Source organism: Enterobacter cloacae complex sp. SHL009 (genome assembly GCF_049237205.1).
Taxonomy (GTDB): Bacteria; Pseudomonadota; Gammaproteobacteria; order Enterobacterales; family Enterobacteriaceae; genus Enterobacter; species Enterobacter cloacae_M.
In genome coordinates this window covers 344,630-386,525 of sequence record NZ_JBMKIW010000005.1, presented here as the reverse complement: position 1 = coordinate 386,525, position 41,896 = coordinate 344,630, and the positions used below count along the sequence as shown (strand labels likewise).

Genomic DNA, 41,896 nt, shown 5'->3' with positions numbered 1-41,896 from the left:
ATCAGACGCCATCAGAGTTTGCAGCACGGTGGCGAAATGAAAAATGTGAAGGTAAACAAACCGACATTACTAACTGATAGTTGTATCTAACACTGGGGGCAGGTCAGGAATCAGCACTTGCTCATTATGAGCAGCATCGAAAGACTAAACTGAAACATTGAGGCCGGGTTAATCCCGGCTTTCAAAACCCAAAACCCGATTGAGTTGTTTCATCTTGAAGAGCATTACTTATTGATGCACTTTTGATCGTTTCTAGGAAACTCTCTTTAGATGCAATGGCATCATCAAGAATGCCTTGTTTGTACAATGAAACATATAATGCCGCAGAATATGCTTGGCAATTTATCGAGCGCTCAGGGTTAAACTCTATGTCAGTAAATGCTGAATATTCAATTAGTTGCTCTGCTAGCTCGGTACTTTTTTTCAATGCACTTATGTACAGCCAATCATAAAATGCAGTACGTGGCTCCAGTTCCCATTCTTTACCAAAAAACTTGAATCCGGTTAGTCTGCCAGAAGTCAATAAACGTTTGTCCTTTTTGGCCTCGCGTGGAGTCATGTCAAACATGTCGGTATATGGCCCCCCTCGTTGGAAGACTTTGCTACCTTGAAACGCACATTCGATAGTTAATGTGCGTTGGTGTTTCAGAGTAGTAAAAGACAGGTTAAAAGCACTCAATGCAATACCGAGACTGTCACGCGACTTGCTGGAAATCTCAAGAATTTTGTCAACATTTGGCAGATTTGTTTTGGCTGCTTCATGAAGAGAGTCGATAGACTTCTGTTTCTGTGAAACTGACATGCCCGGAAACCACTTGAATTCCACAAGTTCGGTTTTAACGAAGAGTGATTGTTCAACAACAGGAACGTATACTGGTCTTTGTGCCATGAAACTACCTTATCGAACGAATGAGCGAGAAGCAAAGAAACCGCCCCCTACTTGGTTCAAACATACATTTCTTCCCAAAAGCAGATTTTCATAATCTGCTTTTACCGCTTGTTTGCAGAATGCTGCGCCAACAATATAATGTGGCTCAATCGTATCAAATACTAACACTTCTGCTTGCGCATCTGTAGTGTCGTAGGGCAGCAAGCGTTGCTCTTGTCGAGTTTGTAACGCTGGCATTTCATCAAACATTCCTGAGAGTGCGGCAGTATCTTGAAGCTGATCTAGGGGTTGGCTACTCATTGTTCCATCGGCAGCATTGTGGCAACAAAATGCACATGGTTTTTCCCAAAGTAAAGCTGGACGCAAAAGTAGAACAACCCATTCAGTTTGAGGGTTATCGCAACGTAACCTGTAAAACATATGGTGGTTCGGTCGCGTTATTGATAGACATGACGCATTTGTATGTCCATCCCATCTATAAGGATCATTAATGACTGGATTAATTTGATTTTGGGCGGTGTTTGCAATTGGGATGATGCCATTTTGCATTATGCTTGCTAAGTTATCGACCCGAGTGAAATGAACAAGATGCTCGATTCCTCTTTGAGCCACGATGCTTTGGATTTGCTGAATTCGTTGAGGCATGGTCAGTTCTCTTTGTTTTTTATTTCAATTTATTTCTAAATGAATGAAAAAAAAACTGAATTTATTTGCCTATAATTAATACGGATTTATCATATTGTATGATGATTTTTTTTAATATTTTTATCTGAAATTGATTTTTTTTTGGTTTTTTATGCTTTTTGCTTAGTTTGGTATCCAATATATGAGCTGTTTTCATGCTGACGTCTTGACTGCTGATGAGGAAACAATCGGATAGTCCTGTTCTGGCGTAGAAGCATAGTGGAAACTTGCATCTGCCAGTTTGGAAACAAATGAGAACAACCCGTGAAACTTAGGCTGGGGCTACCCGGCCTTTTTTGTATTAGTAGGTTACCGCAGTGAGCCACAATGTGAGCCACAAGCTGGGACACATGCTGTTTTTAGAAGGGTTGTGTCTTTGGCTTTCCGCTGGCATGATCCAGAACAGGGATTAACGGGACGTTAATCGCAAGCTTTTGATTTTGTTTTATTTGACTCGGGGTGCCCTTCTTCGTTGAAGGCTGAGAAATACCCGTATTACCTGATCTGGATAATGCCAGCGTAGGGAAGTCAGATGCCTTCCCGGTCATCGCTTCTTCACGCAAGGCAGGAGCGAACCCATGCAGCCTGACCTGCTCAATTTACGTGTTTTACACCACTTCCGAACCCGTTCTCCGCTGACCCACTGTATGACCAACGATGTCGTACAGACCTTCACGGCCAACGTTTTGCTGGCGCTTGGCGCATCACCCGCGATGGTGATTGAGGCCGAAGAGGCTGAACAGTTTGCCGGCATCGCCGATGCGCTGCTGATTAACGTTGGTACGCTGACCTCGCCGCGTGCCCAGGCGATGCGTCGGGCAATAGAAAGCGCTGTGGCTGCAGGCAAGCCCTGGACGCTGGACCCGGTTGCTGCGGGCGCCCTGACGTTCCGCACCCGCTTTTGCCATCAAATTCTCGCCCTGAAACCGGCTGCCATTCGCGGCAATGCCTCCGAAATTCTTGCTCTTGCCGGAATGAGCGCGGGCGGGCGCGGCGTTGATACAACCGATACCGCAGCCAGCGCGGTGCCCGCCGCACAGGCGCTGGCTCGCCAGACCAATGCCGTTGTGGTCGTCACCGGCGAGGTGGATTACATCACTGACGGGCAACGCACCCGCACGATAACGGGCGGCGATCCGTTGATGACGCGCGTAGTGGGAACCGGATGCGCGCTTTCTGCCGTTGTGGCGGCGAGCTGCTCGCTGCCTGGCGACCGGATGGATAACGTCGCTGCCGCCTGCGGATGGATGAAGCGAGCCGGAACGGTGGGCGTTGCGCAGTCACGTGGGCCTGGCAGTTTTGCCAGCGCGTTTCTGGATGCGCTCTATACGCTGGAGGAGCAGGCATGAAGCGGATTAACGCCCTGACCATTGCCGGCACCGATCCCAGCGGCGGCGCGGGTATCCAGGCCGACCTCAAAACCTTCTCGGCCCTTAGCGCGTACGGCTGCTCGGTCATTACCGCGCTGGTGGCGCAAAACACGCGCGGCGTGCAGTCGGTCTATCGTATCGAGCCGGATTTTGTTGCCGCGCAGCTGGATTCTGTGTTCAGCGATGTGCGCATCGATACCACCAAGATCGGCATGCTGGCCGAGACGGATATTGTGGAAGCGGTGGCCGAGCGGCTTAAACGCTATCAGGTGCAAAACGTGGTGCTGGATACCGTCATGCTGGCGAAAAGCGGCGACCCGCTGCTCTCCGCCTCCGCCGTGGAGACGCTGCGTACAAAGCTACTGCCGCAGGTGGCGCTTATCACGCCCAATCTGCCGGAAGCCGCCGCGCTGTTAGGCACATCGCATGCGCAAACTGAACGCGAGATGAAAGAGCAGGGAAACGCGCTGTTGGCAATGGGCTGCGGCGCGGTGCTGATGAAAGGCGGGCACCTGGATGATGCCGAAAGCCCGGACTGGCTGTTTACCCGCGACGGCGAAGTACGCTTTACCGCGCCGCGCGTGCAGACCAAAAACACCCACGGCACGGGCTGCACGCTCTCCGCCGCGCTGGCGGCGCTGCGCCCGCGGCATGACGGCTGGGCCGATACGGTGCGCGAAGCGAAAACCTGGCTCTCGGCGGCGCTGGCAAAAGCCGATACTCTGGAAGTGGGTCACGGTATTGGACCGGTTCATCATTTTCATGCATGGTGGTAACCCAGTATACTGGCAGGAAACACCACGCCTGAGAAAACAGAGATGGAACAAGCGCATACCTGGTTAATCGCTCAACTGAATGAACGGATCGCCGCGCCTGACAACACGCCGCTGTACCTGAAATTTGCCGAAACGGTAAAAAACGCGGTGCGCAGCGGGGTGCTGGAGCACGGGAATATTTTGCCCGGCGAGCGCGATCTGAGCCAGTTAACCGGGGTGTCGCGCATCACTGTGCGAAAGGCGATGCAGGCGCTGGAGGAAGAGGGCGTGGTGACGCGCTCCCGTGGCTATGGCACGCAAATCAACAATATCTTTGAATATTCGCTGAAAGAGGCGCGCGGTTTTTCCCAGCAGGTAGTGCTGCGTGGCCAAAAGCCTAATACGCTGTGGGTCAACAAGCGGGTGGTGAAGTGCCCGGAAGAGGTCGCAAACCACCTGTCGATTCCTCCGGACAGCGAGGTCTTTTTGCTCAAGCGCATTCGCTATGTGGATGACGATGCGGTGTCGATTGAAGAGTCCTGGGTGCCGGTTGGCCTCATTCCCGATCCGGATGCGATTGGCATTTCGCTGTACGACTACTTCCGCAGCCAGAATATCTTCCCGCAGCGCACCCGTTCACGGGTTAGCGCCCGCATGCCGGACAGCGAGTTTCAGGCGCACATTAAGATGGACGAAAAAATACCGGTGCTGGTGATCAAGCAGGTTGCGCTTGACCAACAGCACCGGCCGATTGAGTACAGCATCAGCTACTGTCGCAGCGATCTATACGTCTTTGTGTGCGAGGAATAATTCGTCGCGAGTCGGGGCGCAGTCCCCGCCGCGGTGGCTGACTACCCAGGACGCCACGGCATTCCCCAACAGAACGGCGTCTGCCAGTGACCATCCCGCCGCCAGCCCGGCAAGCGTGCCGCCCGCGTGGCTGTCGCCTGCGCCAATTGTGTCCACAACCGTCGCTGGGAACGCCGGAACAACGCCCGAGACGTCACCGTCATACCATGTGGCGCCGTCTTTATCATGACGCACAATCAGCGCGGCGCCGAAGCGCTGCTGCCACTCCGCACCCAGGTTTTCAGCCGCTACGCCCAGTCGTTCGGCTGCGATCTCCGCTTCCTGACGATTGAGCGACACGATCGGCCTGCAGGCCATAATCCGCGCCATCAGCGCGTCGGGGATATCCGCGATGCGAGGGCCGAAATCGATAAACGCCGTCACGTCCCGCAACCCCTCCAGCCAGCGTGTCAGCAGCTCGCCGCATGGCGAGGCCAGCTGGTAGCCGGATAAGTAGACCAGGCTCTTCGACGGGATGTTAAGCACATCAAGCCAGCGCTGCTGCCACTGGTTCTCCACGCCGCTAAAGGACATAAAGGTGCGCTCGCCGTCTGGCTCCACCAGCGCCAGGCACCAGCCGTTATCGCCGGTTTCGGCCTCGATGGCGCTGTGCAGATCCTGCTTCGCCATGGCGTTGCGGATGATGTCCGCCCATACCCCGTGACCAACAGGCAGGGCGTTTTGCGCTGTAATGCCGAGCCGCTTCAGGGCGATGGCGATATTCAGCGCGCAGCCGCCAATATTCACGCCCTGCTGTTTGAGCTCGATATCGCACCCGCGCCAGGGCAGGGCGTAGGCGTCGGCGATGACGTCTATCACCGCCGCGCCCAGCACCGTCAGCGGGCGCGTGGCGTGCAGGGTGTCGAGACGTTGGGCAAATGAACTCATACGCCCTCCCTTTGCTCCCGGTAGTGCAGCAGTTTCTCGCTATAGTGGCCGAAATCGAGCCGGTTGACGGCGTCGAGTTCGGCTTTGAGCGCCGGGTCAATTGCCTGGACGCCGTGGAGCGCGCCGCAGATGGCTGTCGCCATGGCGCCAATGGTGTCCGTATCGCCGCCCAGGTTGGCGCATAAAATGGCGCAGCGGTTCGGATCGGTTTCCGCCAGTTCGACCATCGCAATGGCCGCCGGGACGGACTCAATGGTGCTGGTTCCTGCGCCGACAAGCTGATAAATCTGCTCGCTGGCGGACTCAACCCCGTTGGCTTCCCGTACGGTTTTAAGCGCCAGCTCAATACGCGCCGCCAGCGACGCGCTGAAGGTGGTGGTTTTCGCCTCCTGCGCATAGCGGGCGATACCCGGCAGGGCATCGACGATGTTCTGCCAGCTTTCGCCGTCGACGGCACGGGAAACCGCCCACGCAATCACCACCGCGCCGGCAATGGCGAGGTCGGATTTATGGGTCGGGCTGGAGGCCAGCGCCACCTGCTCAACAAAGTGTTCCAGACGCGTGGCCGGAAGCAGGCAGCCCAGCGGGGACGCGCGCATCGCCGCCCCGTTGGTCACGCCGTTGTTTTCCAGTTCGCTCACCGGCTTGCCGTCGCGAATCGCATTAAGCGCGATTTTGGAGGTCGGGCCGAGCACGTTCTTATTAAACGCGTCGAAATCGAGCGCCCAGCGCAGAATATGCTTGCCTATAATGTCCGCGTTAATTTCCCCGTCGCACTCGATGAGCGCGTCCGCCAGGCACAGCGCCATTGAGGTATCGTCGGTGAACTCTGCCTGTTTGAAATAGCAGGCCGCATTATTCTCTGCCGGGCCGGGTAAAAAGCGGTCGATCCAGCCGAAGTGCGCCTTGACGCGCTTTCTCGGCCACAGCTCCGACGGCATGCCCATCGCATCCCCTAACGCCTGCCCGTAAAGGGCCCCGAGAACACGGTCTTGTTTCATTTAACTTCCCCTTGTGTCAGCGCGGTATCGCCATCAACCACCGCAATTGCGGCGATCTCTTTGTCCGATTCGCGGAAAAACAGCATAAACAGCACGGCAATCACGGCAATCATGATTGCACCAAACGTCCACATTCCGGCCCAGTTGAAGGTCAGCCCATTCACCGGCTCTTTGTATGCGAACATTTTTTCCATCATCACGCCGCCCAGGCGGTAACCCAGCAGGCTACCAAAGCCCTGGCAGCACAGCGTAATCAGGCCCTGCGCGGCGGTGCGCATGTGCACCGGCGCTTTTTTATCCACGTAGATATACGCGGTGACATAGTAGAAGTCGTAGCTCACGCCGTGCAGCAGAATCCCGAGGAACAGCAGGGCGTAGGTGAAGTACTGTTCCGCACCGCCGTATACGAAGAACCCGTAGCGGATGGCGGCGGTAATCAGACCCAGCAGTAAGACCTTCTTAATACCAAAGCGTTTGGTAAAGAACGGCAGGGCGAGCATAAAGAAGATTTCGGAGAACTGGCCGAGCGTCATCCAGCCGGTGGCGTTTTTCATCCCCACTTCGGTGAGATAGCCGTTGGCGAAGATGTAATAGAAGGCCAGCGGCATGGCGAACAGGAACGAGCAGAAGAAGAACACCAGGAAGTTTCTGTCGCGCAGCAGGATCAGCGCGTCCAGCCCGAGCATCACTTTGAAATCCAGCTTGCCGGTACTTTTCGGCGGCGTATTCGGCAGGAACAGGGCAAAGACGCCGAGCAGGGCGGAGCTGGCTGCCGTCATCAGCAGCGGGATGTTGGTGTCGGAAATATCGCTGTAGCCCAGCATCTGCGGCAGGAACCCGCACGCAAGACCGGAGGCGATCCAGCCGATGGTGCCCATCACGCGGATGCGCGGGAAATCGGCCTCGACGTCGTCCACGTTGGCAAAGGCGATACTGTTGGTCAGCGCGATGGTTGGCATATAGGTCAGGGAGTAAACCAGCAGCAGCGGGAAGAAGGTGCTGAACTGGGTTTGCTGTGCGGCGAAGTACATCAGAATCGCACCGGCGAACATCAGCGCTGACAGCACTTTCTGCGCGGCGAAGAAGCGGTCCGTCAGCGAGCCGACCAGAATCGGGGAGAGGATCGCGGCAATGGCGGTACAGGCGTAAGACCAGCCGATTTCCCCGGCGGTAAAACCGCTTTTGCTCAGCCACAGCCACAGCGGCACAAACCACGCGCCCCAGATAAACCATTCAACAAACATCATGAATGACAGTTGGACTTTCGTTTTCATTTTTTAATCCTGCATGTCAGAGAGGGTACGCCTTTAACATACCACTCAATAATACCTTTTAAATACCTTTGTGGCGATTGTTTGATCAATGTAACAGTTTTGTTGTACACGAATCGAGCCAGCAGATTGTGCTGAAAAAAAATGCAAAAGGTGGAAAATCTGTTAAGTCGGTACCAGGCTTAGTCTGCCCATAAAAGATGGGACTGGATAAACACACACCGACACGACGTCGGACTTACGGGAGTATCACATGACTGATATTGCGCAGTTGCTTGGCAAAGACGCCGACAGCCTTTTACAGCATCGTTGTATGACCATTCCAGCCGACCAGCTGTATCTGCCTGGTCACGACTACGTTGACCGCGTGATGATCGATAACAACCGTCCGCCTGCGGTCCTGCGAAATATGCAGACGCTCTACAACACCGGGCGGCTCGGCGGCACCGGGTATCTCTCAATCCTGCCGGTGGACCAGGGCGTTGAGCACTCTGCGGGCGCCTCTTTTGCGGCGAATCCTCTCTACTTCGATCCGAAGAACATTGTTGAGCTGGCGATTGAGGCGGGCTGTAACTGCGTGGCGTCGACCTACGGCGTGCTGGCCTCGGTTTCGCGTCGCTATGCCCACCGCATTCCATTCCTCGTGAAGCTGAACCACAACGAAACCCTTAGCTACCCAACCGAATATGACCAGACCCTTTACGCCAGCGTCGAGCAGGCGTTCAACATGGGCGCGGTGGCGGTAGGGGCGACGATTTACTTCGGCTCCGAACAGTCCCGTCGTCAGATTGAAGAGATCTCCGCGGCGTTTGAGCGTGCGCACGAGCTGGGCATGGTCACCGTACTGTGGGCATATCTGCGCAACAACGCGTTCAAGAAAGACGGCGTGGATTACCATGTATCCGCCGACCTGACCGGGCAGGCGAACCACCTGGCGGCGACCATCGGCGCGGATATCGTGAAGCAGAAAATGGCCGAGAATAACGGCGGCTATAAAGCGGTGAACTTTGGCTACACCGACGATCGCGTTTACAGCAAGCTGACCAGCGATAACCCGATCGACCTGGTGCGCTACCAGCTGGCGAACTGCTACATGGGCCGCGCGGGGCTGATTAACTCAGGCGGCGCGGCGGGCGGTGATACCGACCTGTCAGACGCGGTGCGTACGGCGGTGATCAACAAACGTGCGGGCGGCATGGGGTTGATCCTTGGCCGCAAGGCGTTCAAGAAATCGATGGCCGACGGCGTGAAGCTGATCAATGCGGTTCAGGACGTCTATCTGGATAGCAAAGTCACGATTGCCTGACGGCTCCATCTCCCTCTCCCGGTGGGAGAGGGCATCATCGCGCACCGTGCGAAACATCAGCGCAAAAGCACGCAGTCCGGCGGCAGCCGACACTGTAGCGCGCCGGGCAACACCTCAATGCGGAACTGCGTTCCGCTCAGCGGCTCTCCGTCGAGGTTAAACGTCATCCCGTGCGGCGCATTTACCTCAAACCACGCCGATTTCCCGTCAATGATATTTGGACTCTCTTCCGGCTGCGTCAGCGTGGTAAACAGCGCGGGCAGCAGGCCGTCGCCCGTGAAAATCCTCAGCTGTAGCTGACCGTCATTGATCAGCGCCTCCGGGCACAGCTGCTGACCGCCGCCTGCCTGTCGACCATTGCCAATGCCAATTACCAGCGCGTCACCCTGCCACTGAAAATCCTCGCCGCGAATTTCGCAGCGGTCAGGCTTCAGGGTGTCCATGCGCATCAGGCCGTGGATCAGGTACGACACGCCGCCCAGCGCCGCCTTCAGCTTTTCCGGCGTTTCGCTGGTGATGCGCGTGCCAAACCCGCCCGTCGCCATATTGATAAAGCAGGTTTTATCATTCACCTGCGCAATATCCACAGCGGTGGCTTTGCCGAGGATCGCCAGCTGGAGCGCCTTCTCCAGCTCTTCCGGGATCCCTGCGCTGGTAGCAAAATCATTGGCGGTGCCGAGCGGTAATATACCCATCACCGGCCGGTCTGCCGGGGGCAGGTCGATAAGCGCTGACGCAATCTCATTGATGGTGCCGTCGCCGCCGCCGGAAATGATGGTGCTGACGCCAAGCCCGAGAGCTTCATTGATATAGCGTGCCGCGTCGCCTTTTTCCCACGTCACCCGAACGTGAATGCGCGCGCCATCGTCACGCAAACCTATGATGGCCTGACGCAGCAGATCGTTGCCCGCACTTTTGCCATTGAGAATCAATAAACTGTCTGGATAGGTTGCCATCCGCGCTGCTCCCTTTTTTAGCGTTAGTAAGAGTGTATAGCAGAGAGGAAAAAAGCGGGTAAGAACAGGATGAAAGGAACAAAATATGCCCGAAAGCGCGTTACACTCCAGCGATGATAGTAACGTAATCACAGGAAAGTGATGATGAATAAAATTTTGGTAAGCGCGTGCCTGATGGGCTTTAAGGTTCGTTACAACGGAAGTGAAAAAGCGCGAATGAACGAGCTGCTCGCTCGCTGGCAGCAGGAACAGCGTCTGGTTATCCACTGCCCTGAACTTGCGGCCGGGCTGACTGTACCTCGTCCTCCGGCAGAGATTATGTCCGTTGATGGCAAAGACGTAATGCGCGGGCAAGCCAGAATTAGTGAAAATACAGGGCAGGATGTGACTGAGCAGTATCAGCTTGCAGCCTGGCTCGCGCTACGCGCTGCTCAGGAGTCGGGGTGTAGCGCAGCACTATTAACCGATGGCAGCCCAACGTGCGGCAGTCAGTTTATTTATGACGGATCTTTTCGCGGGATACATAAAGCGGGGAGGGGTGTTGCTGCATCGTTGCTCGCAGAGCATGGGATAGCCGTCTTCTCGGAGGGGCAAATCGACGAACTGATTGCCTGGGTTGAGGAGAGAGAAGGCAAAAAAAATAAGCCCGCGTAAGGGAGATTACGCAGGCTAAGGAGGTGGTTCCTGGTACAGCTAGCATTTATGGGTTATGTTTTTCAGCGGGGGGATAATACCCGTATTGAACGAAGCGGTATGTGATCCGATTCTAAGAATTATCCCAGCGCGAAAAAATTTCCCTGATTGACTATTTGCCGTGTGGGTTTCGGGTGCTTTCACCGTTGAAGTTACGCATCAGCAGCGCGAACTTCAGCTCCACCTCTTCCGGAACCGGCAGCCAGACGGTATGACCGTCACCCGGCGCCACGTCAATCGCTTCGCCTTTGCCGTTTTCCAGATGTTCCAGAGTAAAGTTCATGTTGCCCTGCGGGGTCATCAGCTCCAGGCTGTCGCCTTTGGTGAATTTGTTTTTCACCGCCACGGCCGCCAGCGGGCCTTTGCGCTCGCCGGTAAAGTCACCGACAAACTGCTGGCGCTCGGAAACGGAGTAGCCGTGCTCGTAGTTCTGGTAGTCGTCATGGGTATGACGACGCAGGAAGCCTTCGGTATAGCCGCGGTGCGCCAGGCCTTCCAGAGTTTCCAGCAGACTGGTATCGAATGGTTTACCGGCCGCCGCATCGTCGATGGCTTTGCGGTACACCTGCGCGGTGCGCGCGCAGTAGTAATAGGATTTGGTGCGGCCTTCAATCTTCAGGGAGTGCACGCCCATCTGCGTCAGACGCTCGACGTGGGCGATGGCGCGCAGATCTTTCGAGTTCATGATGTAGGTGCCGTGCTCGTCTTCAAAGGCGGTCATGTACTCGCCCGGGCGTTTGGCTTCTTCAATCATAAACACTCTGTCGGTTGGCGCGCCGATGCCCTGCGTAGGCTCGACGTTGGTCACCGGGATCGGCTCGTGCTTATGCACGATGTTGCCGACGTCATCCTCTTTGCCTTCCTGGACGTTATATTCCCAGCGGCAGGCGTTGGTGCAGGTGCCCTGGTTCGGGTCGCGCTTGTTGATATAGCCGGAGAGCAGGCAGCGGCCGGAGTAGGCCATGCACAGCGCGCCGTGAACGAAGATTTCGATTTCCATATCCGGCACCTGGGTGCGGATCTCTTCGATCTCTTCCAGCGAAAGCTCTCGGGACAGAATGACGCGGGTCAGCCCCATCTGCTTCCAGAACTTCACCGTCGCCCAGTTGACGGCGTTAGCCTGGACGGAGAGGTGAATATCCATCTCCGGGAAGTTCTCCCGAACCAGCATGATTAATCCCGGGTCCGACATGATCAGCGCGTCCGGCCCCATATCGACCACCGGCTTCAGGTCACGGATAAACGTTTTCAGCTTGGCGTTGTGCGGCGCGATGTTCACGACCACGTAGAATTTTTTACCCAGAGCGTGCGCCTCGTTGATGCCGAGCTGCAGGTTCTCGTGGTTGAATTCGTTATTACGTACGCGCAGCGAGTAGCGCGGCTGGCCCGCATACACGGCGTCGGCGCCATAGGCGAAAGCGTAACGCATATTTTGCAGCGTTCCCGCCGGGGAAAGGAGTTCCGGTTTAAACATGTTTGTTCTCGTTCTGATGACAGGTCAGATCCGCGTGCACTAGGTGCAGCGGTAAGGGGAGATCCCCCACTTTAAGGGCGGGCATTGTAGCGCTGCTGGGCAGGGAGGTAAACCATAACTATGTTAGTATTTAAAAAAACTAATATTCAGACGAGTTATTATGATTGTATTTGATTTATAATTCAATGGGGCAAAATTCACCCCATGTTTAATGAATTAATTTTAATCTAGTTTGGTAAGTAAAGTGGTGAAACTTTTTAAATATGTAGTCTTACTCTTTTCATTAAAACCAGAAACGATAGTGTGACTCAATAAATCCACTAGGGTCTCTTTGTATTTTTCATCGGAAAATAGTTTTCTCACTTTTTTCATTTCATTTTTAAATTCTTTGTGTGTAAATAAAAGTACTTGGCTAATTATATTGTATTTTTCGATGTCTATTTCATTCTGGTCAATGTTTTCACCAATTACTTTACGTTTCAATCGGGTGATTAGATTAACTATCTCCCCTTGCTCAGCAGGGTTGTCACCAACAATAATTGAAAGAGTGTCGATCAAACTAGTTGTATTTTCTTTAAAGAAATACTCTTCTGAAATTGTAGCTAACACTCCATCTTTCAAAGATGATGGTGAAATTTTCATTCCAAGCATTGAAAGACGTTCTATTGCTCTTTGTGGTGTATACACTAACCATTCATATGATGGATAAAAACTTCGTACAACGTTTCTCAATTCATATTGTGTTGAATCTAGAGTTACAATCATTGGTGTGCTAAAGTAACCTTTATCATCACAGTGTAAACGGTTATCACCAAGAACTGCTGAGCTAATAACGTCATTTTCAATTGCCTTCGGAGCTCGGTTTTTTAAAGCAATTTCACGTGAGAATTTGCTCTTTACTTTGTAGAGATAGTCTATTGGCAAATTATCAAAATAATCAATTATTTCAATGTTACATACCTGAAGAAAATCATGTACGCAAGCAGCGTAGGCATCAAAACGATTTGTAATTGGTATGTCTTCATCCTCAATTCCAATAAACTCAAACAAGAAATTATGAAACCCAAATCTATCAGGTTGGTCAGCTTTCCATTTTAAATATATATTTAAAAATACATTTTTGGTTCCGCCAAGCTCATTAATTAAATCAGCTGTAGCGAATTGGCTTATTTTGTCAGCCTGTTCAAGGTGCCTGACTGTTTCTTCGAAATGCTCAATGGTTGCCCTGATTTTTTTATTTTTGAGGCCATTGATACTTTCTCGCATGATATTAACATTCTTGAGTGATCTATCTAATAATTCTTTTTTTGAAAATCGTGTTACTGCGAGATAAGGAATTAAGACTGGGGCATCTAGATAAATGAAAAACATTTTTTCTTCAATATATTTTTCAAGTTTCCGGTTACTTAATAAGTTTAAACAAAGTTTAGCGGAGCAGTGTTCGGATAAATAACTGCTTTCATTGGCTAATTCAACTAAGTGTTGTGATAATGCTTCAGCTGAAATGTTGTTCGAATCGAGATTGCAATTTTTAGTAATTAATACGCTTAATTCGTTAATTATTGTTTTTATTATTTGTGCTTTCGGTGGCTGAAAATCAAGTTCAGTTATTTGTACATCTACTGAAGCTTCATACGCTTTTTTTATTAAATCAAGAATTTGCGCTGCTAGTTTTTCACCATTATATTGTACGAGCTCGCGCTTAAGTAATTCAATTAACTCTACTTCTTGGGCTGTTTCCCTGAGTAAGGTGTTCTCAATCCTTATTTTTTCTTGTAAGGATAGTGAGTAGTTAGGTATATTTAGTATAATTCTGCCGCTTTTGGAAAGGTAATTTAACCTTCCAATTAGTGTACCTCTTTTTATAGAGATGCCGTCAATACTTTCAAATATTTCATCAAGTGTTTTATCTCCTTCTGAAAGAAGAGATAATATATTGGCGTCAGTAATTGAATTTTTTAAATTGGCGCTATCTTTGCTTAAGAGTAAATACTCATAAAAAGTTCTCTGTTTAATATCTAAAATTAGATCGGTGTTAGCACTTAGTTTATGTATGTCTTTAATTAGAAAGTTAAGTAGATCAGGATAGTTATTTGTTATATCTTGTCCAAGTCGTTTGGCATCAAAAAATTCCAGTGTTATACCATATTCCTTTTTGGCCTTGGATTTTATTTTATCTAATGTGAATTCAGAGGCAGGGTGACTCCAAAAGAAATTAAGCGTGGCGGGATAATTATGTTCATCTACCAAGGTGGCAATTTTCTTTAAATCGGCTTCAATTTTTTCCTCAAGACGATTTTCTTGGATGGAAATCTGAGTTGCTTCTTTTATTTCTTTGTTTCTTATCTTGTATACAAGGTCCTTTCCATTATCCCAAGGGCCGCCAATGAGATAAGCTTCCACTCCGAAAGCATGGCTAACATATCTTCGGACCAACTCTTCAAAATCTGTTTCATTTTTTATAGTGCTAATAAATTTCTGATTGTTTTCCATTTTATTTCTCAGCCGTTTTTGTTATCAGAGTTATCTATGCATTACTTGTTTAAAATATAACATTTTAAAAAAGAACTTCAATAAATGAACTACACCTGTTCATGTCAAAAAAATGTAAGCCATTAAAGTCACGCAATCCTGCACGCATCCGCTTCCCAGCGATACCCCACGCCATACACCGCGCGAATAAACGACTGCTCGGCGTCCAGCGCCTCCAGCTTGCGGCGCAGGTTTTTAATGTGGCTGTCGATGGTGCGGTCGGTCACCACGCGGTAATCGTCGTACAGGAGGTTCAGCAGCTGTTCGCGGGAGAAGACTTTTCCCGGCTCGTGGGAGAGGGTTTTCAGCAGGCGGAACTCCGCAGGGGTCAGGTCCAGCAGCTTGCTGCGCCAGCTCGCCTGGAAGCGGCTTTCGTCGACAATCAGCGGGCTTTCGGCGTCCAGCACATGAAGCTCGCGCTGCGGCCTGCAGCGGCGGAGAATGGTTTTCACGCGGGCGACCACTTCACGCGGGCTGTAGGGCTTGCAGATGTAATCGTCCGCGCCAATTTCGAGGCCCAGCAGGCGGTCAATCTCTTCAATTTTGGCGGTGACCATGACGATCGGCACGTCGGAGAAGCGACGAATTTCCCGGCACAGGGTCAGCCCGTCAACGCCCGGCAGCATTAAATCAAGCAGGATCAGATCCGGCGGGGTCTGGCGCACGTATGGCATCACCTGGTCGCCGTGGCTTATCAGCGAGGGGGCGTAGCTGGCCGCACGTAAATAGTCGATCAGCAGCTGCCCAAGCTTGGGTTCGTCTTCCACGATCAAAATGCGCGGCGTGTTTTCGTCAATCGGTAACTCGGTCATACTTCTCTCGATAAATCCCGTTCCAGAGGTAACTCTACTGTAATGCTAACCCCGCCAAAAGGCGAATGGGCGGCGCGGATCGTGCCATTATGCGCCTCAACGATGTTAACGCAAATCGCCAGCCCCAGGCCGGAACCGCCGCTGGCGCGGTTGCGGGAGCCTTCGGTACGGTAAAAACGTTCAAACAATTTTTCCAGCTGCGCGTCCTGCACGCCGGGGGCGGAATCCGCGAAGGTGAGGGCAAAGCGCCCGTTTTCCTGCCTGCCGGAAATATGTAGCCCACCGCCGCTGTCGGTGTAGCGCAGGCTGTTTTCCAGCAGGTTATTGAACAGCTGCATCAGCCGGTCCTTGTCGCCAAACACCACCGCGCTGTCCGGCAGGGAGAGGTCGATTTTCAGGTTGCGGCTGGCAAACCGCTCGCGGAAGGCGCCGCTGATCACTTCCAGAATGTTAATTACGTCCACCGGCGCCTTCTGGTAGGCCAGCGCGCCTTCGTCGGACATGGAGAGCTGGTGGAGATCGTCCACGAGCTTGGTGAGCGTGCCCACCTCCGCCTGCAGGGAAGCCACCGATTCGGGCGTAAACTGGCGCACGCCGTCCTGAATGGCCTCGAGCTCGCCGCGCAGCACCGCCAGCGGCGTACGCAGCTCGTGTGAAATATCGGCCATAAAGTCGCGGCGCATCTGCTGGTTTTTCTCAAGCGTGCTGGCGAGCTGGTTAAAATCCTGCGCCAGCTTGCCCAGTTCGTCCTGGCTGCGGGTATCGACGCGGGTGGTGAAATCCCCGGCGGCCAGCTTGTGCGTGCCTTCCACCAGCCGTTTCACCGGGGCGAGCAGGCCGCGCGCCAGCGGGAAGGTGGCGAGCGCGGCGAGCAGGGTGGAGAGGGCGACAATCAGCCAGCTTGTCCGACGCTGCTGGCGGTCAAAGTTGATGTCGGTGTTGCGCGTCAGGCGCTCCACAGGAGAGGCGATAACCCAGCCGACTGTCGCATTGTTGACTTTAATCGCACGACGGGTGCCGTCCGGCGGTATCGGCGCACGCGGACCCACCAGCGTGCGCATGTCCTGGTCAATCACCCAGAACTGGGTGCGCCAGCCGTGCGGCGGCATGCCCGGCCCCGGGCGATCGTCACCGGTATCGTGCTCCAGCGAGCGCAGGATCTGGAAAATAAAGCGGTCGTTATTGCGCAGAAAACGCCAGTTGCCGTGCTGGGCGTACTGTTCACTCAGCGCATCGCTTAAGCCCTGTAAACGCTGTTCATTGCCATGCTTGATGTAATCAATAAAACCGCGTTCGAAGCTGATCCGCACCGCCCAGTGCATGGTGATCAGCAGGACGATACAGGTGGCAAATATCGCCACGAAGAGCTTGCCGGTAATGCCCGGACGCCAGAATTTCATGAACCACTCCTTTTGCCGCGCCTAATCACGACGTTCTTGCTGGTATCATCCGGCACTCTGGCGAAGATGAAAGCGGGCAGGGCGATGATGACCGCCATGCTGAGATAGGTATACAAAAAGACCTGATGCGCCACCGGCGTGTCGACGCTGAGGTGGTGCTGGCCGTACATGCCGAGCAGTAAACCCGCGATGGTCACCCCGACGCTCATCGAGAGCTGCATGATCATCGACAGCAGGCTGTTGCCGCTGCTCGCCAGATCGTCCGGCAGGTCCTTCAGCGTCAGGGTATTCATCGACGAGAAGCGCATGGAGTTGACGATCCCCTGGCAGAACAGCACCAGCGGCAGAACGTAGTACCAGCCCATCAGCGCCACGGCCATAAACAGAAGACTCACCAGCGCCAGCCCCAGCGTGGCGGTCACCAGCACGCGACGATAGCCAAAGCGGTTCACCACCTGCACCACGATGCGCTTCATTCCCATGCTCCCGAGCACCATCGGGATCATCATCAGGCCCGCGTGGAACGGCGAAAATCCCATTCCGATTTGCAGGAAAACGGGCGTCATAAACGGCAGCATGCCGCTGCCGACACGCCCGGCGAAGCTGCCGAACAGGCCAAGGCGATAGGTAGGGTTTTTAAACAAGCTCAGGCTGAACAGCGCCTTATCGTTACCTCTGGCATGCCGCAGATACCACAGTATGGCGGTAACGCCGAGCGCGATCGGGAGCACGAGCGTCAGGGGCGATATCCCCAGCCCTTTTTGCCCGTCGAGCGCCAGGGTAAGCGTGGCCATGCCCGCCGCCAGCAGGATAAAGCCAAAGAAATCAAAGCGCCGCGTCTGCATTTTGTAGTTCGGCATCAGCGTCAGGGTGGCGATGGCGCCGATGATGCCAACCGGGAGGTTAATTAAGAAGATCCAGTGCCAGGAGGCGTACTCCACCAGAATGCCGCCGAGGGCCGGGCCCAGGAGCGGCCCCACCTGGCCGGGCAGGGTCACAAAGGTCATCGCCGCCATGTACTGCTCGCGCGGCACGATCTTCATCACCGTTAGCCGCCCGACAGGGACCATCATCGCCCCGCCGACGCCCTGCAGCACGCGCGCCATCACCAGCTGGTCGAGGGTGTTGGCCTGGGCGCAAAACAGTGAGCCGGTGGTAAACAGCACGATGGCGGTAAAGAAGATATTCCGCACGCCCACTTTATCCGCCAGCCAGCCGCTGGCGGGCAGCATGACGGCCACCGTCAGCACGTAGGAGACAATCACCATATGCATATGCAGCGGGCTCTCCCCCAGGCTTTTTGCCATGGAGGGGAGGGCGGTGTTGACGATGGTCGTATCCAGCGACTGCATAAAGAAGCCGAAAGCGACTATCCATAGCTGCCAGCGAACGTTAGCGGGGAGATCGGTCATTTACTCGGTCACCGTGGTTCTGTTTTTACGCGAGAAGCGCAGCCGCAGGCGGTCGAAGAACAGATAGACCACCGGCGTGGTGTACAGCGTCAGCAGCTGGCTCATCACCAGGCCGCCGACAATGGTGATCCCCAGCGGCTGGCGCAGCTCGGAGCCGTCGCCGCCCGAGATAACCAGCGGCAGCGCGCCAAACAGCGCCGCCAGGGTGGTCATCATGATCGGACGAAAACGCAGCAGGCAGGCCTGGAAGATGGCCTCTTCCGGCGATAGATTGCCGTTGCGCTGGGCGTCCAGCGCGAAGTCGACCATCATGATCGCGTTTTTCTTCACAATACCAATTAATAGCATGATTCCGATGAGCGCGATCAGGCTGAACGGCGCGCCGAACAGCTCCAGCGCCAGCAGCGCCCCAACGCCCGCCGACGGCAGCGTCGAGAGAATGGTCAGCGGGTGAACGTAGCTCTCGTACAGCACGCCCAGCACAATATAAACCGTGGCGATGGCGGCCAGAATCAAAATCACCTGCGAATTCATCGTCTCCTGGAACACCTGCGCGGTGCCGGCAAAGCTGCCGCGCACGGTGGACGGCACGCCAAGCTGCGTCATCGCGCGGTTAATTGCGTCGCTGGCTTCAGAAAGCGACGAACCGGCGGGCAGGTTAAAGGAGATAGTCGACGCCGCCGATAGCCCCTGGTGGTTCACCGACAGCGGCGCGTTGGCCGGCTGCCAGCTGGCAAAGTAGGAGAGCGGAATTGCCTTGCCGTCGTTGTTAATCACAAACATTTTGTCCAGGGCGCTGATGTCCTGGGTGTAGCGCGGATCGACCTCCATCACCACCTTATACTGGTTCATCGGCTGGTAGATGGTGGAGATCTCGCGCTGGCCGAAGGCGTTGTTCAGCAGGCTGTTGGCGGCTTCAACGTTAATGCCCAGCCGCGACATGGTTTCGCGGTCGTAGGTCAGGGCCATCTCGGCGCCGTTATCCTGCTGATCGGAGTTGACGTCCGCCAGCTGCGGCAGGGCGGCCAGCGCCTTGCGGATCTTCGGCTCCCACTCGCGCAGGGCGGCTAAATCGTCCGAGAGCAACGTGTACTGATAGCTGGCGTTCGCCTGACGGCCGCCGACGCGGATATCCTGAACGGCCATCAAAAACAGGTTTGCCCCCGGCTCTTTGGCGAGCTTCACCCGCAGGCGGTCAATCACCTGCTGGGCGGTTTCGTTGCGCTCGCCGCGCGGTTTCAGGGTAATAAACATCATCCCGCTGTTGACGCGTGACCCGCCGGTAAAGCCGGTGACGTTATCCACGGCTTTGTCTTCACGAATGATCTTCATGAAGTCCTGCAGCTTGCCGCGCATCGCCTGGAACGAAATGCTCTGGTCCGCCTGAATCCCGCCCATCAGCACGCCGGTGTCCTGCTCCGGGAAGAACGTTTTCGGGATGGTGATGTACATCCAGACGTTGAGCACGATGGTGCCGATCAGCACCAGGCCGACCAGCCGGGTATGGTTCAGCACCCACTTCAGCGATTTGCCGTAGCCTTCCTGCATGGCCATCAGGAAGCGACCAAAGCCTTTGCGGCGCGGCTGCGAATGGGGCTTGCTGCGCTTGAGCATCCAGCCGCACATCATCGGCGTCAGCGTTAGGGAGATCGCCAGCGAAATCCCGATGGCGACGGAGAGAGTGACGGCAAACTCGCGCAGCAACCGGCCCGGCAGCCCGCCCATCAGCAGCAGCGGCAGGAATACCGCCACCAGCGACAGGCTCATGGAGAGCACCGTAAAGCCCACCTCGCGCGTGCCCTGCAGCGCGGCCTGCAGCGGCTTCACGCCTGCTTCCAGGTGGCGGGAAATGTTTTCCAGCACCACGATGGCGTCATCCACCACGAAGCCCGTCGCTATCGTCAGGGCCATCAGCGACAGGTTGTTGAGGCTAAATCCGCACAGGTACATGGCGGCAAAGGTACCGATCAGCGAGACCGGAACGGCCACCGCCGGAATAAGCGTCGCGCGGCCGGATCGCAGGAACAGGAAGACCACCAGGATCACCAGGGCGACGGAGATAATCAGCGTTTGCTCCACCTCTTCAAGCGAGGCGCGAATGGTCGGGGAGCGATCCTGGGCAATTTGCAGATCGATTGCTGCCGGGATGGTCTCCTGCAGGTCCGGAAGACGGGCGCGAATGCTGTTCACCGTCTCAATAATATTCGCTTCCGGCAGCTTGCGGATCATCAGCAGAATGGCCGGTTTCGCGTTGGTCATCCCGGCGTTGCGCACGTCCTGCACCGAGTCGGTAACGCTGGCAACGTCGCTCAAGCGCACCGCCGCGCCGTTGTTGTAGTGAATAATGAGCGGCTGATATTCCGCGGCGGTTTTCAGCTCGTCGTTAGTGTGGATCTGCCAGCGGTGGCTGCCGTCCTCAATCGCCCCCTGCGGTTTGCGGACGTTGGCCGTGCTGATGGCGGAGCGCACGTCATCCAGCGACACGCCCTGGTTGAACAGCGCCTGCGGGTTTAGGCCGACGCGCACGGCGGGCAGGGAGCTCCCGCCGACGCTCACGTCACCGACGCCGTTAATTTGTGAGATGGTCTGCGCCAGCTGGGTAGACGCAAAGTCGTAAAGCTGCCCCTGCGAGTACGTATCCGAGGTCAGCGTCAGGATCATGATCGGCGCATCGGACGGGTTGGCCTTGCGGTAGGTTGGGCGGCTCGGCATCCCGCTCGGCAGCAGGCTTTGTGCGGCGTTGATGGCCGCCTGCACGTCGCGCGCCGCGCCGTTGATATCCCGGTCGAAGCTGAACTCCAGAATGATGCGCGTGCTGCCCAGCGAGCTGCTGGAGGTCATCTCGTTGACCCCCGCAATCCGCCCGAGCGAACGCTCCAGCGGCGTGGCAACCGACGAGGCCATGGTCTCCGGTGACGCGCCCGGCAGCGAGGCGCTGACCATGATCACCGGGAAATCCACCTGCGGCAGGGGGGCCACCGGCAGCAGCCGGAAGCCCAGCACGCCGCAAAGGGTAATGGCGAGCGAGATTAATATCGTCGCCACCGGGCGATAAATGAAGAGGGCGAAAAACTTCACTTATGCCTCCTCTTCACGTTTCGGGAAACGGCTTTTGGTCCACAGCGCCAGACGGTCAAACAGCAGGTAGATCACCGGCGTAGTGAAGAGGGTCAGCACCTGGCTCACCAGCAGACCGCCGACCATGCCGATACCCAGCGGACGGCGCAGCTCCGCGCCGACGCCCGTGCTGAGCATCAGCGGCAGCGCGCCCAGCAGGGCGGCCAGCGTGGTCATCAGGATCGGACGGAAACGCAGCAGACAGGCCTGGAAGATGGCGTCGCGCGGCGACATGCCCTGCTCGCGCTCGGCGGCCAGGGCGAAGTCGATCATCATGATGGCGTTTTTCTTCACGATCCCGATAAGCAGGATAATGCCGATGATGGCAATGACGTCCAGCTCGCTGCCCGCCAGCATCAGTGCCAGCAGCGCCCCCACGCCCGCTGTCGGCAGGGTAGAGAGGATGGTGATTGGGTGGATAAAGCTTTCGTACAGCACCCCGAGCACGATGTACATCGCCACTACCGCCGCGACGATAAGCCAGATGGTGTTACCCAGCGCGGCCTGAAACGCCAGCGTGCTGCCCTGGAACTGGGTCTGAATATCGGACGGGAAGCTGAGTTCTTTTTCAGCAGCCTGAATGGCCTCCACCGCTTCGCCGAGAGAATAATTGTCCGGCACGTTGAAGGAAATGGTGGTGGACGGGAACTGATCCAGATGGTTGATCGACAGCGGGGTATAGCGTTCTTCCACCGTGGCGATAGCGCTCAGCGGCACAATGCCGCCGTCTTTGCTGGTCAGGCGCACCGAGTCCAGCCCCGCCAGGCCGGGCGTGTTGTCCGTGTTGTGCTCCAGCACCACGCGATACTGGTTGGCCTGGGTGTAGATGGTGGAGATCAGGCGCTGACCGAAGGCGTTGTACAGGGCGTTGTCCACGTCTGACATGGTAATGCCCAGACGGCTGGCGGTATCGCGGTTGACGTTCACGTACGCCGCCAGCCCTTTGTCCTGCCAGTCGCTGCTGACGTCGGCGAGCTGCGGCAGGGTGTTAAGCTTGTTCACCAGCTGCGTCACCCAGGTGCTGAGCGCGTCCAGCGAGGTGGCCTGCAGCGTGAACTGGTACTGCGTGCGGCTGACCTGAGTATCAATGGTCAAATCCTGAATCGGCTGCAGGTAAAGTTCAACGCCCGGCACCCGCGCGACGGCGTTTTGCAGACGCTCAATGACGGCGTTGACGCGATCGTCGCGTTCATCCAGCGGCTTAAGGTTGATCTGCAGACGCGCGCTGTTGAGCGACGGGTTGGTGCCGTCGACGCCCACGTAGGCGGTCAGGCTCTCGACCGCCGGATCTTTCATAACGATCTCAGACACCTGCTGCTGGCGCTGGGCCATACTGGCGAAAGAGACCGACTGCGGGGCCTGAAGCGTGCCCTGAATAATGCCGTTGTCCTGGATCGGGAAGAAGCCTTTCGGAATGAAAATCCACAGCATCACGCTGAGCGCCAGGGTTCCCAGCGCCACGCCGAGCGTGGCCCACGGATGGTTCAGGACTTTCGCCAGCACGCGTCCGTAGGCGGCAATAATCCGCTCGAACATGCGCTCGGAGGCGCGCGAGAAGCGGTTTTGCTTGCGCAGGGACTCGTGGCTCAGCATGCGGGCGCACATCATCGGCGTCAGGGTCAGCGACACCACGGCGGAGATCAGAATGGCGACCGCCAGCGTGACGGCAAACTCGCGGAACAGCCGCCCGACGATATCGCCCATAAACAGCAGCGGAATCAGCACCGCAATCAGCGAGAAGGTCAGCGAGATAATGGTAAAGCCGATTTCCCCTGCGCCCTTCAGCGCGGCGGCCAGCGGTTTTTCGCCTTTCTCGATATAGCGCGAGATGTTCTCGATGACGACTATAGCGTCATCCACCACGAACCCGGTGGCGATGGTGAGCGCCATCAGCGTCAGGTTGTTAATCGAAAAATCGAGGAACACCATCACCGCAAAGGTGCCGACCAGCGAGAGCGGTACGGCGACGGCGGGAATAATGGTCGCCGGAACGTTACGCAGGAACAGATAGATGATCATGACCACCAGCGCAATTGCCAGCATCAGCTCGAACTGGGTGTCGGTGACCGACGCGCGAATATTCGTGGTACGGTCGGAAAGCACTTTTACGTTGACCGATTTCGGCAGGCTTTCGATCAGCTGCGGCAGCATGGTGCGAATACTGTCGGCGGTTTCAATGATGTTTGCGCCCGGCTGGCGCTGGACGTTCATCACGATCGCCTGCTGTTTGTTCGCCCAGGCGCCGAGCCAGCTGTTTTCCGCCCCTTGTTCGACGGTCGCCACATCACCCAGACGCACCGGCGCACCGTTCTGGTAAGCAATAATCAGCTGACGGTATTCATCGGCGAACTGCATCTGATCGTTGGCAGAGAGCGTCACGGCGCGGGTTGGACCGTCCAGCGAGCCTTTTGCCGAGTTAACGTTGGCGCTGCTGATGGCGGTGCGGATGGTTTCGCTGGTCAGGCCCAGCGCGGCAATCGCCTGCGCGTTAAGCTTCACGCGCACGGCGGGGCGCTGGCCGCCCGCCAGCGTGACGAGGCCGACGCCGGAGACCTGTGAAATTTTCTGCGCCACGCGCGTTTCGACCATGTCTTCGACCTGGGTCATCGGCATGGCGGAGGAGGTGACGGCAAGCGTCATGATTGGCGGATCGGCCGGGTTCACCTTGCTGTAGACCGGCGGGTTGGGCAGGTCTGACGGCAGCAGGTTGGTGGCGGCGTTGATGGCGGCCTGCACCTCCTGCTCGGCGACGTCCAGCGACAGCGTCAGCTGGAACTGCAGCGTCACGACGGATGCCCCGCCGGAACTCTGGGAGGACATCTGTTTTAGCCCGGACATCTGGCCGAACTGGCGCTCCAGCGGAGCGGTAATGGCGGACGTCACCACGTCCGGGCTGGCTCCGGGATAGAGAGTGACAACCTGAATCGTTGGGTAATCCACCTCCGGCAGCGCCGACACGGGCAGGAAGCGATAGCCGATAATCCCGGCGAGCAGGATCGCCACCATCAGCAGCGTGGTGGCGACAGGACGAAGGATAAACAGGCGTGACGGCCCGCCTGTAGAGCCTGGGGGCATAACCTGCATCAGGATTTCTCTCCCTGTTTCGCAGGTTCAACCACTTCCACTTTGGCCCCTTCGGTCAGACGGTCAATGCCGTCGGTGACCACGCGGTCGCCTGCGGAAAGGCCGGCGGCGATGACCACCGTCTGGCTGTCCTGGATACCGGTTTTCACCAGGTGCTTGCTGACCTTATTGTCGCCGTTAAGTACCCAGACGAAATTACCTTCGTTACCCATCTGCAGCGCAGCGGTGGGGATCACTACCGCGTTCTCTTCGGTCGCGACCAGCATACGCGCGTTGACGAACTGGTTCGGGAAGAGGGCATCGTCCTGATTGTTAAAGCGCGCCTTCAGCTTGATGGTGCCGGTGGTGGTGTCGATCTGGTTATCCAGGCTGAGCAGGGAACCTTCGCTCAGCTTCTGCTTGTTGCTGCGGTCCCAGGCTTCCACCACCAGCCCCTTCCCGGATTTTTGCGCCTGCACCACGGTCGCAATGTCGCTTTCCGGTAGGGTAAAGACTAAATCAATCGGGTGGGTCTGGGTGATGACCACGATGCCCGTGGTGTCGCCGCTGGAGATCTGGTTGCCGATATCGACCTGCTTCAGGCCCACGCGTCCGTCAATCGGCGCGGTGATGCGGCTCCAGTCCAGCTGCAGCTGGGCGCTGGCCACGGCGGCCTCGTCGGCTTTGATGGTGCCCTGCGTTTCGCTGACCAGCGACTGCTGGGTGTCCAGCTCCTGACGAGATACGAGGTTGGTTTTCACAAGCTGCTGGTAGCGGGCCAGATCGCGGCGGGCGTTGGCGAGCGTGGCTTTGTCTTTCGCGAGCTGCCCCTGCGCCTGGGCGAGGGCGACCCTAAACTGGCTCGGGTCGATTTCGGCCAGCAGATCGCCCGCTTTAACCTGCTGACCTTCCTGGAAGTGAATGGCCATCAGCTGGCCGTCGACGCGGCTGCGCACCGTCACGGTGTTGGCGGCGGTAATGGTCCCAAGGCCAGTAAGATAGCGAGGAACGGCTTTATTCACTGCCGTCGCCGCCTGTACCGGCGCCAGCGCGCCGCCGCGCATGCCGTGACGCCCTCCGCCTGCCGGGCGCTGTGCCTGACTATTTGCACCCGCGGGGGCTGCGGAGTTCGCGGATTGACTGTGCCAGTACCAGGCGGCGGCAAGGACCACCACAATGATGCCAGCGGCGATTGCCCAGCGGGATTTGTTACTGCCTTTCATCGTTATACGTTCTCATCCTGAAGACTTCGGGGAATGATACTAGTTTAGTCAGCTAACACAGCGGAAAAATGGAGGAAATATGGAAGACTGTCAGGAATGGTCTGAATGGAGGTAAACGCAAAACGGCAACATCCGTTGCCGTTTTTGGTGTTTTCGCCCTCTCCCTGTGGGAGAAGGCCGGGGTGAGGGCACCAGACCGCACCGCAACAATGCTAGCTAAACATCACCTGCGCCCAGCGTGCCAGACCTGCGGTGACGGAGCCAAAGTCATCCCCACCGGCAATGGGAATGCCCGGCAGCTGTTCCGCCAGCGCTTTCTTGATCAGGGGCGAGCGGGCGCTTCCCCCGGTCAGGTAAATCACGTCCGGCTTCTCTTTGCCGTTCTCCAGCGCCAGCTGCACCTGCTCCAGAATACGCTGCAGCGGCTGCGCGAGCGCCGTCTCCAGCCCATCCTGGGAAATCGCGGTAGCCAGATCGTCGCTGATATACGGCAAGGAGACCTCATGCTCAGCGCGGTCGGAAAGGGCAATTTTGCTCTCTTCGGCAGTGCGCACCACGCGGTAGCTCAGGCGCTGACGCCACACTTTATACAGCAGGGCGACTTTTTCGGCGTCCTGCGCGTCGCGCACCAGATCGTTAAGGAAGCGGCCGTTGGCGGTGCTGTAAAAATCACTCTGCGCAGGCACGTCATTAATGGCAATCGCGTTCCACCACGGCAGGATCGGCAGGGCGATACCTTTTTCGGTTTGCCCGCCCATGCCGAGCAGCGGCATCAGGCTCTTGAATGCCAGCGCGATATCGAGATCGTTACCGCCTACGCGACAGCCGCTGTGCCCGAGCAGGCTATTTTCACGATCGCGTCGGTTATGCCACTGCGGCCCCATCAGCAGCAGCGAGCAGTCCGTGGTGCCACCGCCGATATCCACAACTAATACGCGCTTCTCTTCCGTCAGCGTGGCTTCAAAATCCAGCCCTGCGGCAACCGGCTCGTACTGGAACACCACGTCGCGGAAGCCTGCGCGGTGCGCCGCGCGTTCAAGGATCCCCTGCGCCTGCTGGTTGGCCTCGTCGCCGCCCAGCCCCTGGAAGTTGATCGGGCGGCCAATGACCGCCTGGGTAATCGCATCGGAAACCTGCGTCTGCGCCTGATTGCGAATATGCAGCATCATCGCGCACACCAGGTCTTCGAACATCGCCACCTGCTGCGGCTTCAGTCCGCTGGCGCCGAGGAAGGATTTTGGCGACTTAACGAAGTAAACCTCTTCAGGATCTTCAATGTAGTGCCCGAGCGAAGAGAGGCCGAACTGCACGCTGGACGGCGAAACGTCGATGTCTTCCTCACGGTTAAAGCTGACCGCCCGGCGCAGCAGCGCCTGGGTCTCCGCCGCCGTGGCCGGAACCTGATGGTGGCGGAACAGCCATTCGCTTACCGCTTCACGCGTCGGCGCGCAGAGCATTGACGGCAGCAGCGTGCTCTCTTTTTCCATTTTCAGAAGCTGTGGCTGTCCGTTTTGCATAATCGCAACCGAGCAGTTTGCCGTACCGTAGTCGAATCCAATAAACACGATGAATCCCCATGCCAGTGAGAAGGGGCGAGACTTTAACGAAATGTCTTCATGGCGACAACAGGAATATGAAAGCAAGGCGAAACAGGACCTTTCCGTTTATGCTGTGGAGAACCCAAAAGGAGAGACGATGTACACCCTGAACTGGCAACCCCCTTACGACTGGCAGTGGATGTTTGGCTTTCTCGGCGCGCGTGCTGTGACGAGCATTGAAACCGTCACACGCGACTACTACGAGCGCAGTTTTGCCTATGAAGGGCATCAGGGGATATTTCGCGTAACGCCGGATATCGCCACCCATACGCTGACCGTGACGCTCAGTCCGGGGTTAGTTCCGGTTGCGCAGACGTGCCTTGAACGCATCGAGCGCCTGTTCGATCTCGCCTGTAACCCGCAGCACATCGCGGATACGCTGGGCGATCTCGGTGCTGCCCGGCCGGGCTTGCGTTTGCCAGGGGCGATGGACGCGTACGAGCAGGGCGTACGGGCGATCCTCGGGCAGCTGGTGAGCGTGGCGATGGCGGCGAAACTGACGTCGCGCGTGGTGGCGCTGTGCGGTGAGCCGATCGCGGATTGTCCGGGGTATCTCTGTTTCCCCACGCCGGACGCGCTGGCGGCAGCGGACCCGCTGGCGCTGAAGGCGTTGGGCATGCCGATAAAACGCGCGGAGTCGTTAATTCATCTGGCGCAGTCGGTCATCGACGGGACGTTTCCGCTTTTCCCGCCCGAGAATATTGAGGCCGGGATGAAGGCGCTACAGCAGCGGCCGGGGATAGGGCGCTGGACGTCAAACTACCTGGCCCTGCGCGGCTGGCAGGCGAAAGATGTCTTTCTGCCGGATGATTATCTGATTAAGCAACGCTTTGCCGGGATGACGCCCGCGCAAATTCGGCGTTATGCCGAGCGCTGGCAGCCGTGGCGCTCTTACGCGCTGCTGCACATCTGGTACACCGACGGCTGGGCACCGTCAGTTGATGGCGAAATAGCTGGTGTTGAGCAGTAGATCCAGCGGCTGCGGCTCGGCGATGGTGTCGCCATAGATAAAATCAATGCCGATGCCGGAGAGCGTATCCATCATGATGGGCTGATTGCACGGGCCCGCGATGGTTTTCATCCCCAGACGCTGGGCGTGGCCCTGCACAATGGTCACCATCATCTCATCCATCAGGTTGCCATACACGTTGCTTACCACCTCCGCGTCCAGCATCAGATAGTCGGCCATATTGGCGGTCAGGTGGGTGAAGACGTTCATGTCGCGACCCACCTGGCTGAAGATCACGCGGCAGCCCTCCTGGCGAAGCTTTTGCAGACTCCGCTGCAGGTTTTTATCCGGGCTGCACACCACGTCGGCAGAGATAACCAGATGCAGGAGACGGCCCGGCATCGGGCTTTTATCCAGCAGGTCGAGAAGTTCATCGACCAGCGTTACGCTGGCTAAACCGGCCTCAGAGAGCGGCAGCGCCACTCCCATGCCTTTACTGGCGATCTGGGCGGCTGAGGTGCGGAAAAACTCGCTAAAGATCCGTCTGTCGAGGGCATGTAAAAGCTCAGGCTCTGCCAGGCCCGAGCGGAAGGCATGCTCCTCCTGGACTTCGCCCTGGCTGGTCCACAGGCGTAACGACAGCAGCCAGAAATTACTGCTTTCCGGGATGCGCGGGGAGGCGACGCTGCGGGCAATCATCATCAGGTGATTGTCTTTAATCATGTGCCATTGTTCATCAAGCGACATCATGCTGCGCGTGTTGTGATCCCGCTCCTGCTGGGGTTCGTAAACCGTCACCATGCCGCGCCCGCTGTTTTTCGAGGCATAACAGGCTATATCCGCCTGCGACATCACCTCCGACGCCTGATGGTTATTTTCATCAATCAGCGTGATGCCTGCGCTGGCGCCGATCCGGTGCAGACGGCCTTCCCACATAAAGTGATAGTCATTGATCGTGTGGATCAGGCGCCCGGCGATATAGCGCGCGCTTTCAATATTGCAGTCCGGGAGCAGTAATCCGAACTCATCCCCACCCAGACGCGCCAGCACGTCGCTGGAGCGAAGCATGGTCAACATCAGCGAAGAGAGTTCCCGCAGCAGGGCATCGCCCGCCGCATGGCCTGCCGTATCGTTGACGGCTTTGAAGCGATCGAGATCGATAAAGACCAGGGCATGACGCTGGCGCGTTTCGCGAACGGTCTGCAGGAGGCGTTTGAGATGATTTTCGAAGCTGACCCGGTTTGCCAGATGGGTCAGGGCATCGTGGGAGGCGCTGTAGCTCAGCTGACGCAGCATTTTGCGCGACTCGGTCACGTCCTGAATCACGATAACCGAGCCAATATTCTGCCCGTCCAGCGTGCTGAGCGGCGTAATGCTGTAGTGAATATCAAAATTACCGCCGGTACGGCAGTTCAGCACCACGTCCTGATCGATATCGGAACGGGACATATCGCCGCTATGAATATTCTCCATCAGCGGCCCTTTTTCACCAAAGGTGATGTGCAACACCTTCAGGATCGGCTGGCCGATAGCCTCGGTCTGCAGCCAGCCGCTCATTTTCTCGGCCACCGGGTTCATAAAGGTGACGTTCATGTTGATATCGGTACACAGCACCGCTTCACCGATGGAATCAAGGGTAATGTGCAGACGCTCTTTTTCCTGGAAGAGGGCCTCGTTGAGCTGCTTCACCTCGGTCATATCCATGTTGATACCGAGCAGCCGTTCGACTTCACCCTGCTTATTGAGCACCCGGTTCGCCAGGGAGCGAATATGGCGCACGCCTTCCTTCACGCGGATGCGAAATTCCAGCTTAAACGGCAGGCGGGAAATCAGCGAGTCCCGCAGCACCTGCTCGGCGTGGGCACGATCTTCCGGCAGCATCGTGTCGTGCCAGAGCTGCCAGGTAGGCTTGATGTGCGGCGGGATTTCATATAGCTCAAACATCCGCTTGTCCCAGCTGATAATGTCTGGCTCCAGATCCCACTCCCAGATGCCGATGCCGCCCGCTTCGTTAGCTAGCGTAATGCGCTCCATCAGGCGTTTGTTGACCCACTCGGTCTGCTTCAGGTCGTTAATGTCTTCAATCTGGGCGATAAAATAGAGCGGCGAGCCGTCGGCATGGCGCACGACGGAGACGGCAAGAAGCGCCCAGACTACTTCCCCGTTGCGGGTGTAATAGCGCTTCTCGAGGGTATAGGTATTGATGTCGCCGTTGACCAGCTGTTCGAGCTGTTCCAGGTCGGTGTGCAGATCTTCCGGCCAGGTGAGCTGCTGGAAGGTCAGCGACTGGAGCTCCGTCTGGCTGTAGCCGAGGAAATTGCACAGCGCCTTGTTAGCCTGCAGCCATTTGCCCTCAATGCTGACCAGCGCCATACCGATGGCGGAATACTCCATCGCATTGCGGAAGCGCTCCTCGCTTTCGGTGATGTGCTTGCGCTCTGCGCGGAAGGCGTACATCACCATGGTCATGACGTTGGCAGGCAGGAGCAGCATCAGGAACGGCAGCCAGGGGGCGTTTAGCATCGCCCCGACGTGCTGGGTTGTCAGCGCCACCGGGTTTTGGGCAATCATCAGCGACACAACCATCACGGTGACCAGAAACACCAGGAACGCTTCCATTCGCGGCAGGCGAACGGCGCTCCACATAAGCAAAACGATAACGCAGGTGAAAGGCCACGGCAGCCAGGTGATGGCTGCCCAGCTGAGTGCCAGCGTTACGGCCAGCGTGGTCAGGGTTTCCAGGAGCAGTCTCGGGTCACGGTGGCGCAGCAGATAATGCGGTTTAAATAACAGCCCCAACGGAACCACCGCCAGTGCGCCAATCGCTTCGGACAACACCCAGACGAAGAAATTACGCAGGGGTTCAGGGCCGGGCGCCAGCAGAGACACCAGGACGCCGCCCACCAGCGGCGGTATCACTGCGCTGCCGATGGCCACGCGGATCCAGTCATTCAGATTCTGCAGCGGGTTGTACCACGGGAGCAATTTGCGAAGTAATAGCGCACCGGTAAAAGCTTCAACCACGTTAATTGAGGTGTAGGTGAGGCTTATCGATCCCCACGAAAACAGCATCCAGGTGGCCAGAATATTGCCAAACGAACAGGCCAGGGCGATTCCCGGCCACATTTTTCCTGCATGGCGGTAAAACGCCACCATCATAATGGCGGTGGGGAACCAGAGCGGGGCCAGCAGGGTGCCGAACCGGGTGAGCTCCAGGGAAAATAAGGTAAAGATAAAGGTGACCAGGCCCAGACAGACAAGTCGTATTAAAGGATGTGGGGTGGTAACCAAAACCCGCTGGTATTGTTTATTCATTACCGCTTTATCCAGAGACGCCATGCCGTCAGGGAAGATGTCCGAACGCGTGAATTAGATAATTTGGTTTATGCTAGTACAAACAATTTACAATTCATATGGTGACCGCTCAGAATTTGACACCACAGACTTATTAAATAGAGGCTCCGTGAAAAAAAACGGTTAAACGCTGAAAAAACGTTCATTTAAATTTCACTCAGGGAATAAAGCGCCACTTTTCGGCCAGTCTCGCAGAACCTGTGCTTTCGACTGGTATCACGCCCGCGAAATCCCTATAATTGCCGCGTTTGACGCTCCGGCGTCGTCCTTCCTTAACATCCAGGTTAATCAGGTCGCTAAATTTATGACTGATAAGTCTCATCAGTGCGTCATTATAGGCATCGCCGGCGCATCGGCTTCAGGTAAAAGTCTAATTGCCAGTACGCTTTATCGCGAACTGCGTGAACAAGTAGGTGATGAGCATATCGGCGTCATTCCCGAAGACAGCTATTACAAAGATCAATCCCATCTGTCGATGGAAGAGCGCGTCAAAACCAACTATGACCACCCAAATGCAATGGATCACAGCTTGCTGTTCCAGCATTTAGAAGCGCTCAAGAGCGGCCAGGCGATTGAGCTGCCCGTTTACAGTTACGTAGAACACACCCGCACCCAGGAAACCATCCGCATCGAGCCGAAAAAGGTCATTATCCTTGAAGGCATCCTGCTGCTGACCGACGCCCGCCTGCGCGAATCCATGAACTTCTCGATTTTCGTTGATACCCCGCTGGATATCTGCCTGATGCGTCGCATCAAGCGTGACGTGAATGAACGCGGCCGTTCGATGGACTCCGTCATGGCGCAATACCAGAAAACGGTCCGCCCGATGTTCCTGCAGTTTATTGAGCCATCCAAACAATACGCCGATATCATCGTGCCGCGCGGGGGTAAAAACCGCATTGCTATTGATATCTTAAAAGCGAAAATCAGCCAGTTTTTTGAATAAGCCGCGCGAATTGTGTACCGTTCAGAGATAACCTGGTTTTACCCTGAGCGCTTAACGCCTCAGGGTACGATGCATGAAAGGAGAAAGTGCCATGCGTCTTTGTGATCGCGATATAGAAGCCTGGCTGGATGAAGGCCGTTTGTCTATTACCCCACGTCCACCCGTTGAGCGTATCAATGGCGTGACCGTTGATGTGCGGTTAGGCAATAAATTCCGTACCTTTAGCGGCCATACAGCACCGTTCATTGACCTTAGCGGGCCGAAGGACGAAGTCAGCGCCGCGCTCGATCGCGTGATGAGTGACGAAATCGTAATCGATGAAGGCGAAGCTTTTTATCTGCATCCAGGTGAACTGGCCCTGGCGGTGACGTTTGAATCCGTCACCCTGCCTCCGGATCTGGTTGGCTGGCTTGATGGCCGTTCTTCGCTGGCGCGACTGGGGCTGATGGTTCACGTGACCGCGCACCGTATCGATCCTGGCTGGTCGGGGCGTATCGTGCTGGAATTCTTCAATGCCGGTAAATTGCCGCTGGCGCTGCGCCCGGGCATGATGATCGGCGCGTTGAGCTTTGAACCTCTGTCAGGCCCGGCAGATCGTCCTTACAACCGTCGGCAGGACGCAAAATATCGCGACCAGCAGGGCGCGGTTGCCAGCCGTATTGATAAAGACTGATCGTTAGCCCATTGAGGATGCCATGAGAAGAGTTCTGACAACGCTGATGATTTTGCTGGTGGTGCTGGTGGCTGGCCTTTCGGCGTTGGTTCTGCTGGTTAACCCCAACGATTTCCGCGCTTATATGGTGCGGCAGGTCGAGGCACGCAGTGGTTATCAACTGAAGCTTGACGGGCCGCTGCGCTGGCACGTCTGGCCGCAGCTCAGCATTCTCTCTGGCCGCATGTCGCTCACGGCGCCGGGGGCGGCCCAGCCGCTGGTGTCCGCAGACAACATGCGCCTTGATGTGGCGCTGTTCCCGCTCATTTCCCATCAGCTGCAGGTTAAGCAGGTGATGCTGAAAGGCGCGGTGATCCAGCTCACTCCGCAAACCGAAGCCGTGCGTGATGCCAGTGCGCCGGTTGCGCCGCGCGAAAATACTCTGCCTGATGATCCGTCCGATACCGGCTGGTCCTTTGATATCGGCAAGCTGAAAGTTGCCGATAGCGTGTTGGTTTTCCAGCATGAGCACCAGGAGCAGGTGACCATTCGCAACATTAATCTGCAGATGGAACAGGATGCTCATCATCTTGCGTCGCTGGAATTTAGCGGGCGCGTAAACCGCGATCAGCGTGATTTGACCCTGTCGCTGAATGCTAATGTGAACGCCTCAGACTATCCGCACCAGCTTACGGCAGACATCCAGCAGCTGAACTGGCAGCTGACGGGTGCCGATCTTCCCACCCAGGGAGTCACCGGGCAGGGAACGCTGCAGGCCGTGTGGCGCGAAGAGCAAAAGCAGCTGGAGCTGGATAATCTCAACCTGCAGGCAAATGACAGTAGCCTGAAGGGGCAGGCGAGCGTCACGCTCGAAGAGAAGCCGAAGTGGGTGCTGAATCTGCAGTTTGACAAGCTCAACCTGGAAAATCTGCTGCCGCCTCTGCCCGCCAGCGCCACGGACAGCGATGCCACGCAGACGGGGCAAAGCCAGGCACCGGTATCACGTCCGGTAATCTCGTCTAATCTCGATCAGCCTGACTATAACGCCCTGCGCGGGTTCACGGCGGATATTCTGCTGAAAGCCAATAGCCTGCGCTGGCGCGGCATTGATTTTAGCGACGTGAGCAGCCAGATGTTTAACCATAACGGTTTGCTGGTGATCTCCGAGCTGAGCGGAAAGATGGGCGCAGGCAGCCTCTCGCTGCCCGGCACGCTGGACGTCCGTAAAGACGAAGCCAGCGCCGAATTCCAGCCGCGTCTCGACAACGTTGAGATAGGCACCATCCTGAACGCGTTCAACTATCCGATATCCCTGACGGGGCAGTTGACGCTCGCGGGTGACTTCTCAGGCACGAAAATTGATGCCGATGCTTTCCGCCGCGAGTGGCAGGGACAGGCGCATCTTGATCTGAAAAATTCCCGTATGGAAGGGCTTAACTTCCAGCAGCTGGTGCAGCAGGCGGTCGAGCGCAGCAGCGATGTGAAGGCCCAGGATAACTACGACAGCGCCACGCGCCTCGACAGCTTCACCACGGACCTGACGCTGGACAACGGACAACTTACTCTCGACGGAATGCAGGGTACTTCTTCACTCTTATCAATGACCGGTGAAGGTAAGCTGGATCTGGTGAAAGAAACCGCGGACACGCGCTTTAACGTGCGCGTACTTTCCGGCTGGCAGGGTGAAAGCAAGCTCATCGACTTCCTGAAAGAGACGCCGGTCCCGCTGACCGTATACGGCAAATGGCAGGCCCTGAATTACCGTCTGGAGGTGGATCAGATCCTGCGCAAGCATCTGCAGGATGAAGCGAAACGTCGGCTTAGCGGCTGGGCGGAACGCAATAAAGATTCACAGGACGGTAAGGACGTTAAGAAGCTGCTGGATAAGCTTTGATGTCCGTTGCGCCGGGTGACGTTGCGGCCTGATGCCCTCACCCCGGCCCTCTCCCACGGGAGAGGGAGCAAACACTAAAAACGGCAACCGGGTTGCCGTTTTGTTTTACCTAAACCTCAAAATCCAGTTCTTCCTCATCCCGCAGCGGAATGAGCTGAACCTTCTGCACGCGATGGTTTTCAATCTGCAGCGTTTTGAGCAGATAGTCGCCCACCTGAACCTCTTCTCCCGGCTGCGGGATACGCTGCAAATACTCCATTAGCAGACCGGCGATAGTGTGATATTCCCGTTTTTCATCCAGCGGCAGCGGCACGTATTGCACCAGGTCTTCCAGCGGCATATGGCCGTTAGCCGTCCACGAACCGTCTGCGTTTTTCTGAATATCATGGCGGGCGTCAATCTCATCCACCTCGTTAGGCAGATTACCGGCAATGGTTTCCATCACGTCGCTGAGTGTGACCAGCCCTTCCACCGAACCAAACTCATCCACCACAAAGGCAAAGTGCGTGCGCGCGTTACGGAATTGCTCAAGGGCGGAAAGCAGCGGTAGTCCCTCCGGGAAAACCAGCGGCTGGCGGACCAGGACGCGCAGATTGAGCGCCTCGCCGTGCAGCTGCTGCTGGAGCAGGTCAATAACGTGCACCACGCCCAGCAGCTCCTCTTCCTCTTCACCGCCGGTCACTACCACGCGGGTGTGCTGGTTTTTATCCAGCAGGGCGCGAATATGCTCTTCCGGTGCCGTCAGGTCGATATGCTCAATATCGTGCCGCGAGGTCATGATGCTGCTGACCGTCCGCTGATTCAGATTAAGCACCCGCTCGATCATCCGTCGTTCCTGCGGGTCGAAGATCAGCCCGTCGCTGTGATCGGCCAGCATGGCGGAGGATTCGGCATCCAGCTCCGCATCCTCTTTCTTACCGCTTAGCAGGCGCATAACCGTGTCGGCAGTACGCTGACGCAGGGTCTGATTCGCGGACAGGAAGCGGCGGCGGTTAAATATCGCCAGCTGGTTAAGCGCTTCAATCATGACGGAGAAGCCGATGGCGGCGTACAGGTAGCCTTTCGGAATATGGAAGCCAAAACCGTCGGCCACCAGGCTAAAGCCAATCATCAGCAGGAAGCTCAGGCAGAGGATCACGATGGTCGGGTGACTGTTCACAAAGCGGGTCAGCGCCTTGCTGGCCATGACCATCAGCGTGATGGCAATAATCACCGCGGCCATCATCACCGCAAGGTGGTCCACCATCCCGACGGCGGTGATCACCGAGTCGAGAGAAAAGACCGCATCCAGCACCACGATTTGCGCCACTACCGGCCAGAATTTCGCCCCGCGGCGCTGGGTTGGATTCTCGCTGTCTTTGCCCTCCAGCCGCTCGTTGAGCTCCACCGTGGCTTTGAACAGCAGGAACAACCCGCCGAAGAGCATGATCAGATCGCGGGCGCTAAAACTCAGACCGTGGATGGAGAACAGAGGCTGTGTGAGCGTCACCAGCCAGGAGATAGAGGCCAGCAGCAGTAACCGCATCACCATCGCCAGCAGCAGGCCCGTCACGCGCGCGCGGTCGCGCTGGGAAGGGGGCAGTTTTTCAGCGAGGATGGCGATAAAGACCAGATTATCAATCCCGAGCACCAGCTCGATGACGACCAGCGTAACCAGCCCGGCCCAGATTGAGGGATCGGCAATCCATTCCATAGTAATAGCAATACCTTCTGTTATATGACGAATGTCACACTTCGATCATGGATAAAGCTGGGGGAAATTGCAATGCCGGGCTGAGATTTCTCTTAATACGACGGGTAATAAAGAGAGCATTCTCAATAGGGTGTAAATAAGCGAAATACGTATATTTAATTACAAGGAAGGCATTTTAGGATATATCGCAGGGACTGATTTTTACTCTTATTTTGTCAATATAAAGAAAATCCTAAAAGTTCAAAAATTTGCTCTTAATATTAATCTTAAAAACCAATATTAGGACAGTTGTCTCCTTGCCTGCTATTAGGTTAGCTGCAACAATTCTCCCAGCATCAAATGTTAAATCTCGGTGTTGCTATTAATGTTCTGTCTTCAGGGATGGTTATTCATTATCCGTCGGGTTTCTCAAGCGACTGATATATTTCCAGAAGACCTTGCTCAAGAGGGTGTCTATCCATAACACATTGTTTAGTCAGTGGATTGGTAACTGAAAGCCAAGGGCGGTAGCGTGCCTGAAAGCGTGTGAATCAGCCTCGATTATTCTGTCAATAGCCAATGGATGAATAAGCTTTTTTTAGGACTGATGCCAGTTATATTTCTATTTGATTAACTGCATGCTGAAACCCAATACGACTCGAGCTTATTTAAATTGCACAGGATAATTACTCTGCCAAAGTGATAAATAATCAATGATGAAATCCAAAATGAAATTGATGCCATTATTGGTGTCTGTGACCTTGATGAGTGGTTGCACGGTCTTTCCCGGCAGCAATATGTCAACAATGGGTAAGGATGTGATCAAGCAACAGGATGCCGATTTTGATCTCGACAAAATGGTGAATGTTTATCCACTTACGCCTCGTCTGGTCGAACAATTACGTCCACGTCCGAATGTTGCCCAGCCGAATATGTCGCTGGACCAGGAAATTGCGTCCTACCAGTATCGCGTGGGGCCGGGTGACGTGATCAACGTGACCGTCTGGGACCACCCTGAACTGACCACGCCAGCGGGCCAGTACCGAAGCTCAAGCGACACCGGTAACTGGGTGCAGTCAGATGGCACCATGTTCTATCCCTACATTGGTAAAGTCCATGTTGCAGGGAAAACGCTTGCCGAGATACGTAGTGATATTACCGGCCGCTTAGCGCAGTACATCGCCGATCCGCAGGTGGACGTTAATATCGCCGCATTCCGCTCGCAAAAAGCCTATATCTCCGGCCAGGTGAACAAATCCGGCCAGCAGGCCATCACCAACGTTCCTCTGACCGTACTGGATGCCATCAACGCCGCGGGCGGGTTAACCGACGGCGCCGACTGGCGCAACGTCGTGCTCACCCACAACGGGAAGGAGCAGCGCATTTCGCTGCAGGCGCTGATGCAAAACGGCGATCTGACCCAGAACCGCCTGCTCTATCCGGGCGACATTCTCTACGTGCCGCGCAATGACGATCTGAAAGTCTTCGTGATGGGTGAAGTGAAGAAACAGAGCACCCTCAAAATGGACTTCAGCGGTATGACGCTGACCGAAGCGCTGGGCAATGCTGAGGGTATCGATCTGACGACCTCTAACGCGACCGGTATCTTCGTTATCCGTCCGCTGAAAGGTGAGGGCAGTGCGAAAGGCAAGATTGCCAACATCTACCAGCTGGATATGTCCGATGCGACCTCTCTGGTGATGGCAACGGAGTTCCGTCTCCAGCCATACGATGTGGTGTATGTCACCACCGCGCCGGTTGCCCGCTGGAACCGTCTGATCAACCAGTTGCTGCCAACCATCAGTGGCGTTCGCTACATGACGGATACGGCGCGCGACATTCATACCTGGTAATCCGCGATGTTTAACAAAATTCTGGTGGTATGCGTGGGGAACATTTGCCGTTCCCCTACGGCTGAACGGTTGTTGAAACACTACCAGCCCGAACTGACCGTTGATTCGGCAGGGCTGGGTGCACTGGTCGGTAAAGGTGCCGATGAGCGCGCAACGAGCGTGGCGCGGGATCATCACCTCTCTCTCGACGGCCACGTGGCCCGCCAGGTCACTGGCCGCATGTGCCGGGAGTATGACCTGATCCTGACGATGGAAAAACGCCATATTCATGCGCTTTGCGATATCGCTCCGGAGATGCGCGGCAAGGTGATGCTGTTTGGTCACTGGGACAATGAACGTGAAATCCCCGATCCGTATCGCAAAAGCCATGAGGCCTTTGAGGCGGTTTACACCTTACTTGACCAGTCTGCCCAACAGTGGGCGCAGGCACTGAAAGTTCAGCAGGGATAACAATGACAGAAAAAACGAGACCTTCTGCCGCCCCGACTTCGGGCAGTGATGAAATTGATATTGGGCGCCTGGTCGGCACTGTTGTAGAGGCAAAGTGGTGGGTGCTGGGCATTACCGCCGTGTTCGCCGCGGCGGCCGTCGTCTATACGCTGTTCGCCACCCCTATCTACAGCGCCGACGCGCTGGTACAGATCGAGCAGAATACCGGCAACTCGCTGGTGCAGGACATTGGTTCCGCGCTGGCGAACAAGCCGCCGGCATCCGACGCCGAAATTCAGCTCATACAGTCACGCCTGGTGCTGGGTAAAACGGTTCACGACCTCGGGCTCGATATCTCCGTCACCAAAAATACCTTCCCGGTCTTTGGTGCCGGCTGGGATCGTCTGATGGGGCGCAACAACGACACGGTGAAAGTCACTGACTTCGTGCTGCCGAAAGGGGCAGGCGATCAGACGTTTACCCTGAAGGTGCTTGGCCCGAAACAGTACCAGCTAACCAGCGACGCAGGTTTTAGCGCGCGCGGCGAAGTGGGGCAGATGCTGACCAAAGACGGCGTCAGCATGATGGTTAGCGCCATCAACGCCCAGGAGGGCGGCGAATTCACCGTCACTAAATTCTCCACCCTGGGGATGATCAACAATCTGCAAAACAACCTGACCGTCACCGAAAACGGTAAGGACACCGGCGTGCTGAGCATGACCTTTACCGGTGAAGATAAGGATCAAATCCGCGACATCCTGAACAGCATTACCCGCAACTATCTTGAGCAGAACGTTGAGCGTAAGTCGGCAGAAGCGGCGAAAAGCCTGGCCTTCCTCGCGAAACAGCTCCCGGAAGTGCGCGCCCATCTGGATGATGCCGAGAACAAGCTGAACGCCTATCGTCAGGATAAAGACTCCGTTGACCTGCCGCTGGAGGCGAAATCGGTCCTCGATTCGATGGTCAACATTGATGCGCAGCTCAACGAGCTGACCTTCAAAGAGGCGGAGATTTCCAAGCTTTATACCAAACGTCACCCGGCCTACCGCACGCTGCTGGAGAAACGCCGCACGCTGGAAGAGGAGAAGGCGAAGCTCAATGACCGCGTGACCGCGATGCCGAAAACGCAGCAGGAGATCGTGCGTCTGACCCGCGACGTGGAGTCCGGACAGCAGGTTTACATGCAGCTGCTGAACAAGCAGCAGGAGCTGAAAATCACCGAAGCCAGTACCGTCGGTGACGTGCGCATCGTTGACCCGGCCATTACCCAGCCTGGCGTGCTGAAGCCGAAGAAAGCGCTGATTATTCTCGGCAGCATTATTCTCGGCCTAATGCTCTCCATCGTGGGCGTGCTGCTGCGTTCGCTGTTCAACCGCGGTATCGAAAGCCCGCAGGTGCTGGAAGAGAGCGGTATCAACGTCTATGCCAGCATTCCGCTGTCCGAGTGGCAAAAATCCCGCGACAGCGTCAAAACCATCAAGGGCGTCAAGCGTTACAAACAGAGCCAGCTTCTGGCGGTGGGTAACCCGACCGACCTCGCCATCGAAGCGATCCGTAGCCTGCGTACCAGCCTGCACTTCGCCATGATGCAGGCCAAAAACAACGTCCTGATGTTAACCGGCGTCAGCCCGTCGATTGGTAAAACCTTCGTCTGCGCCAACCTGGCGGCGGTGGTCAGCCAGACCAACAAGCGCGTGCTGCTGATCGACTGCGATATGCGTAAGGGCTACACCCACGAGCTGCTGGGCACCAACAACGTTAACGGTCTGTCGGAAATTCTGCTCGGTAAAGGTGAAATCAGCCAGAGCGCGAAACCTACAACGGTGCCGAAATTTGACCTGATCCCTCGCGGTCAGGTGCCGCCTAACCCGTCCGAGCTGCTGATGAGCGAACGTTTCACCCAGTTGATTGAGTGGGCGAGCAAAAATTACGACCTGGTGCTGATCGATACGCCGCCAATTCTGGCGGTGACCGACGCGGCCGTCGTTGGCCGCCACGCGGGCACCACGCTGATGGTAGCGCGTTACGCGGTGAACACCCTGAAAGAGGTGGAAACCAGCCTGAGCCGCTTCGAGCAGAACGGGATTGAGGTGAAAGGGGTGATCCTGAACTCCATCTTCCGCCGCGCGACCGGGTACCAGGATTACGGCTATTACGAGTACGAATATAAATCTGACAGTAAATAACAAAACACACCCCACCCCCTCACCCTAACCCTCTCCCCAAAGGGGAGAGGGGACAGTTCGGTGCGGGATTTGGGGGACGAACGTAATGATAACCACTGGCTGCCTTTCACCCTCTCCCCTGTGGGGAGAGGGCCGGGGTGAGGGGAAAAGATGACCACACAACGCCCTTTAGTATCAATCTATATGCCGACATGGAATCGTCAGCAGCTGGCGATCCGCGCCATCAAATCCGTCCTGCGACAGGATTACGATAACTGGGAGCTGATCATCGTGGATGACTGCTCTTCCTCGTATGAACAGCTGCAAAAATTCGTGACTGACCTCAACGACCCGCGGGTGGTCTATACGCATAACGCGATTAACTCCGGCGCCTGTGCTGTACGTAATCAGGCGATTATGCAGGCCAAAGGGCAGTATCTGACCGGGATCGACGACGATGACGAATGGACGCCGAACCGCCTGTCTATTTTCCTGTCGCATAAAGAGCAGCTGGTCACGCACGCTTTCCTGTATGCCAACGACTATGTCTGTCAGGGCGAGGTGTACTCGCAGCCCGCGAGCCTGCCGCTGTACCCGAAATCACCGTACTCTCGACGCCTGTTTTACAAGCGCAACATCATTGGTAACCAGGTCTTCACCTGGGCGTGGCGCTTTAAAGAGTGCCTGTT

30 protein-coding genes and 1 riboswitch (1 of these 31 only partly in view) are annotated in these 41,896 nt (G+C 56.1%); of the genes, 13 read left to right on the top strand and 17 right to left on the bottom strand.

Annotated features, from left to right (window positions below; translation table 11 throughout):
• Nucleotides 1-181 precede the first annotated feature (181 nt).
• On the bottom strand, nt 182-889 hold the full coding sequence (locus ACOTZC_RS14775; RefSeq protein ID WP_032436673.1) for a DarT1-associated NADAR antitoxin family protein: 708 nt from the start codon (nt 887-889) through the stop codon (nt 182-184).
• A gap of 9 nt (nt 890-898) precedes the next feature.
• Complete coding sequence (locus tag ACOTZC_RS14770) at nt 899-1,534, bottom strand: DarT ssDNA thymidine ADP-ribosyltransferase family protein (protein ID WP_097649334.1); 636 nt, start codon at nt 1,532-1,534, stop codon at nt 899-901.
• Between the two features lie 484 nt (nt 1,535-2,018).
• A riboswitch (TPP riboswitch) is annotated at nt 2,019-2,116 on the top strand.
• Nucleotides 2,117-2,151: 35 nt separating this feature from the next.
• On the opposite strand from ACOTZC_RS14770, the gene thiM reads away from it, so the two are divergent.
• From thiM to ACOTZC_RS14755, 3 genes are read left to right on the top strand one after another with little or no spacing between them, the layout of a single operon-like run.
• Nucleotides 2,152-2,922, top strand: coding sequence for a hydroxyethylthiazole kinase (gene thiM, locus ACOTZC_RS14765; protein ID WP_163354005.1), 771 nt, complete (start codon nt 2,152-2,154; stop codon nt 2,920-2,922).
• Nucleotides 2,919-3,719 carry a bifunctional hydroxymethylpyrimidine kinase/phosphomethylpyrimidine kinase gene (gene thiD / locus ACOTZC_RS14760; protein WP_213751418.1) on the top strand — a complete coding sequence of 267 codons (801 nt, stop codon included), beginning with the start codon at nt 2,919-2,921 and terminating at the stop codon, nt 3,717-3,719. The genes thiM and thiD overlap by 4 nt, the downstream gene beginning before the upstream one ends.
• 42 nt (nt 3,720-3,761) lie before the next feature.
• Nucleotides 3,762-4,508 (top strand): GntR family transcriptional regulator, encoded by a 747-nt coding sequence (locus ACOTZC_RS14755; RefSeq protein ID WP_213751419.1) that lies wholly within the window; start codon nt 3,762-3,764, stop codon nt 4,506-4,508.
• Here the strand turns inward: ACOTZC_RS14755 and ACOTZC_RS14750 are convergent.
• Genes ACOTZC_RS14750 through ACOTZC_RS14740 form a run of 3 tightly spaced genes read right to left on the bottom strand, consistent with a single transcriptional unit; the run spans nt 4,482 to nt 7,710 of the window.
• Nucleotides 4,482-5,435 carry a PfkB family carbohydrate kinase gene (locus ACOTZC_RS14750; RefSeq protein ID WP_045402948.1) on the bottom strand — a complete coding sequence of 318 codons (954 nt, stop codon included), beginning with the start codon at nt 5,433-5,435 and terminating at the stop codon, nt 4,482-4,484. The genes ACOTZC_RS14755 and ACOTZC_RS14750 overlap by 27 nt on opposite strands.
• Nucleotides 5,432-6,436: an ADP-ribosylglycohydrolase family protein gene (locus ACOTZC_RS14745; RefSeq protein WP_126303451.1), complete on the bottom strand. Its 1,005-nt coding sequence runs from the start codon at nt 6,434-6,436 to the stop codon at nt 5,432-5,434. Before ACOTZC_RS14745 ends, ACOTZC_RS14750 begins: the two co-directional genes overlap by 4 nt.
• Nucleotides 6,433-7,710 carry a nucleoside permease gene (locus tag ACOTZC_RS14740; RefSeq protein WP_045402954.1) on the bottom strand — a complete coding sequence of 426 codons (1,278 nt, stop codon included), beginning with the start codon at nt 7,708-7,710 and terminating at the stop codon, nt 6,433-6,435. The genes ACOTZC_RS14745 and ACOTZC_RS14740 overlap by 4 nt, the downstream gene beginning before the upstream one ends.
• Before the next feature lie 250 nt (nt 7,711-7,960).
• On the opposite strand from ACOTZC_RS14740, the gene fbaB reads away from it, so the two are divergent.
• Nucleotides 7,961-9,013 (top strand): class I fructose-bisphosphate aldolase, encoded by a 1,053-nt coding sequence (gene fbaB / locus ACOTZC_RS14735; protein WP_023312424.1) that lies wholly within the window; start codon nt 7,961-7,963, stop codon nt 9,011-9,013.
• A 56-nt stretch (nt 9,014-9,069) separates the two neighbouring features.
• Here fbaB and yegS read toward each other — a convergent pair whose 3' ends face one another.
• Entirely contained in the window at nt 9,070-9,969 is a 900-nt protein-coding gene (gene yegS, locus ACOTZC_RS14730) for a lipid kinase YegS (protein ID WP_163354001.1), read from the bottom strand.
• 141 nt (nt 9,970-10,110) lie between these two features.
• Here yegS and ACOTZC_RS14725 point away from each other — a divergent pair, with 141 nt between their 5' ends.
• Nucleotides 10,111-10,623 carry a DUF523 domain-containing protein gene (locus ACOTZC_RS14725; RefSeq protein WP_163354000.1) on the top strand — a complete coding sequence of 171 codons (513 nt, stop codon included), beginning with the start codon at nt 10,111-10,113 and terminating at the stop codon, nt 10,621-10,623.
• 151 nt (nt 10,624-10,774) lie between these two features.
• Here ACOTZC_RS14725 and yegQ read toward each other — a convergent pair whose 3' ends face one another.
• The 9 genes from yegQ to yegD all read right to left on the bottom strand — a co-directional run bounded on the left by yegQ (nt 10,775) and on the right by yegD (nt 27,260).
• Entirely contained in the window at nt 10,775-12,136 is a 1,362-nt protein-coding gene (gene yegQ, locus ACOTZC_RS14720; RefSeq protein ID WP_421635841.1) for a tRNA 5-hydroxyuridine modification protein YegQ, read from the bottom strand.
• Between the two features lie 222 nt (nt 12,137-12,358).
• Entirely contained in the window at nt 12,359-14,629 is a 2,271-nt protein-coding gene (locus ACOTZC_RS14715; protein ID WP_421635840.1) for a hypothetical protein, read from the bottom strand.
• Nucleotides 14,630-14,757: 128 nt separating this feature from the next.
• A complete protein-coding gene (gene baeR / locus ACOTZC_RS14710; protein ID WP_421635839.1) occupies nt 14,758-15,480 on the bottom strand; it encodes a two-component system response regulator BaeR in 723 nt (240 codons plus the stop codon).
• Nucleotides 15,477-16,880, bottom strand: a complete 1,404-nt coding sequence (gene baeS / locus ACOTZC_RS14705; RefSeq protein WP_023312417.1) for a two-component system sensor histidine kinase BaeS — start codon at nt 16,878-16,880, stop codon at nt 15,477-15,479. The genes baeR and baeS overlap by 4 nt, the downstream gene beginning before the upstream one ends.
• On the bottom strand, nt 16,877-18,292 hold the full coding sequence (locus ACOTZC_RS14700) for an MFS transporter (protein WP_163353998.1): 1,416 nt from the start codon (nt 18,290-18,292) through the stop codon (nt 16,877-16,879). The genes baeS and ACOTZC_RS14700 overlap by 4 nt, the downstream gene beginning before the upstream one ends.
• The gene (gene mdtC / locus ACOTZC_RS14695) at nt 18,293-21,370 is read right to left on the bottom strand and encodes a multidrug efflux RND transporter permease subunit MdtC (RefSeq protein ID WP_045355488.1); all 3,078 of its coding nucleotides are present in this window, start codon (nt 21,368-21,370) and stop codon (nt 18,293-18,295) included.
• Complete coding sequence (locus ACOTZC_RS14690; protein WP_421635838.1) at nt 21,371-24,493, bottom strand: MdtB/MuxB family multidrug efflux RND transporter permease subunit; 3,123 nt, start codon at nt 24,491-24,493, stop codon at nt 21,371-21,373.
• Nucleotides 24,493-25,695 (bottom strand): MdtA/MuxA family multidrug efflux RND transporter periplasmic adaptor subunit, encoded by a 1,203-nt coding sequence (locus tag ACOTZC_RS14685; protein ID WP_333032712.1) that lies wholly within the window; start codon nt 25,693-25,695, stop codon nt 24,493-24,495. The genes ACOTZC_RS14690 and ACOTZC_RS14685 overlap by 1 nt, the downstream gene beginning before the upstream one ends.
• A 212-nt stretch (nt 25,696-25,907) precedes the next feature.
• A complete protein-coding gene (gene yegD, locus ACOTZC_RS14680) occupies nt 25,908-27,260 on the bottom strand; it encodes a molecular chaperone (RefSeq protein ID WP_163353995.1) in 1,353 nt (450 codons plus the stop codon).
• 130 nt (nt 27,261-27,390) lie between these two features.
• Between yegD and alkA the strand changes: the two genes are divergently transcribed.
• On the top strand, nt 27,391-28,263 hold the full coding sequence (gene alkA, locus ACOTZC_RS14675) for a DNA-3-methyladenine glycosylase 2 (protein ID WP_163353994.1): 873 nt from the start codon (nt 27,391-27,393) through the stop codon (nt 28,261-28,263).
• Here the strand turns inward: alkA and ACOTZC_RS14670 are convergent.
• Complete coding sequence (locus ACOTZC_RS14670; protein ID WP_348586289.1) at nt 28,228-31,557, bottom strand: diguanylate cyclase; 3,330 nt, start codon at nt 31,555-31,557, stop codon at nt 28,228-28,230. The genes alkA and ACOTZC_RS14670 overlap by 36 nt on opposite strands.
• 343 nt (nt 31,558-31,900) lie before the next feature.
• Here ACOTZC_RS14670 and udk point away from each other — a divergent pair, with 343 nt between their 5' ends.
• The 3 genes from udk to asmA all read left to right on the top strand — a co-directional run bounded on the left by udk (nt 31,901) and on the right by asmA (nt 35,088).
• Nucleotides 31,901-32,542, top strand: coding sequence for a uridine kinase (gene udk, locus ACOTZC_RS14665; RefSeq protein ID WP_008500855.1), 642 nt, complete (start codon nt 31,901-31,903; stop codon nt 32,540-32,542).
• A gap of 91 nt (nt 32,543-32,633) precedes the next feature.
• Nucleotides 32,634-33,215: a dCTP deaminase gene (dcd, locus tag ACOTZC_RS14660; protein ID WP_023312408.1), complete on the top strand. Its 582-nt coding sequence runs from the start codon at nt 32,634-32,636 to the stop codon at nt 33,213-33,215.
• A gap of 22 nt (nt 33,216-33,237) precedes the next feature.
• Nucleotides 33,238-35,088, top strand: a complete 1,851-nt coding sequence (asmA, locus tag ACOTZC_RS14655; RefSeq protein ID WP_023312407.1) for an outer membrane assembly protein AsmA — start codon at nt 33,238-33,240, stop codon at nt 35,086-35,088.
• A 109-nt stretch (nt 35,089-35,197) separates the two neighbouring features.
• On the opposite strand, the gene ACOTZC_RS14650 is transcribed toward asmA, so the two are convergent.
• Nucleotides 35,198-36,781 (bottom strand): TerC family protein, encoded by a 1,584-nt coding sequence (locus ACOTZC_RS14650; RefSeq protein ID WP_023312406.1) that lies wholly within the window; start codon nt 36,779-36,781, stop codon nt 35,198-35,200.
• A gap of 692 nt (nt 36,782-37,473) precedes the next feature.
• Between ACOTZC_RS14650 and ACOTZC_RS14645 the strand changes: the two genes are divergently transcribed.
• From ACOTZC_RS14645 to wcaA, 4 genes are all read left to right on the top strand, one after another.
• Nucleotides 37,474-38,613, top strand: coding sequence for a polysaccharide export protein (locus ACOTZC_RS14645; RefSeq protein WP_014170829.1), 1,140 nt, complete (start codon nt 37,474-37,476; stop codon nt 38,611-38,613).
• Nucleotides 38,614-38,619: 6 nt separating this feature from the next.
• The gene (wzb, locus tag ACOTZC_RS14640) at nt 38,620-39,063 is read left to right on the top strand and encodes a low molecular weight protein-tyrosine-phosphatase Wzb (protein ID WP_023312405.1); all 444 of its coding nucleotides are present in this window, start codon (nt 38,620-38,622) and stop codon (nt 39,061-39,063) included.
• Nucleotides 39,064-39,065: 2 nt separating this feature from the next.
• The gene (gene wzc, locus ACOTZC_RS14635; protein ID WP_023312404.1) at nt 39,066-41,228 is read left to right on the top strand and encodes a tyrosine-protein kinase Wzc; all 2,163 of its coding nucleotides are present in this window, start codon (nt 39,066-39,068) and stop codon (nt 41,226-41,228) included.
• Nucleotides 41,229-41,378: 150 nt separating this feature from the next.
• Nucleotides 41,379-41,896 carry the 5' portion of a colanic acid biosynthesis glycosyltransferase WcaA gene (gene wcaA, locus ACOTZC_RS14630; RefSeq protein WP_023312403.1) on the top strand. Its footprint extends 325 nt past the window's final position, so only the first 518 of its 843 coding nucleotides appear in the window; its start codon is at nt 41,379-41,381; its stop codon lies beyond the right edge, outside the window.

Coding starts and splice junctions, on each gene's coding strand:
- ACOTZC_RS14775 (WP_032436673.1), bottom strand. CDS start 889: ATGGCACAAAGACCAGTATACGTTCCTGTTGTTGAACAATCACTCTTC.
- ACOTZC_RS14770 (WP_097649334.1), bottom strand. CDS start 1,534: ATGCCTCAACGAATTCAGCAAATCCAAAGCATCGTGGCTCAAAGAGGA.
- thiM (WP_163354005.1), top strand. CDS start 2,152: ATGCAGCCTGACCTGCTCAATTTACGTGTTTTACACCACTTCCGAACC.
- thiD (WP_213751418.1), top strand. CDS start 2,919: ATGAAGCGGATTAACGCCCTGACCATTGCCGGCACCGATCCCAGCGGC.
- ACOTZC_RS14755 (WP_213751419.1), top strand. CDS start 3,762: ATGGAACAAGCGCATACCTGGTTAATCGCTCAACTGAATGAACGGATC.
- ACOTZC_RS14750 (WP_045402948.1), bottom strand. CDS start 5,435: ATGAGTTCATTTGCCCAACGTCTCGACACCCTGCACGCCACGCGCCCG.
- ACOTZC_RS14745 (WP_126303451.1), bottom strand. CDS start 6,436: ATGAAACAAGACCGTGTTCTCGGGGCCCTTTACGGGCAGGCGTTAGGG.
- ACOTZC_RS14740 (WP_045402954.1), bottom strand. CDS start 7,710: ATGAAAACGAAAGTCCAACTGTCATTCATGATGTTTGTTGAATGGTTT.
- fbaB (WP_023312424.1), top strand. CDS start 7,961: ATGACTGATATTGCGCAGTTGCTTGGCAAAGACGCCGACAGCCTTTTA.
- yegS (WP_163354001.1), bottom strand. CDS start 9,969: ATGGCAACCTATCCAGACAGTTTATTGATTCTCAATGGCAAAAGTGCG.
- ACOTZC_RS14725 (WP_163354000.1), top strand. CDS start 10,111: ATGATGAATAAAATTTTGGTAAGCGCGTGCCTGATGGGCTTTAAGGTT.
- yegQ (WP_421635841.1), bottom strand. CDS start 12,136: ATGTTTAAACCGGAACTCCTTTCCCCGGCGGGAACGCTGCAAAATATG.
- ACOTZC_RS14715 (WP_421635840.1), bottom strand. CDS start 14,629: ATGGAAAACAATCAGAAATTTATTAGCACTATAAAAAATGAAACAGAT.
- baeR (WP_421635839.1), bottom strand. CDS start 15,480: ATGACCGAGTTACCGATTGACGAAAACACGCCGCGCATTTTGATCGTG.
- baeS (WP_023312417.1), bottom strand. CDS start 16,880: ATGAAATTCTGGCGTCCGGGCATTACCGGCAAGCTCTTCGTGGCGATA.
- ACOTZC_RS14700 (WP_163353998.1), bottom strand. CDS start 18,292: ATGACCGATCTCCCCGCTAACGTTCGCTGGCAGCTATGGATAGTCGCT.
- ACOTZC_RS14690 (WP_421635838.1), bottom strand. CDS start 24,493: ATGCAGGTTATGCCCCCAGGCTCTACAGGCGGGCCGTCACGCCTGTTT.
- ACOTZC_RS14685 (WP_333032712.1), bottom strand. CDS start 25,695: ATGAAAGGCAGTAACAAATCCCGCTGGGCAATCGCCGCTGGCATCATT.
- alkA (WP_163353994.1), top strand. CDS start 27,391: ATGTACACCCTGAACTGGCAACCCCCTTACGACTGGCAGTGGATGTTT.
- ACOTZC_RS14670 (WP_348586289.1), bottom strand. CDS start 31,557: ATGAATAAACAATACCAGCGGGTTTTGGTTACCACCCCACATCCTTTA.
- udk (WP_008500855.1), top strand. CDS start 31,901: ATGACTGATAAGTCTCATCAGTGCGTCATTATAGGCATCGCCGGCGCA.
- dcd (WP_023312408.1), top strand. CDS start 32,634: ATGCGTCTTTGTGATCGCGATATAGAAGCCTGGCTGGATGAAGGCCGT.
- asmA (WP_023312407.1), top strand. CDS start 33,238: ATGAGAAGAGTTCTGACAACGCTGATGATTTTGCTGGTGGTGCTGGTG.
- ACOTZC_RS14650 (WP_023312406.1), bottom strand. CDS start 36,781: ATGGAATGGATTGCCGATCCCTCAATCTGGGCCGGGCTGGTTACGCTG.
- ACOTZC_RS14645 (WP_014170829.1), top strand. CDS start 37,474: ATGATGAAATCCAAAATGAAATTGATGCCATTATTGGTGTCTGTGACC.
- wzb (WP_023312405.1), top strand. CDS start 38,620: ATGTTTAACAAAATTCTGGTGGTATGCGTGGGGAACATTTGCCGTTCC.
- wzc (WP_023312404.1), top strand. CDS start 39,066: ATGACAGAAAAAACGAGACCTTCTGCCGCCCCGACTTCGGGCAGTGAT.